This is a genomic window from Bacteroides sp. 11BF (assembly GCF_019633765.1).
Lineage (GTDB): Bacteria > Bacteroidota > Bacteroidia > Bacteroidales > Bacteroidaceae > Bacteroides > Bacteroides hominis.
This window is the reverse complement of sequence record NZ_JAFKPJ010000006.1, coordinates 57,672-115,342: the sequence shown is the minus strand read 5'-3', so window position 1 is coordinate 115,342 and position 57,671 is coordinate 57,672. Positions and strand designations below refer to the sequence as shown.

At 44.3% G+C, this 57,671-nt stretch carries 47 protein-coding genes and 1 tRNA gene (1 of these 48 only partly in view); 26 read left to right on the top strand and 22 right to left on the bottom strand.

Translation table 11 applies throughout. From position 1 onward, the window contains the following. Positions 1-1,116 precede the first annotated feature (1,116 nt). Positions 1,117-1,308, top strand: a complete 192-nt coding sequence (locus JZY04_RS08140) for a hypothetical protein (RefSeq protein ID WP_118292197.1) — start codon at positions 1,117-1,119, stop codon at positions 1,306-1,308. After that, positions 1,280-2,251 (top strand): hypothetical protein, encoded by a 972-nt coding sequence (locus JZY04_RS08135; protein WP_250707045.1) that lies wholly within the window; start codon positions 1,280-1,282, stop codon positions 2,249-2,251. The genes JZY04_RS08140 and JZY04_RS08135 overlap by 29 nt, the downstream gene beginning before the upstream one ends. A gap of 114 nt (positions 2,252-2,365) precedes the next feature. On the opposite strand, the gene JZY04_RS08130 is transcribed toward JZY04_RS08135, so the two are convergent. After that, positions 2,366-2,848, bottom strand: a complete 483-nt coding sequence (locus JZY04_RS08130; RefSeq protein ID WP_057098937.1) for a hypothetical protein — start codon at positions 2,846-2,848, stop codon at positions 2,366-2,368. Positions 2,849-2,953: 105 nt separating this feature from the next. Between JZY04_RS08130 and JZY04_RS08125 the strand changes: the two genes are divergently transcribed. Then, positions 2,954-3,172, top strand: a complete 219-nt coding sequence (locus JZY04_RS08125) for a helix-turn-helix domain-containing protein (RefSeq protein WP_005791420.1) — start codon at positions 2,954-2,956, stop codon at positions 3,170-3,172. 5 nt (positions 3,173-3,177) lie between these two features. Here the strand turns inward: JZY04_RS08125 and JZY04_RS08120 are convergent, their stop codons facing one another. Then, a complete protein-coding gene (locus JZY04_RS08120; protein ID WP_016268865.1) occupies positions 3,178-3,396 on the bottom strand; it encodes a hypothetical protein in 219 nt (72 codons plus the stop codon). 131 nt (positions 3,397-3,527) lie between these two features. Between JZY04_RS08120 and JZY04_RS08115 the strand changes: the two genes are divergently transcribed. Beyond that, positions 3,528-4,154 carry a recombinase family protein gene (locus tag JZY04_RS08115; protein ID WP_172500222.1) on the top strand — a complete coding sequence of 209 codons (627 nt, stop codon included), beginning with the start codon at positions 3,528-3,530 and terminating at the stop codon, positions 4,152-4,154. Positions 4,155-4,517: 363 nt separating this feature from the next. Next, positions 4,518-6,077: a recombinase family protein gene (locus JZY04_RS08110; RefSeq protein WP_220575441.1), complete on the top strand. Its 1,560-nt coding sequence runs from the start codon at positions 4,518-4,520 to the stop codon at positions 6,075-6,077. Here JZY04_RS08110 and JZY04_RS08105 read toward each other — a convergent pair. Continuing rightward, positions 6,043-6,126: transfer RNA gene (locus JZY04_RS08105), tRNA-Leu, on the bottom strand. The two genes, JZY04_RS08110 and JZY04_RS08105, sit on opposite strands and share 35 nt — an antisense overlap. Positions 6,127-6,282: 156 nt before the next feature. Between JZY04_RS08105 and JZY04_RS08100 the strand changes: the two genes are divergently transcribed. Continuing rightward, positions 6,283-7,365, top strand: a complete 1,083-nt coding sequence (locus tag JZY04_RS08100; protein WP_122142232.1) for a mannose-1-phosphate guanylyltransferase — start codon at positions 6,283-6,285, stop codon at positions 7,363-7,365. Positions 7,366-7,436: 71 nt separating this feature from the next. Here JZY04_RS08100 and JZY04_RS08095 read toward each other — a convergent pair whose 3' ends face one another. The 3 genes from JZY04_RS08095 to JZY04_RS08085 form a co-directional block, all read right to left on the bottom strand. Beyond that, entirely contained in the window at positions 7,437-7,841 is a 405-nt protein-coding gene (locus JZY04_RS08095; protein ID WP_032530810.1) for an HIT family protein, read from the bottom strand. A gap of 51 nt (positions 7,842-7,892) precedes the next feature. Then, the gene (gene greA / locus JZY04_RS08090; RefSeq protein ID WP_005782039.1) at positions 7,893-8,357 is read right to left on the bottom strand and encodes a transcription elongation factor GreA; all 465 of its coding nucleotides are present in this window, start codon (positions 8,355-8,357) and stop codon (positions 7,893-7,895) included. A 181-nt stretch (positions 8,358-8,538) separates the two neighbouring features. Continuing rightward, positions 8,539-9,690 carry a thioredoxin-like domain-containing protein gene (locus tag JZY04_RS08085; protein ID WP_005782037.1) on the bottom strand — a complete coding sequence of 384 codons (1,152 nt, stop codon included), beginning with the start codon at positions 9,688-9,690 and terminating at the stop codon, positions 8,539-8,541. Positions 9,691-9,886: 196 nt separating this feature from the next. On the opposite strand from JZY04_RS08085, the gene pnp reads away from it, so the two are divergent. The 8 genes from pnp (at position 9,887) to JZY04_RS08045 (ending at position 24,188) form a co-directional block, all read left to right on the top strand. Further along, on the top strand, positions 9,887-12,013 hold the full coding sequence (gene pnp / locus JZY04_RS08080; protein ID WP_005811578.1) for a polyribonucleotide nucleotidyltransferase: 2,127 nt from the start codon (positions 9,887-9,889) through the stop codon (positions 12,011-12,013). A 163-nt stretch (positions 12,014-12,176) separates the two neighbouring features. Continuing rightward, positions 12,177-12,737: an RNA polymerase sigma-70 factor gene (locus JZY04_RS08075; protein ID WP_032530804.1), complete on the top strand. Its 561-nt coding sequence runs from the start codon at positions 12,177-12,179 to the stop codon at positions 12,735-12,737. A gap of 100 nt (positions 12,738-12,837) precedes the next feature. Next, on the top strand, positions 12,838-13,770 hold the full coding sequence (locus JZY04_RS08070; protein ID WP_122142233.1) for a FecR family protein: 933 nt from the start codon (positions 12,838-12,840) through the stop codon (positions 13,768-13,770). 259 nt (positions 13,771-14,029) lie between these two features. Beyond that, positions 14,030-17,350, top strand: coding sequence for a TonB-dependent receptor (locus tag JZY04_RS08065; RefSeq protein ID WP_122142234.1), 3,321 nt, complete (start codon positions 14,030-14,032; stop codon positions 17,348-17,350). A gap of 12 nt (positions 17,351-17,362) precedes the next feature. Further along, the gene (locus JZY04_RS08060) at positions 17,363-18,979 is read left to right on the top strand and encodes a SusD/RagB family nutrient-binding outer membrane lipoprotein (protein WP_122142235.1); all 1,617 of its coding nucleotides are present in this window, start codon (positions 17,363-17,365) and stop codon (positions 18,977-18,979) included. A gap of 500 nt (positions 18,980-19,479) precedes the next feature. Beyond that, positions 19,480-21,099 carry a hypothetical protein gene (locus tag JZY04_RS08055; RefSeq protein ID WP_122142236.1) on the top strand — a complete coding sequence of 540 codons (1,620 nt, stop codon included), beginning with the start codon at positions 19,480-19,482 and terminating at the stop codon, positions 21,097-21,099. A gap of 720 nt (positions 21,100-21,819) precedes the next feature. Further along, positions 21,820-23,397 (top strand): fimbrillin family protein, encoded by a 1,578-nt coding sequence (locus tag JZY04_RS08050; protein WP_122142238.1) that lies wholly within the window; start codon positions 21,820-21,822, stop codon positions 23,395-23,397. Positions 23,398-23,429: 32 nt separating this feature from the next. Continuing rightward, positions 23,430-24,188, top strand: a complete 759-nt coding sequence (locus JZY04_RS08045; RefSeq protein ID WP_122142346.1) for a DNA-binding domain-containing protein — start codon at positions 23,430-23,432, stop codon at positions 24,186-24,188. A gap of 110 nt (positions 24,189-24,298) precedes the next feature. Here JZY04_RS08045 and buk read toward each other — a convergent pair whose 3' ends face one another. Both buk and JZY04_RS08035 read right to left on the bottom strand, forming a co-directional pair. Beyond that, positions 24,299-25,414, bottom strand: coding sequence for a butyrate kinase (gene buk, locus JZY04_RS08040; RefSeq protein ID WP_122142239.1), 1,116 nt, complete (start codon positions 25,412-25,414; stop codon positions 24,299-24,301). Positions 25,415-25,423: 9 nt separating this feature from the next. Beyond that, on the bottom strand, positions 25,424-26,377 hold the full coding sequence (locus tag JZY04_RS08035; protein ID WP_122142240.1) for a phosphate acyltransferase: 954 nt from the start codon (positions 26,375-26,377) through the stop codon (positions 25,424-25,426). Between the two features lie 182 nt (positions 26,378-26,559). Here JZY04_RS08035 and JZY04_RS08030 point away from each other — a divergent pair, with 182 nt between their 5' ends. From JZY04_RS08030 to JZY04_RS08015, 4 genes are read left to right on the top strand one after another with little or no spacing between them, the layout of a single operon-like run. After that, positions 26,560-27,351 (top strand): glycoside hydrolase family 16 protein, encoded by a 792-nt coding sequence (locus JZY04_RS08030; RefSeq protein WP_122142241.1) that lies wholly within the window; start codon positions 26,560-26,562, stop codon positions 27,349-27,351. A gap of 19 nt (positions 27,352-27,370) precedes the next feature. Further along, positions 27,371-28,285, top strand: a complete 915-nt coding sequence (locus tag JZY04_RS08025; protein WP_122142242.1) for an LD-carboxypeptidase — start codon at positions 27,371-27,373, stop codon at positions 28,283-28,285. A 55-nt stretch (positions 28,286-28,340) separates the two neighbouring features. After that, positions 28,341-29,345 (top strand): M28 family peptidase, encoded by a 1,005-nt coding sequence (locus JZY04_RS08020; RefSeq protein ID WP_122142243.1) that lies wholly within the window; start codon positions 28,341-28,343, stop codon positions 29,343-29,345. A 9-nt stretch (positions 29,346-29,354) separates the two neighbouring features. After that, complete coding sequence (locus JZY04_RS08015) at positions 29,355-29,783, top strand: SufE family protein (protein WP_005811607.1); 429 nt, start codon at positions 29,355-29,357, stop codon at positions 29,781-29,783. Between the two features lie 53 nt (positions 29,784-29,836). Here the strand turns inward: JZY04_RS08015 and JZY04_RS08010 are convergent, their stop codons facing one another. The 8 genes from JZY04_RS08010 to JZY04_RS07980 all read right to left on the bottom strand — a co-directional run bounded on the left by JZY04_RS08010 (position 29,837) and on the right by JZY04_RS07980 (position 38,536). Next, positions 29,837-30,055 carry a helix-turn-helix transcriptional regulator gene (locus JZY04_RS08010; RefSeq protein WP_005782001.1) on the bottom strand — a complete coding sequence of 73 codons (219 nt, stop codon included), beginning with the start codon at positions 30,053-30,055 and terminating at the stop codon, positions 29,837-29,839. 28 nt (positions 30,056-30,083) lie between these two features. Continuing rightward, a complete protein-coding gene (locus tag JZY04_RS08005; protein ID WP_005781999.1) occupies positions 30,084-30,722 on the bottom strand; it encodes a DUF2975 domain-containing protein in 639 nt (212 codons plus the stop codon). A gap of 35 nt (positions 30,723-30,757) precedes the next feature. Beyond that, on the bottom strand, positions 30,758-31,546 hold the full coding sequence (locus tag JZY04_RS08000) for a CPBP family intramembrane glutamic endopeptidase (RefSeq protein WP_005822277.1): 789 nt from the start codon (positions 31,544-31,546) through the stop codon (positions 30,758-30,760). 38 nt (positions 31,547-31,584) lie between these two features. Next, positions 31,585-31,713, bottom strand: a complete 129-nt coding sequence (locus tag JZY04_RS21250; protein WP_255504414.1) for a hypothetical protein — start codon at positions 31,711-31,713, stop codon at positions 31,585-31,587. Between the two features lie 745 nt (positions 31,714-32,458). Further along, a complete protein-coding gene (locus tag JZY04_RS07995) occupies positions 32,459-33,400 on the bottom strand; it encodes a bifunctional riboflavin kinase/FAD synthetase (protein WP_005781995.1) in 942 nt (313 codons plus the stop codon). A 15-nt stretch (positions 33,401-33,415) separates the two neighbouring features. Beyond that, a complete protein-coding gene (locus tag JZY04_RS07990) occupies positions 33,416-34,042 on the bottom strand; it encodes an HAD family phosphatase (protein ID WP_005781993.1) in 627 nt (208 codons plus the stop codon). Between the two features lie 72 nt (positions 34,043-34,114). Further along, positions 34,115-36,799: a calcium-translocating P-type ATPase, PMCA-type gene (locus tag JZY04_RS07985; RefSeq protein WP_122142244.1), complete on the bottom strand. Its 2,685-nt coding sequence runs from the start codon at positions 36,797-36,799 to the stop codon at positions 34,115-34,117. A 63-nt stretch (positions 36,800-36,862) separates the two neighbouring features. Further along, a complete protein-coding gene (locus tag JZY04_RS07980) occupies positions 36,863-38,536 on the bottom strand; it encodes an ATP-binding protein (protein ID WP_122142245.1) in 1,674 nt (557 codons plus the stop codon). A gap of 133 nt (positions 38,537-38,669) precedes the next feature. On the opposite strand from JZY04_RS07980, the gene rd reads away from it, so the two are divergent. Beyond that, positions 38,670-38,831 (top strand): rubredoxin, encoded by a 162-nt coding sequence (gene rd / locus JZY04_RS07975; protein ID WP_005781988.1) that lies wholly within the window; start codon positions 38,670-38,672, stop codon positions 38,829-38,831. 110 nt (positions 38,832-38,941) lie between these two features. Here the strand turns inward: rd and JZY04_RS07970 are convergent, their stop codons facing one another. After that, positions 38,942-40,639, bottom strand: coding sequence for a Na/Pi cotransporter family protein (locus JZY04_RS07970; protein ID WP_220575443.1), 1,698 nt, complete (start codon positions 40,637-40,639; stop codon positions 38,942-38,944). An 83-nt stretch (positions 40,640-40,722) separates the two neighbouring features. On the opposite strand from JZY04_RS07970, the gene JZY04_RS07965 reads away from it, so the two are divergent. Next, a complete protein-coding gene (locus JZY04_RS07965; RefSeq protein WP_122142246.1) occupies positions 40,723-42,396 on the top strand; it encodes a nucleoside kinase in 1,674 nt (557 codons plus the stop codon). A 233-nt stretch (positions 42,397-42,629) separates the two neighbouring features. Further along, complete coding sequence (locus tag JZY04_RS07960) at positions 42,630-44,183, top strand: HAMP domain-containing sensor histidine kinase (RefSeq protein WP_005781981.1); 1,554 nt, start codon at positions 42,630-42,632, stop codon at positions 44,181-44,183. A gap of 70 nt (positions 44,184-44,253) precedes the next feature. On the opposite strand, the gene JZY04_RS07955 is transcribed toward JZY04_RS07960, so the two are convergent. From JZY04_RS07955 to JZY04_RS07935, 5 genes are all read right to left on the bottom strand, one after another. Then, a complete protein-coding gene (locus JZY04_RS07955) occupies positions 44,254-46,080 on the bottom strand; it encodes an endonuclease/exonuclease/phosphatase family protein (RefSeq protein ID WP_022012870.1) in 1,827 nt (608 codons plus the stop codon). 26 nt (positions 46,081-46,106) lie between these two features. Beyond that, positions 46,107-47,687, bottom strand: coding sequence for a DUF3857 domain-containing protein (locus JZY04_RS07950; RefSeq protein ID WP_220577425.1), 1,581 nt, complete (start codon positions 47,685-47,687; stop codon positions 46,107-46,109). A 15-nt stretch (positions 47,688-47,702) separates the two neighbouring features. Then, positions 47,703-49,640, bottom strand: a complete 1,938-nt coding sequence (locus tag JZY04_RS07945; protein ID WP_005781976.1) for a DUF3857 domain-containing protein — start codon at positions 49,638-49,640, stop codon at positions 47,703-47,705. 402 nt (positions 49,641-50,042) lie between these two features. Further along, complete coding sequence (locus JZY04_RS07940) at positions 50,043-50,504, bottom strand: DNA-binding protein (RefSeq protein WP_122142249.1); 462 nt, start codon at positions 50,502-50,504, stop codon at positions 50,043-50,045. Between the two features lie 808 nt (positions 50,505-51,312). Continuing rightward, complete coding sequence (locus JZY04_RS07935) at positions 51,313-52,686, bottom strand: aminopeptidase P family protein (RefSeq protein WP_122142250.1); 1,374 nt, start codon at positions 52,684-52,686, stop codon at positions 51,313-51,315. Positions 52,687-52,883: 197 nt separating this feature from the next. On the opposite strand from JZY04_RS07935, the gene rpoN reads away from it, so the two are divergent. The 5 genes from rpoN to JZY04_RS07910 form a co-directional block, all read left to right on the top strand. After that, the gene (rpoN, locus tag JZY04_RS07930) at positions 52,884-54,362 is read left to right on the top strand and encodes an RNA polymerase factor sigma-54 (RefSeq protein WP_122142251.1); all 1,479 of its coding nucleotides are present in this window, start codon (positions 52,884-52,886) and stop codon (positions 54,360-54,362) included. A 29-nt stretch (positions 54,363-54,391) separates the two neighbouring features. Next, positions 54,392-55,072, top strand: coding sequence for a hypothetical protein (locus JZY04_RS07925; protein ID WP_005781968.1), 681 nt, complete (start codon positions 54,392-54,394; stop codon positions 55,070-55,072). 30 nt (positions 55,073-55,102) lie between these two features. Then, the gene (gcvH, locus tag JZY04_RS07920) at positions 55,103-55,483 is read left to right on the top strand and encodes a glycine cleavage system protein GcvH (protein WP_005781967.1); all 381 of its coding nucleotides are present in this window, start codon (positions 55,103-55,105) and stop codon (positions 55,481-55,483) included. Positions 55,484-55,646: 163 nt separating this feature from the next. Further along, a complete protein-coding gene (purE, locus tag JZY04_RS07915) occupies positions 55,647-56,153 on the top strand; it encodes a 5-(carboxyamino)imidazole ribonucleotide mutase (protein WP_005781966.1) in 507 nt (168 codons plus the stop codon). Between the two features lie 122 nt (positions 56,154-56,275). After that, positions 56,276-57,671, top strand: the 5' portion of a protein-coding gene (locus tag JZY04_RS07910; RefSeq protein WP_122142252.1) for a 4-hydroxy-3-methylbut-2-en-1-yl diphosphate synthase. The gene runs 455 nt beyond the window's last position; the window shows 1,396 of its 1,851 coding nt (coding positions 1-1,396); the start codon lies at positions 56,276-56,278; its stop codon lies beyond the right edge, outside the window.

Sequence of the window (57,671 nt, the reverse complement as noted above, 5' to 3'; positions counted from 1 at the left end):
AATCTACGACAAGGAGCAAGCAAGGAGCAATATCAAACAAAAATCAATACCTTTGCAGTACATATGAGATAGACCAAAACAAAAGTGGAATATCGGAAACGAATAGCAAGGAAAAGAGAAGAAACGACCCAAGTTGATGTCCTTTTTGAGTTAATAATCAATAAAAGCGTTAAATCTTCACCTTTTAGAATGTGCAATTAAAAATAACAACCATATTTCTGACTTATTATCTATAAAATATTGAGTAATAATCGGTTGTAAATACGACAACTGGAAGTAGGATGTGGCGAAGGACATCAACAGATTGCAAAAGGAAAAATTATCTCACATCTGCCTTTTATACATCTCCTTCCTCGTTTCTTGTACAGATGGCTACTAAAACTATGCGGTGAAAAAGATGATACGATAAAAGAACTACTAAATATCAAACAGGTAAAATATAGCGTTGAAATATTCAGAAATGTCGCAAAACAAGCCGGATACCAGATTATGAATGAACAACTATATCTTTTCAATCCTCACTATGAAGTCAAATTTGGCTTTCCGCCAAGAAAACTAAGCAAAGGAATCTCTATGATTCCATATGTAAGAGATTTCTTCAGCACAAGTTGTTTTATATGATCATAGAAAATGATTAAATGTTTCAGTAGAAAAATAGAAAACCCTTGTAAACTTTGTATTTACAAGGGTTTATCTTCGCTTTTCGTACCCCTGACCGTTCTGTTCTCGAACCAATTCTTACATGATTTAGATTTGATTTGGGAACTACGAGAGTTCATACCGTTATAAAAGCCAAGCTTCAATATTGGATTTACATTACTTCAATTTTCCTTTTTACACCGACAAAGGTAGGATATTTAATGAAAACAAGCAAGTACAGTAAATAATATATTAAATTCAAAGTGAGTTCGTTTTTACTTCTTATCTAGTTAATAAATAGAAGATAACACCGTAACTCGGCTCTCAAAATACTCCTTTTTAGTAGGTATGATTGATTAGAACAAACGGTTCTGTGAATGAAATTTTCTGGTCCAGATATTTTTTCGATGAAATCAGCCTACTATTCTTTATTTTCTAACTAAATTAACTAATTATATATAAACAATAATTTGAAATATGGATAACAACTACAAAAGACAGTATCGCCAATTGGATGATACAACCAAACAAAAGATTAGTCAAAGTCTAAGAGGCAGAACAAAATCAGCTACCCACACCCAAGCTATTTCTAACGGACTGAAAAAGTACTGGGCAACAGTGCCCAACCAACCTAATAATAATGAAAATAAGAATGAAAAACATGAATAAAATATACGGTTTAAATATAGATGCGTTGAGACTCTGTTACGAAATTACAGACCCACATAATATTGATATTGTTAGAACATCAGATATAGGAGAAGAAGTCGACTTCATGTACTTTTACTTAAGACGGATAGAAGGTAAACATTTCAAGTTTGTTTATGAAATCCGCTACAGTGATGCAGGCATTGATAAATTGTTCGGAGAATTGAGATTGGGTATTAATGATGATAAAGAAGAAAATAATCGACACCCCAATGGATTTAGTAAAGCATGGATTAGTATTGATAATCATGTACTATATAGTGACGAAATATATTATCTAGAGTTTATTGAGAATAATTTGGGATTGGAACTACACAACATTACTACTCTTGACTTGTGTCTAGACCTTTCTAACGACATTGCTCGAATGATACGAAAATTAATCCGTAACAAGAAAATAACGACCATCCTTAATGGAAAAAAAATCATAGACCGCAGCCAAGACCGCCCAGAAATTACATATATCAGTAGCGGAAACATGGATAAAGACAAGTATCTGACAGTCTGTGTTAAACAAAAAAAGGCTATGAAAGACAAGAGTAGAGGTAGTACTTTAACTGCATATAACAAGAAAGCAGAAATAGCCAATAGTTCTTCAAAAAAGTATATAGAGGAGTTTTATGGCAATCCAGATAAATTGTATCGTTTGGAAGTACATTTGAACAATGATGAAGTGAAAGAATACTTGAACCGCACAAGACAAAAACTATCATTCTACTCCCTAGTAGACGTTAAATTCTTGCTGAGGCTATTTGACCAAACTATTAACAGTCTCATCAGATTTGAACATGAAGGCAAAAAGTTAGAGTGGGATGACTTGCTTTTGGGGGTTATAACAACCACCCCTGGAAATAACTTTGTTCCAAAGTTAATTCATTCAAAAAGAGTGAGAAAAGTGAGTTAAAAGCGTAGCCGAAAATGTTAGTGTATTAAAATTAAAAGTGTATCAATTTAACCTTATAAAAGACTGATTGATACACTTCTTTTTGTGTCAGTTTAATCTAAAAGATTATTGTGATTAATTTTTGTGATAAAGAACTCTACCTTTTATCGTATATTCACTACCATTTTTTGTGAACTTAAAATCATCATAACGAAGCGTTATAGTTTCAGAGGTCACATTATCCACAACGACTTTTCCACCTACTGTAGTATAAGTATAGCTAGAGCCTAAATCTGTATTTTTCACAAATTCTTTAACTTTAGCATTAAGTTCCATTCCGTTAGTTAGCTTATCTACACTAGCAGCATCATTACTTGCAATCGTAAAATAACTTATATCCATAAGACTTTCTGGATTACTAAAGCCAGCCTCAAAACTAATAGACTGACTATAAGAGTTGTACGACACAGATGCAGACTCATCATTAAGGTACTCTTTACCATTGATAATAATGGTATTTTCAACTTTTCCATTGTCATTGTCATCATCACTGGAACAAGACATAAACACACTAGTAGTTAAAAGAACTACAAACAAAATAAATACATTCTTTTTCATCTTATAAGAGTTTATTAATTAAGAATTTGTTAGTTATCATATATGATAACCAGTCTGCAAAGATAAGCCCTTTTCTTTGTTATCACAAATGATAACTACAGAAAAATGAATGAGCAGCAACTTTTTATTAAAATAGGAGACAAAATAAAGGAAATAAGGCTTGAAAAAGGAATAAGTCAACAAGACTTGGCAGCTAAATGCAACTTTGAAAAAGCTAATATGTCGCGAATTGAAGCTGGACGCACCAATCTGACGATAAAAAACGCATATAAAATTAGTCTTGCTTTAGGAGTTAGGCTAAAAGACCTATTAGATGTAGAATAATTACTTTACTTTTTAGGCATCGTTATCAAAAAACCTTTTCTTATAGTGCATAGAGAGTTCTGATACGGCTTTTCTTCTTTCAATCCATAATTTCTTAATGTCCCCAATGCGATACCCAAGTCTTTAGGACTGAATTTCGTATAAATTGCAGAGAGTGAGCCAAAATAGTAATGTTGTCCGTTGTATTCAACGTGAACAACTGTTCTTTCTTGTTTATTATCCATATTGTGTATATTTTACTCCACAAAGGAATGATAAATATTTAATATTTACCATATTTCTAGCCTTATTTAACGCTATAAATGATTTATATTAAATATACATCACTATCTTTGCATCATAAACAAGTAACACCATGAAAAAAGTAGTAATCTTTGCACGAGTATCAAGTACCAACGGAACACAAGACTATGAACGTCAAATAAATGATTTGCAGACATTAGCCTCAGCAAACAATTGGACGGTTGAGGCTGTATTTGCAGAAAAAGTATCTGGAGCAAAAAAGAACACAGAACGCACAGAGTTAATGAATATGATAAACTATATCAACTCACATAATATAAATAAAGTATTAGTAACCGAACTATCCAGACTTGGACGTGATACCCTACAAGTACTACAAGCCATAGAAATATTAAATCAAAATAAGGTTTCAGTATTTATCCAAAATTATAACATTGAAACTCTGACATCAGAGGGTGAAATTAACCCTATGAGTCAGTTCCTTATTACAATACTCGCAGAGGTAGCACGTATGGAACGCAAAACAATTCGTGAACGTGTGGCAAGTGGTTACCAGAACTTTCGCAGTAATGGTGGCAAAGTAGGACGAAAAGCAGGATATAGTAAAAGCGATGAAACTATGAAAGAAGAATACGCAGAAGAATTAAGACTACTGAAAAGAGGATATTCACTCCGAAATACCTCAAAACTGACGGGAACAAGTATTAACACCTTGCGAAAATTAACCAAATTAACATAATTTATGCATCAAAAGTGGTAATTGTATCTATAGGTCGTATATTTGCAATGTTGGTACATCAATTCACTTAAAAAAAATATCTTTTACTTCAAATAATGATATATGGGGCAAGAAGCACATTCATGCCTAGGCACTTCCTTGTCTTGTGGATTGATTGAATGTGTAAGAATAAGTTGCCGATGTGCAACACAATAATGTGATATAATTCAATGATTACATTAGAAAAATGCAAAGAAATACTCAATAAGGGAAAAAGAAAGTACGATAATGAAGAAATAAAATTGATAAGAAAGTACTTATGTCTTATGGCAGAGTTACAAATAGAAAATGAAAAGAATGTTGAACTAATAAATTGATAAAATAATGAATGTCATACTATATTGCAGAGTCAGTTCGGACGAACAGTCAGAAAACACAAGTCTAGATTTCCAAGAGAAAGTACTAAGAGCATATTGTAGCAGTAAACAATATGAAGTAATTATGTGCAAGCATGAAGACTTCTCCGCAAAACACCATGATTTACGTCGTCCAGAAATGAAAAGTATTTTCAATTACTGCCGAAAACATAAAAATGAAATAGATTTAATACTCTTCCTCCGTTGGGATAGATTCTCGAGAAGTGCAGAATTTGCATTTGCATATAAAAGAAAATTCATGGACGAAATGGGAATAAGATTGATTTCTGTTGAAAACCCGATTGACTTTGAAAGTCCAGACTGGGCAACTTTATTGGGTGTTTACTGTGGTAGCGCACAATCCGAAAATAATAAAATAAGCAAGCGCACTAAAGACGGAATACGAGAAACATTAATTAAAGGTAGATGCGCTAACAAAGCCCCTAGAGGCTATAAAAATGTGAGAACAGACAAACATTCTACCCATATAGAAATAGATGATAAAAAGGCAGCTATTATACAGAATATCTTTAATGAAGTTGCAAAAGGTATAGAAGCCCCATGTTATATACGTAGAAAATTCCAAAGGCAAGGATTTAATATACCAGAAACCTCTTTTTTCGAAATGCTACGCAACAAATTTTATATCGGTAAAATTCGTGTGCCAGCATACAAAGGAGAACCCGAATATTATGTAAACGGTGAACATGAAGCAATTATAGATGAAGAAACATTCTATAAAGTTCAAGAAATATTAGACGGCAAAAGAAAGAAAACACCTAAACTATCCAAAGCCATAAATCCTGACTTATTTTTGCGGAAATTTTTAATCTGCCCCGTATGTGGTTGTGCCTTAACTGGTGCTACAAGTTCGGGCAATGGCGGCAAATACACCTATTACTTTTGTTGTAACAATCAAAAACATATAAGAATGAGAGCAGAGAACGTAAACGAAGAGTTCGCTCGATACACAGCCCAATTGAAGCCCAATAAAACGGTATTGGACTTGTATAACGAAATTCTAAAGGATTTGCAAAGTGAACACAAAGGAGAAAGTAAAAAAGAAGTAGCAGCACTACAAAATGAACTTTCTACTATCCAAAAACGCATTAACAACATTGAAGATAAATATCTGGACGGGGATTTAACCAAAGAACAATATAACAGAATGTTGGAGAGATACACAAAAGAAGCCTCATCCATGCAACAACAGATTGAAATGCGTGAGAACCCTAACCGTGGTAATATCGAACCAAAACTAAACTACTCTATCAATCTGATAAACAATATAGATAGCTATATAAGAAATGCGTCTGTAGGGGTGAAAATTAAGCTGATAAGTTCGATGTTTCCCGAAAAAATCGAATTTGACGGAAAAACATATCGAACCAATTCTTACAATAAAGTTCTTGATTTAATCTATCAGCAAACCAACGAGTTACGAGGAGTAGAAAAGAAAAACGGAGAGAGTATTTCTACTTTCTCCGCTTCAGTACCCAGACCCGGGGTCGAACCGGGATGGAAGTGAATCCACTGGTGTTTGAGACCAGCGCGTCTACCGATTCCGCCATCTGGGCATTGGTTTCAAATGCGGTGCAAAGATACGGCTTTTTTTTGAACCTGCAAGAGTTTTATAAAAAAAAGGAGAAAAAAAGAATAAAACATCTCATAAACGCTTCGGTTTTCAGAGAATAAACTGTATTTTAGCAGAAACATTTAAAACAGTCAATATCATGACAAGTAAAGATAATTATTGCGTAATTATGGGCGGAGGTATCGGCAGTCGTTTCTGGCCGTTTAGCCGCAAGACAATGCCTAAACAGTTTCTGGATTTCTTTGGTACAGGTCGTTCGTTGCTGCAGCAAACCTTCGATCGATTCAATAAAATTATTCCTACGGAGAACATACTTATTGTAACAAATGCGATATATGCAGATTTGGTAAAAGAACAACTTCCGGAATTAGACTCCAAACAGATTCTGTTAGAGCCGGCAAGGAGAAATACAGCTCCTTGCATTGCATGGGCCTCTTACCATATACGCTCTTTAAATCCGGACGCTAATATCGTAGTTGCTCCTTCTGATCATCTGATTCTGAAAGAAGGAGAATTCTTAGCCGCCATAGAGAAAGGTCTGGACTTTGTTTCAAAATCCGACAAGCTCCTCACCTTAGGGATAAAACCTAATCGCCCGGAAACAGGATACGGATATATTCAGATAGCAGAACAGGAAGGAGATAATTTCTACAAAGTAAAAACATTCACGGAAAAGCCCGAGTTGGAGCTTGCTAAAGTTTTTGTCGAGAGTGGAGAATTTTATTGGAATTCCGGACTTTTCATGTGGAACGTCAATACAATCATCAAAGCAGGAGAAGCTCTTCTTCCAGAACTGGCATCAAAACTGGCTCCGGGAAAAGATGTATATGGCACACCGGAAGAGAAAGCCTTCATCGAAGAAAACTTCCCGGCATGCCCAAATGTTTCAATAGACTTTGGCATCATGGAAAAAGCCGACAATGTATATGTTTCTTTAGGAGATTTCGGATGGTCGGACCTTGGAACATGGGGATCATTGTACGACTTATCGCCTAAAGATGAACAAGGAAATGTAACTCTGAAATGCGATTCTATGATCTATAACAGTAACAACAATATCGTTGTATTGCCAAAAGGCAAGCTTGCTGTAATAGAAGGATTAGAGGGATTCCTGGTTGCCGAATCAGACAATGTATTGCTGATATGCAAAAAAGACGAAGAACATGCCATACGCAAGTATGTAAACGATGCACAAATGAAATTAGGAGAAGACTATATTTGATTTCTGCGTAAAACTAAAAAAGGGACTGAACTTAGCGTTCAGTCCCTTTACTATATTATGAAGGAAGAATTTTATTGGGCTGCTTCGTAAGCAGAATTAATAGTCTTAGCAATAGCGACGAACTCTTCATCTGCCAGCTTCAGTTTCGGATTAGAAAAAAGCATATCCGATTCATTCTGAATAGGAATCAAATGAATATGAGCATGTGGAACCTCAAGTCCGATCACTGCTTCACCCACTTTTTTACAAGGAAAGGCTTTCTCAATAGCACGGGCTATTTTTTTGGCAAAGACGTGCATTGCAGCCAGATCCTCATCACTCAAATCAAAGATATAATCAACTTCCTGTTTAGGCACAACCAAAGTATGTCCCTTCACCAACGGATTGATATCAAGGAAAGCAAAAAACTTTTCGTTTTCGGCTACCTTATAGCATGGAATTTCACCTGCTATGATTCTACTGAATATTGTTGCCATAATCCCATATATATAAAATAGGGCAAGCCCCAGCATGGACCTGCCCTCTTGTTAAAACGAAATGTTTACTACTTCAAGACTGATTTTACCTTGTGGAACCTGGATCTCAGCAACATCACCTACCTTCTTGCCGAGTAATCCCTGAGCAATCGGCGTGCTAACAGAAATCTTTCCTTCTTTCAGATTAGCCTCGCTTTCTGAAACGATGGTATAAGTCATCTTCATACCATTCTTGGTATTCTTCAGTTCTACTTTATTCAGAATCTGCACTGAATCTGTTTTCAGTTTCGATTCATCGATAATCTTAGCATCCGCTATTACAGCTTTGAGTTTGTTGATTCTCATCTCAAGCATACCCTGAGCTTCTTTTGCAGCATCGTATTCGGCATTCTCCGATAAGTCTCCTTTATCGCGTGCCTCAGCTATTGCCGCAGAGATTTTGGGGCGTTCCACTGTTTCCAGTTCTTTAAGTTCCGCCATCAATTTCTTGTAACCTTCTTCTGACATATAAGCCATGATGTTTTCCTCCTTTTATTTTTTAACGGTCATATAAAACAAAAAAGAATTCCAACATGAGTCATGCTGGAACCCTCTTTTCAATTATTTCTTCGCAAAGATAACCTTTTAAACGATATGTGTCAAGCAAAAAGTAATGCTATGTAACATATTTAAACGAAATCTTCTAATTTATAACAACTTAAAGCATAGACTTGATAGTTCCTTCCAAGTCTTTTATCGTCTCTCCACGGGCTCTCAGTTCATTGTTACGATTGATCAGGAATAGAGCCGGTAGATTCTTTACGCCATATAAAGCTGCATTCGTTGAGTAAATTCCATTTTCATCGCGAACGCATACCCAAGGCAAATTATCGGCTGAAGTTTTCCAGAAATGTTCATCAGCATCCAATGAAACCTGATAAATTTCCAGCCCCTGACCCGCATACTTATTATACAAGTCACGCAGCATCAGGTTATGTGGAGCCGAAACTGCACTTTGGTAGACCGTAAAGTCAAGAAGAACGACTTTACCCTTCAAATCAGTGAGTTTACGGATATTACCTTTCATATCTCTCAAAGCAATATCAATCACACCTGTTTCAGCAATCTTTTCTTCCGGTATCTCGATTGTCTTTTGCTGGGGGGTACGAGTATTCTTCATACCTTTTATAACTATATTATAGAGATTCTTCGAACGTACCGCATGCGGATAAGTATTATTCAGACTTGTGGCTACAGCACCAAAACATTTAATATCGTCTTTATTGTTCAAAGGATCAAAAATCATATAATTGTTTAGCTTCTGGAACAAAGCAAAATAAGCAGAAGCTGTATTGGGAGCAGCAAAAATATAATTGATTTTCACATCATCCTTATAATTCTTCAACAATACAGCCAGGCTGTCTTCAAACACATCGTTACCTAATTGATTGGCTTGCGCAGCTTTTACCAACGCATCCACATTCTTCTGTAAACGGATCTGTTTTAGAGTCAGTTCTTTAATTTTCGCAGAATTGTCCGAGCCTTCTACTGTATAAGCAGTCGAAAAGTCTGTATAAGGCGCTTTGATGCTGACAGTTTCTGTAGAGTCAACCGAGAAATTAATCACTTTATCTTCCACCCGTAAACGATAAAACTCAGGAGATTCAGGGCGTAATTGTTTAAAACTGAATGAACCGTCTCCTTTCAATTTTACAGAATCCAAAGGCACAATTCCTTCAAGTCCGGAAGCTTCCAGATAAAGCATTTTTCCATCTGCTCCCGAAACATCTCCTTTCACATTAAATTTAGGGTCAGAATTACAAGAACTTAAAGCAAGAGCCACAAGAGCTACTAACGTTACTTTTTTCATAATATGCGTGTTATTTTTCAAGCTGCAAATATACTTCTTTTCAAGATTAGTCAAAGCATTTTGCCATGTTCTTCACTCCAAAATTGAAAAAAATCAAATTCCCACTAACTTTTTATCTCATTTTCACGAGATTAGTGCAATAAATGTATATCTTTGCGGGAATTTTGAAAGAAAGATATTAGATAAAACAATTTTTATGATTAACCCAATTGTTAAGACGATCGAGTTGGGAGATGGCAGAACCATCACACTCGAAACGGGAAAGCTGGCAAAACAGGCAGATGGCTCTGTGATGCTTCGCATGGGTAACACCATGTTGTTAGCTACTGTTTGTGCCGCTAAAGATGCAGTTCCCGGAACAGATTTCATGCCGCTTCAGGTAGAGTACAAAGAAAAATTTGCAGCATTCGGCCGCTTCCCCGGTGGCTTTACAAAAAGAGAAGGAAGAGCATCTGATTATGAGATTCTTACCTGCCGCTTAGTAGACCGTGCTCTCCGTCCTTTATTCCCCGATAATTTCCATGCAGAAGTTTACGTAAACATTATCCTTTTCTCAGCAGACGGTGTTGATATGCCCGACGCATTGGCCGGACTTGCTGCTTCAGCAGCACTTGCTGTTTCAGATATTCCTTTCAACGGACCTATTTCGGAAGTACGTGTTGCACGTATTGATGGTAAGTTCGTTATCAACCCGACTTTCGACCAGCTTGAAAAAGCTGATATGGACATCATGGTTGCCGCTACTTATGAAAACATCATGATGGTAGAAGGTGAAATGAGCGAAGTATCGGAAGCCGAATTGCTGGAAGCAATGAAAGTGGCTCACGAAGCTATCAAAGTACATTGCAAAGCACAGATGGAACTGACTGAAATGGTTGGTAAAACCGTAAAACGTGAATATTGTCACGAAGAAAACGACGAAGAACTCCGCAAAGCCGTTCACGATGCCTGCTACGATAAATCGTATGCCATCGCAGCTTCCGGAAACAGAAACAAACATGAACGTCAGGATGCTTTCGACGCTATCCGTGACGAATTCAAAGCTCAGTTCTCCGAAGAAGAGTTGGAAGAAAAAGGTGCACTGATTGATCGTTATTATCATGACGTAGAAAAAGAGGCCATGCGTCGTTGTATCCTTGATGAAGGAAAACGTTTGGATGGACGTAAGACTACTGAAATTCGCCCTATCTGGTGTGAAGTCGGCTACCTACCCGGGCCTCACGGATCAGCCATCTTTACCCGTGGTGAGACTCAGTCATTGACTTCAGTTACTTTGGGTACCAAACTGGATGAAAAAATCATTGACGACGTTTTGGCTCACGGAAAAGAACGCTTCTTATTGCACTATAACTTCCCTCCTTTCTCAACAGGTGAAGCAAAAGCTCAACGTGGCGTAGGCCGTCGTGAAATCGGGCACGGTAATCTGGCACACAGAGCACTGAAGAGAATGATTCCGGAAGATTACCCATATGTAGTACGTGTTGTTTCAGATATCCTTGAATCAAACGGTTCTTCATCCATGGCTACTGTATGCGCCGGAACTCTGGCCCTGATGGATGCCGGTGTGAAGATTAAGAAACCGGTATCGGGCATCGCTATGGGATTGATTAAGAACGCTGGCGAAGAAAAATATGCAGTATTGTCTGACATCCTCGGTGATGAAGACCACTTGGGTGATATGGACTTCAAAGTAACAGGTACCAAAGACGGTATTACAGCTACCCAGATGGACATTAAAGTAGACGGTCTGTCTTATGAAATTCTGGAACGTGCTTTGAACCAGGCAAAAGAAGGACGTATGCATATTCTTGGTAAAATCCAGGAGACAATTGCCGAACCACGTACCGAACTGAAAGATCATGCTCCCCGTATCGAAACAATGACTATTCCTAAAGAATTTATCGGTGCTGTAATCGGCCCGGGTGGAAAAATCATTCAAGGTATGCAGGAAGAAACAGGTGCTACAATCACTATCGAGGAGATCGACAACGTGGGCCGCATCGAGATTTCCGGAACCAACAAGAAATCAATCGATGATGCAATCCGCCTGATCAAAGGTATTGTTGCCGTTCCCGAAATAGGTGAAGTATACAAAGGTAAGGTACGCTCAATCATGCCTTATGGTGCATTCGTTGAATTCCTTCCGGGAAAAGACGGTCTACTCCATATCTCAGAAATTGACTGGAAACGCCTTGAAACTGTAGAAGAAGCCGGCATCAAAGAAGGTGACGAGATCGAAGTGAAATTGATCGACATTGACCCGAAGACAGGTAAGTTCAAACTTTCAAGAAAAGTTTTGTTACCCCGTCCGGAAAAAAAATAAATAATTCCTGTCCTTACTGACAGATTGATAACCTGGCTATTATTTATAGCCAGGTTATTTTTTTACCGGCAATCAGCATAAAAGTCATTCTTTTATTTTGATATTCCAAAAAGTTTATGTTGCTTTGTCATAACAAAATCCAACGAACCTTTAAAATCTATTCATGTCAAGCAACAACAGTCTTCATACCATGGACCTATTCAGTCGGTTCTTCCAAGAAAACCAGGAGAGGTTTCTGTCGTTTGCTTACTCATATACCCGAAATAAAGCCGCAGCTGAAGACATCTTGATGGAAGCAATGATCAGCCTGTGGGAAAACCGTGAAAAATGGGAAAAAGATTCTAATCTCCACGCATTATTGCTCACTATCATCAAGAATAAATCTCTTAACTACCTTGAGCACGAACAGGTACGTATGCGGGCCGAAGAAGCCATCAACACACACAAACAGCGGGAACTCGACCTCCGCATTGCTACTTTGGAAGCTTGTGAACCCGAATCGATCTTCAACACCGAAATACAACGCATTGTATATAAAACACTTGAACAGCTACCGGAACAAAGCCGTCACATCTTTATATTAAGCCGCTATCACAATGCTCCCAATAAAAAGATAGCCGAACAACTCGGCATTTCCATCAAGAGTGTAGAGTTCCATATCACTAAAGCGCTGAAATTATTGCGGCTTGAACTCAAAGATTATCTTATTTCCCTACTTTTCTAAAAAAAACTTCATTTTCCTTTAGGGTTGTCCGGGAGTATCCTGTTATATATACAGAAAGAGGAAATAAGGCCTCCGACAATATATAAACTAAAAACATTTTATGGAACAGGAACTACTATACAAGTATTTTAAAGGAACTGCCTCCGAAAAAGAAGAAAAACTAATTCTGGACTGGGTGGATGCCTCTCCCGAAAACCGGAAAGCATTTCAAAAAGAACGGATGCTATATGACATCGCTCTGTTCACGGATGAAAAACAAATAAACCGGAGAGACAAAAAAAACCGGATTCTCCCGATGTTGAAGTGGAGTGCACGTGTTGCTGCCGTACTCATCGTAGCTGTCAGTTGTGGGTTGTTGTTTAAGAATTACCAATATGAAAAATCAGCCTACCGGCAAACCATAACTGTTCCTGCAGGACAACGTGCACAGATCACACTGGCAGATGGAACAAAAGTATGGTTGAACTCAAAGTCTACTTTGACTTATGCATCCAACTTCGGACGCCAAGAAAGAAACGTAGAGCTGGACGGAGAAGCTTATTTTGAAGTAGCCAAAAACAAAAAGATACCATTTTTTGTCAACACGGAAATAAACCGGGTGAAAGTGGTCGGAACCCATTTCAACGTTTGTGCCTACAAAGGCAGTAACGAATTTGAAACGACCTTGATTGAAGGTATTGTCGACATCTATCCGGTAGGAAGTGATCAAGTGATCACCCGACTGACCAAAGACGAGTTCTTCGGATCATACAACGGAAAGTACAAGAAGACTACTTTACCTTCGTACGATTATCTGAGATGGAAAGAAGGATTATACTGTTTTGATGATGCGCCGCTTAACAGCCTGCTCAACAAACTGGAAAAATATTATAATGTGAACATAAGCGTAAGAAATCTGAAAATACTGAACTACCGTTGTACAGGTAAGTTTAAAGAGCAGGATGGCATAGAGCATATTCTGAAAGTCATTCAGAAGGATCATAAGTTCACATACCACATCAATGAAGAAAAAGACAGTATCATCATTGAATAGAAATAAGGAAAGAGCTCAATATAGACCTTAAATTAGTACGAACCATTAAAAACCAGATACGCATGAAAAAGTAGAAAAGAAAGTCCATTATTCTCAAAAAAGAAAATCGGAAAGTACCCCCATACTTTCCGATTCGAAACAGTCAAAAATCGACCTTAATCAATTTATTAACTTAACACGTTACAAAGATATGAGAAAAATTTCTTTGCCAAGGCATTTATGCCCAAAAAATTTTGTTTCAAAACAAATATTGTTAACCATGAAGATCACATTATTCCTTCTCTTTTTCGTAGCATTCCAAGCTTACAGTGAGAATGGATACTCTCAAAATGCTAAAATAAGCATACCACGTTCAAGTCTGAAAGTAAGCGAATTACTATCAAAGATTGAATCTCAGACGGAATATCTGTTTGTCTATAACAAAAAGAATGTAGATACCAGACGTACAGTAAACGTACAGGCTGACAACAAAGCCGTATCCGAAGTTCTCGACGAGGCATTTAAAGGTACCAACATTAAATATGTAATGGAAGGGCACAACATTGTTCTGACCAAAAACAACGATAACGCCTCAACAGCCCAACAGGACAGAGTAACCGTAAAAGGAGTAGTTACTGACCAGAATGGCGATCCCATCATCGGTGCCAATGTATTGGAGAAAGGTACTACAAACGGTTGCATCACCAATATGGAAGGCAACTTCAGCCTTAATGTACCCAGCAACTCTATTCTTACGATTACCTATATCGGTTATCATCCACAAAACATACAGGTAAACGGACAACAAAATCTCAACATAAAGATGCAGGAAGAAGCCATGGCACTGGAACAGGTAGTCGTAACCGCCATGGGTATCAAGAAAAAAGAAGCCTCCTTGACCTACTCAACCCAACAAGTAGGTGGCGACGAACTGACCCGCGCCAAAGATCCGAATATGATTAATGCTCTTGCCGGTAAAACAGCAGGTGTACAAATCACCAAGAGTTCATCCGGACTGGGCGGCTCAGCCAAAGTGTCTATTCGTGGCAGCCGTTCTATCAGCGGAAACAACCAACCCCTTTATGTGATTGACGGTGTACCGATGCTGAATAGCAGCAACGAACAGGCTTCCACAGCCATCGGTGGTACTGCCGATGCAGGTAACCGTGATGGCGGTGACGGTATCTCCAACCTGAACCCGGATGATATCGAAAGCATGAGTATCCTGAAAGGAGCTTCCGCAGCAGCCCTCTACGGCTCACAAGCTGCCAATGGTGTCATCCTGATTACTACCAAGAAGGGTAAAGCCGGTATCCAGAAAATTACATTCTCTTCTAACTTGACTGTAGACCATGCCATCTGCCTGCCCGAATTCCAAAACAGTTATGCCATGGATCCCGAAGCCAAAAACGGTTGGGGGAAAAAGGCAACTCTAAAAGATTATGACAATGCAGATAATTTCTTCCAGAATGGTGTAACAGCCATCAATTCCGTATCCTTTATGAACGGCAGTGAAAAGATGCAAACTTACTTCTCTTATGCTAATACCACTGCCAAAGGTATAGTCGAGAAAAACAAAATGCAGAAGCACAATCTAAATTTCCGCGAAACAGCCAATTTCTTTAACGACTACCTAAAGCTGGACGCCAATGTCAACCTGATGACACAAACAATCAAAAATCGTCCGACTTCCGGTGGCTATTATATGAATCCGCTGGTGGGGCTCTACGGTTTCCCGAGAGGTGAAAACTTATCCGAATATAAAAACAACTTCGAAGTGTTTGACCCGGCACGTAATATGAATGTACAGAACTGGTATACTTCTTATCAGGATATGGAACAGAATCCTTACTGGATCACCAACCGCATCAACAGCAACGATAAACGTACACGCGCCATCGCTTCACTGACCGCCAACGTGAAAATCACTGACTGGCTGAATATCCAGGCTCGTGGTACTGCCGATTACACACACGATCAGTATCAACAACGTATGTACGCTTCTACTGCTCCTGCCCTATCAGGACAAAACGGACGTTATATTGACTTGAACCATACTGAAACATTGTATTACGGTGATGTCATGGCTATGATAAACAAAAAATGGAATGACTTCTCATTGAATGGCGCGATCGGCGGCAGCATTAACAGTACGAATGTCAATTCTTTGAGACTGGACTCCAAAACAGCTTCACTGTACTACCCCAACGTCTTCACCGTAGCCAATATCAAAATGACACAGGCTGCTTATATCGACGAACAAATCAATCAAAAAAGAGTATTACAGTCTCTGTTCGGCACTGCCCAGTTAGGTTGGAAAGAAAGCCTGTATCTGGATGTCACCGCACGCAACGACTGGTCGTCTACATTGGCCTATACCAAACATAGCAGTTTCTTCTACCCCTCGGTAGGTCTGTCATGGGTGCTGAACAATACAGTGCAACTCCCCGAATGGATTTCTTTCGGAAAGATCAGAGGTTCATGGTCCAAAGTTGGTAACGATCTCCCGTTGTTCATCAGCAACACGATTCCGGGCAGTAATGATATCATCGGTGCAGGTGGTGCCATCGTTACTTACTCTAAAGCTCCTTTCAATGATCTGAAACCCGAGATGAGTACTTCCTATGAAATCGGTACCGAATGGAAATTCTTCAACTATCGACTGGATTTAGACTTCACCTATTATCGTACCAACACCAAGAATCAGTTATTTACATTGCCTTCATCGGCAGGTGCCGAGTATAAATACTACATGGTAAATGCCGGTAACATTCAGAACGAAGGTATAGAAATCACTTTAGGAGCTACTCCGGTAATGAATGACGCTTTCCGTTGGAAGACTCAATTTAACTTCTCTACCAACAAAAACAAGATTATCAAGCTTCATCCGGATCTGAAAACATTTGTTTATGGTGACGAAAGTTTCTCTTCCTCCTACTCCATGCGCCTGGTAGAAGGTGGTTCATTCGGTGATATTTATGGCAAGGCATTCGAGCGTGACAAGAATGGCAAAGTGGTGTTCACTACAGACGCAGACGGTGACAAGATTCCAAACGTTATCGGTGGCGGCAATACAGAAAAAGTAGGAAACTGTAATCCGGACTTTATGTTGGGATGGAGCAATACTTTCACTTACAAAGGTTTCTCACTCTACTTCCTGATTGACGGACGTTTCGGTGGCGATGTACTTTCACAGACTCAGGCCGAACTTGACCAAAGAGGTGTCAGCCTGAACAGTGGAAAAGCCCGTGATGCAGGTTATGTCAATGTCGGTGGAACTCAAGTGAAACCGCAAAAGTTTTATACCGCAGTCAGCGGACGTGACGGATGTACGGAATACTATATGTACGATGCTACCAACATCCGCCTCCGCGAACTTTCATTAGGCTACTCACTTCCTCAAAGCTGGTTGGCCAAAGCCGGCGGTGCTTTCAAAGATGTCCAGTTGTCATTCGTAGCACGCAACCTGTTCTTCATCTCCAAGAAAGCTCCGTTCGACCCGGATGCTGTTCTTTCAACAGGTAACGATAATCAGGGTATTGACGTCTTCGGCATGCCGACTACCCGCAGCTTAGGTTTCAATATTAAGTTCACATTCTAAAAGAGATTCATCATGAAAAACAATATCAAATATATAGCAAGTATACTCTTAGGAGGACTAATCGGATTTTCAGCCTGTACCGATTCTTTCGAATCATTCAATACCAACGAAGCGGGATTCGATAATGATAGCAAGAAACAGGATTTCAACTATTATGGTATTCCACTGGGCATTATCCAGCAAGGAATCTACTTCAATTACGATTGGGGAAGCGGTAAGAACTGGCCTTTCCAGACCATGCAAAATCTGGGAGCGGATTTATTCTCGGGATACGTGCATGACTTCAAACCCTTCAACGAGGGGAAGAACAACAGCACTTATTATATGATGGACGGATGGAACGGTTCCACATGGGATAACACCTACGGATACATCATGCCGGAAGTCCAGAAATCTGAGACAATCAACGAAAAAGACAATATAGGATTCTATGGCATCACCAAGATATTGAAGGTGGAGCTAATGCACCGTTTGTCCGACTTGTATGGTCCGATCGTTTACACCCAGTTCGGATCGAAAACAGGTTCTACTCCCGATACACAACCGGAAGCCTACAAAGCTTTCTTCAACGATCTGGACGAAGGTATCGCAAAGATACGTGAATATCAAAAAGCCAATCCAGAGATAGAGAGCTTTGCTAAGTTCGATATCCTGATGCCCCAGGGGAAACGCACTTTCAGCGAGTGGATCCGGTTCGCGAACTCTCTCCGTTTGCGCCTGGCTGTCCGCATCGCCATGGCGGACTCTAAACTCGCTGTTGCAGAGGCGCAGAAATCCCTTACAGACAAAGAAGGATTGCTGGAAGGAAATGATGAGGTGATAGCCGTATCGACAGCGTCGGGCTATACCAACCCTTTCGGAGAAATCAATATTGGATGGGGCGAGGTGTTTATGAACGCCAATATGGAGTCCTTGTTAGTAGGCTATGAAGATCCCCGTCTGGAAAAATACTTTAATAAAGCAACCGGCTCCGACGCAACAAGTATTATTAACTACAAGGGTACTTACAAAGGTATCCGCCAGGGAACGGGTTTCAATCACCAGAACTACAACGGACATTCCAAAAGCACTATCACCCAGCAAACTGACGCCATACTAATGACTCCTGCCGAAATATGGTTCCTGCGTGCCGAAGCAGCTTTGAGGGGATGGAGTAGTGAGTCCGTCAAGGATTGTTATGAAAAAGGTGTAAAAGCATCATTTGCCCAATGGGGTGTTGCAGGAGCAGAAGCTTACCTGGAAAGCGAGAAGAAACCTGCAGACTACATAGATGCTTTCAAAGCGGAGAATAATGTGAAGGCTGTCAATACGCTGACCCCAAAATGGGACGATGCTGCCAGCAATGAAGATAAACTGGGACGTATCATTACACAAAAATGGCTGGCCATATATCCGGAAGGAGGAGAAGCTTGGGCAGAACAACGGCGTACAGGTTATCCGAAATTATTCCCTGTTTTGGTCAATCAGAGTGAAGGTACAGTAGACACCGGCATCGGACCACGCCGACTGAACTTCTTCGTGGGTATCAAAACAACCAATCCAGAACAATATACTCAACTGGTAAATGCGTTGGGTGGAACCGATAATTGCGGCACTCGCCTGTGGTGGGACACCGGAAGAAATTTCTGACACACAAAGGTATATATTTTAATTAGTGGTGTTTTCTTCGTATTAGTTACGGGGAAAAAGATTGGAAGGGGCAAAGTCGGGGGGCTTTGTCCCCTTTTCTATTAAAAATAAAATCAATAGAAAAAATCCCCAAAAACCTAAACAATAAGTCTATAATAGATTAATAACAAACATATTACCCATCATAGAGTGTTTCAAAATACGTTCGTTTTATGGAACACGATTTTTACCTCCTACACAAAATGCAAGGGAGAGAGATAAAAGATTGATAATTAAAACAATGTGGAAATATTTGCACAGATGAAAAACACACCTTATCTTTGTTCCATAAAACGAACGTTTTTTGAAACACCATTGTGTATTCAAGACCGTTATATCTGATTGTAATACACAAACTTACGCATAATAAAAGTGGTATCAAACAGCCTTTACCGACTTATACAACACGTATAAGCCGGGTGAGAGATTTTTGATCTGATTATTCACTAAACAAATTTAGAATGAACAAACTTTTTATTATGCGAACACACCTCTTATGGATAGCAGTAATGACAGCATCCAGCCTCTGGGTCAGTGGATGCACCCAAGAAGAAAAGTATCCATTTCTTCAGGAAAAAGATAAGGATTCCGATATTGTAATACCTATTAACATCAGTATGGCTGAAAATGGTGAGTACAATTCTTACGCTCCGGAAGATACCATGCCCCCTCGTTATAATGCACCTCTGATTGCCGAATGGACAGGGGTAAAAACTTTAAGCCGTACCCGTACAAAAGAATCTCCAGAATATAGTGGTCCCAGAATCGCATCCATGGAACTGACGAAAGATACCCTTTCCACCCTAACTACCCGTGCAAACACTCTAACTACAGGTGTTTACTTTCGTCTGATCGTTTTCCGAAAATCAGGGAGCAACTACGTATTCCAATCAGCCGCAGACTATACCTCAAATGGTACTTCCTCGCCTGTACTGAAACAGGGGAAACTACTCACACGGTCAGGAACGATTCGGGTAATCGGCTACTCCTTCAATACAACTGCGGCATTGGGAAATATCCCTGCATCATATACCTATAATAGCACCAAAATAGATATTTCAAACATGAATAATGACTTTATGACTTATGATTCAGGAGACATAGCCAATGTGAACAGTCTTAATTACAATCTTCCGGTAACATTCAAACAGAAACTGTGCAAACTAACAATAAGCATTAGTGTAACAGGCTTCACAAGTAATACCATCAGCGGATGTACAGGAGTATACGTAAAGCAGGGAGGCAATTCAACCTCGTGGGTGATTGGAAGTTCGGCAGTGGCTGCTAATACCAACAACACAGCTTCATTCAACCCAAACACCAACCTGACTACCACTATACGAATGGTTCCCTTCGCAAGTGCCAGGACAATAACAGTACACTTCGACAAACTGACAGTAGGAAATATAATTGCTAATAATGCGGATAATATAGACATTACCTCAAACCAAAGTGTCCAATTGAAAGAGGGTATGAGCTATACAATGAAAATACAGTTTAAGAGAAGCCCCGGAATAAACGTTCCGGCAGGTAGCATCAATCTGAGCAATCCGAAAAAAGCATGTACCAATGATGATAAGCAAAAGTTATCAAAATTGGTATTTGCTGACGGCAATTTAAAAAGTACCGGTGCAAGCAACAGTTATGTATGGGCAACCAACAAAGAATTTGGCTACTATTATCAATGGAAAAAAGACTATAATGGAAACAACATCGATCCTTGTGCCAGACTAAATCCCACAACTTATGGTAGTGGTTGGCGGCTACCTACACGCAATGAATTAGAAAGATTGGGAAGATGCAATAATGTAAAAAAGGTCTCTAATGGAGTGAATGGTGTGTGGTTCCTAAATGCCACAACTGGTATTTTTTTACCGTTAGGTGGCTGGCGTAATAATAACTCGGGAACAACGGCAGAAGAATGGCCTGGAACGTATGGTCAATATTTTACAGATGAATCAATTAATACTAATGATTGTTATAGATTGGATATATCTCCCGGAGAAGGTAAAACCGATGTCAATAGCACACAAAAGAAAATGGCATACCAAACTCGTTGTGTCAAAGGACCTAAACTATAATATTTCCCCTTAAATATAAAGAAGAGTAAAAAAAACAAAGACAGAAACAGTGCTGATAATCCACTATCTAATTTTTTCGGAGATATTCCGTAAATCACAAAACACAAGGCAACTAATTCATTTCGAATCAGTTGCCTTATTTATATTTTAATCATTCCTCCCAAAAATTCAGAACGCCTCAATCGAAGGAAAAGTCTAAAACAAATCCCCTACTATTAGATAGTCAGCACAATTCGTCAGGAATATATTATGAACTAACTTTGAAAATATTGCCATACCTTGATCACACCAAGTATTTCGATATTAGCAACCATACATACTCTGATAGCAACCGTCCAAAAAGCAAGTATAAAACTCAAACAAAAGAAAAGATCACTTCTCTAATAATAAATATCCTATGTTATAAGAATCATGTTTCAAAGGACGTACGTCTGATGCAACAAAGATAAGACGCTTTTTTCATCTGTGCAAATCTTTTTGCATTGATTTAATTATCAGAAGTTTATATATTCCCCTAACATCCAGTGTGGAGGGTAAAAATAGTGTTTCAAAAAACGTACGTCTTTTGAAACACAAGAGCCGTTCTATCTGTCTAATTTACACAAACTTACCGCAAAATAAAAGCTGTATTCACAGCCTGCTATAGCCAGTCTGTCCATTTTTTAATGGGAAGGCCTTGCTGAGCATGATCTATTTTATTCATTTTTAAACATTTGAGTTATGAATACGAAGACAAAACTTCTGTATGTAGGCTTTCGTACGTTAAGCACATGCTGTCTGTACGCAGCTTTTTTAATGATAACATCGTGTGACGACAATGTTATGAATCCCAACGGCCCCGAACCGGACGGAGGGGACATGATCTCTGTTACGGTCAGCCGGGTTGAGGATGGCAGCTATATGGAAAGCCATATTGATACTCCCGATACGACGGGGGGAAGAACGCTTGTGGACGAATGGGTACCGGTTAAGGAATCACCCGCCAGCAGGACCATACCCACTGCCGTACCTTACGATGGCCCTTCAGTGGTACGGATGACACTCCGCGAAGAGCCACAAGTCACAACCCGTGCCGCTACATTGGGCAATGGCATTTATTTCCGGTTGATCGCTTTCCGTAAGGTGGGCAGCAATTACGTGTTCCAGTCGGCAGCGGATTTTACGACGAACGGGACTTCCGCTCCCACTCTCAGGCAAGGTAACCTGCTCACCAGAGCGGGAACTGTCCGTGTGATCGGATACTCGTTCAATAGTACGGCAGCGATGGGAACGATCCCTTCATCCTATGCTTATAACAGTACTTCCGTCACTATCCCGAATATGAGCAATGACTTTATGGTGTATGACTCGGGAGACATAGCGAATGTGGGCACAATCAGCCGCAATCTGTCAGTTAGTTTCACGCAAAAACTCTGCAAACTGACGGTTAAGCTCTCCTTGTCGCAGTTTGGAAGTAATACGTTTACCAACTGTACGGGCGTATATGTTTCTCAGGGCGGCAATGCGTCCGCCTGGACGATAGGTCCCTCTACAAATAATGTAAGTGCCAATACCGGAAATACGCCTACATTCAGTATAGCCAATAGTTCGACTGCTACTGTACGGTTAGTACCCTTTTCGGGTGCCCGGGCGATCACGGTACATATCGGTACGTTGAAACTTTGCAATTACTTCAATGTAAATAATCGGAATATGACCTCCAGCCAGAATGTCCAGTTACAAGCGGGACGAAGTTATACCATTACACTGAAGTTTGAATTGGGGATACAACTGGCAGCAAGCGACATTACCCTGACACAAAACGGATGTACAGCGAGTGATAAGACTAACTTGGCGAAATTGAGATGGGCCACAGGAAATTTAAAAAGTATGGGAAATGCCAACTACGTATGGGCACCTTCACAAACAGAAACCGGGTATTATTACGCCTTCAATAAACTTTATGATGGAAGTAATGGAGATCCGTGTTCTAAATTAAATACTGCATACTATGGCACAGGATGGCGTACTCCATCAAGAGATGAATGCTTGTCGCTATCAAGATGTACAAATAAGACAAAAGTTAATAATGGAATATGGTTTATGAATAATTCCAAAGGTTTGTTTTTACTCTTGGCAGGTGCGCGTACTTGGAGTGGGGGAAGCGGCACTGCCGCTACAGAAAGTGGATACGCACGTTATTGGACCAGTACTAACAATAGTGGTAGTATTGCATATTCATTTAATTTTGAGAATAATAAAGCGGAAGTTAATTCAAGTACTAAAGGAGATGGATTTAGTGTCCGCTGTGTAAAATAATAGATTTATAAATTATTAAAATCGTAATGATCATGAAAACCGAACTCAAAGGCTGGCTTGCGGACAATACCGTGACCACCGACAACAAAGAAGACAAAATCCTGGTATTGGAAAGCGCCGGAAACCTGACGCTATCCGATGTACTGGATGAAATGAAAAAAGAAGATACCGGCTTGCGGGCAGAGACTTTAAAGCATGCCGTCGATCTCTTTCAGCGCACAGTATCAGAATTGGTACTGAACGGATACTCTGTCAATACGGGGCTTTTTCGTGCAGTCCCACAGTTTCGCGGCGTGATAGACGGTGGAATATGGAATCCCGAGAAAAATTCTATCTATGTTTCCTTCAACCAGGATAAGGATTTACGTGAAGCTATCGCACGGACCAGCGTGAAAATTCTGGGAGCCAAAGGTGACTCGGCCTACTTCATCGGCGGTGAAGACGCTGCCACCCGTGCTACGGACGGTAGTGCAACTGCCGGACGTAACTATCGCCTACAGGGCAAGAACATCAAAGTAGCAGGTACAGATCCTGCTGTAGGTATCGTCTTGATTGATGAAAAAGGCACAGAGACGAAGCTACCGATGGATATGATAGCAGTAAACAACCCTTCGGAAGTACTGGTACTCCTACCGGCAGACCTGACAGACGGAATATACGAACTGCGACTGACCACGCAATATACCAGTGGCAACCGGCAACTGAAGATACCACATGTCATCAGCCGAACCATCGTAATAGACAATACAACCGAGGGCGACGGAGATATTGTGGACGACCCGACAGCATAAATCATACCGCATCGCTTCCCTTATGCAGGACTGCATTGATATCTTGTGCAGCTCTGCACAAGGTGCCGGTGCACCCCTGCACAATGCGGCAATGCAACCAAGCTCTAAAATCACTGATAAACCTGTACCGGAAGTTCTCCCCTTAAAGCACCCAAAGCATTCAATGCCAAAGCCTCCATCTCATCTTCTCCCGGATACACGAAGACGGGAGCAAGGAAAGAAATACGTTCCCTTAAACGGGAAATTACGTAATCAGAATAGGCAATGCCTCCGGTCAGCAGGATGGCGTCTACCTTTCCATACAAAACAGTAGAGGCAGCACCGATACTTTTAGCCACATTGTAGATCATGGCATCGAGCACCAACCGGGCATGATCATCACCTGCCTCAATGGACTGAATAACGGCAGGAATATCAGTAGTTCCCAAATGGGCGGTAAGCCCGGCACGGCCCGAAATTCGTTTCTTCAATTCATCTTTGGTGAATTTCCCGCTGAAACAGAGGTCTATCAGTTGTCCGGCGGGAAGAGTTCCGGCTCTTTCGGGTGAGAAAGGACCTTCTCCATCCAATGCATTATTGGCATCGACTGCACGCCCATGACGATGGACCGCAACGGAAATGCCTCCTCCCAAATGGCAGACAATCAAATCAAGATCTTCATAACGAGTGCCATGTTCGGCAGCATAACGACGGGCAATAGCTTTCTGATTCAGTGCATGCCAGATAGTGATACGCGGCATCAAGGGCGAACCGGTAATGCGGGCAACCTCTTCCAGTTCGTCCACCACACCCGGATCTGCAATAAACGCCCGGCACCCGGGTAAAGCTGCGGCCAATTCATCGGCTATCAAACCTCCCAGATTGCAGGCATGCGTACGCATGGCATGGAGGGTATCCCGCTTCATAGCTTCGTTAACCTCATAAACTCCACCGGGAATAGGCTTCACCAAACCTCCGCGTCCAATGACAGCATCGAACCGGAAAGGAATATCATTTGCCTCCAACTCCCGGAGGACAAGTGATTTACGAAACTCAAACTGGTCGATCACCTGGGGGAAGGCAGACAACTCTTCTACTGTATGGCGGATGTTGCGTACCAACAAAGGAGTTTCGTCTTCATAAACGGCAATCTTTGTTGAAGTGGAACCGGGATTGATAACAAGGACCCTTTCACTCCGTCCATTCCTTGCAGAAGGGGAAGTGGGGATTGCATTCAGTTTATCCATATTCTTAGTTTAATTATGATCATCATCGGAGCATCTTCCTCCCTCTGCCGACCGGGTAGAAGCCGTCAGGCATGCCATCGCAATGCTATAATACTTGGAAAGTCCGGAATCACTACGTGACGGTAGCACCACCGGACAAATGGGGCCTTGCAGCAATCCTGCCATATCGGCCTTGGCAAATAATGAAACAGACTTATAAAAAGCATTGGCCGACTCGATATTAGGGAATATCAATACATCTGCCTGCCCGTTGATAGGCGATACAATTCCTTTAATATCCCCGCTGGCCTGCTCGCAGGAAGTACGAACATCCAACGGGCCATCAATAATAACATTGCCAAACTCTCCGGCTTCGGCCAACTCCACGATATTAACATAATCAAGAGAATGGGGGAACTTGGCACTTACCTTCTCCGTACAATGAATCAAAGAGATGCGCGGCTGCTCTATCCCAAACCTCCGGCAGGTACAGATGGCGTACCAAACCATCTCAATACGTTGTTGTAAAGTGGGCCGGGGAATAACAGCCGCATCCGAAAAGAACAATAATTTATCATACGTCGGAATCTGCATTACAGCCAGGTGAGTCAGGATCTTTCCTTTGGGTAGTAGCCCTTTCTCCTTGTCAAGAATAGCATGAAGCAGGTTGTCAGTATTAATAATCCCTTTCATCAAAATGTCAGCCCCCCCTTCCCGGACAATGCGGACCGCTTCACGCGCTGCCTCATCGGGATCTTCAATATGGATGGTCTTCACATAATCCGGATACTTTTGCAAGGTAGGATACTTTTGAAGGATGGCTGAGTCACCAATCATCAGAAATTCTGCAATACCCTCGTCAAGTGCACGGGCAATGGCATATTCTGTATTCGGATCATTGGCACAGACAACGGCAATCCGTTTCCGTCGGTTTAAGGTTTTTAGGTGTTCTGTCAGTTGGTCGAAGTTTCTAATAGGTTCCATAACGTTAGATTTTTAGCAAATATCAGAAAAAGGATTGAGAAGTACATCATGGTATACTGAAAAAATGGGTAAACCGGATAACATTTTGATATTATACAACGCTTTCATTTCTACGGATGCAGGTAATTTCGTTTTTTAATGTAAATTTGTATCCTGTTAAACACCTATAATCAAACAGAACCATGAAAACAAAAACTTTTCTCGCTCTTTTCTGCCTGCTGTGTATCAGTTCAGGCTTTTCATCGTGCCAACGTCATTCGCCTGACCAGTGGACATTGGTTTGGGAAGATAATTTCGACCAAAAAACAGGCTTTGACCCACAGGTATGGAGCAAAATACCACGTGGCAAATCGGACTGGAATAACTATATGACAGACTTCGACTCTTGTTTCGATATGCGTGACGGCAATATGGTGCTGCGGGGTATCATCAATTACAGCCAGCCCAATGACACAGCACCCTATCTGACCGGAGGGATTTATACCAAAGGGAAAAAGGCATTCAGCAACGGGCGTCTGGAGATACGTGCCAAGTTGAACGGTGCACGCGGCGAATGGCCGGCTATCTGGATGCTTCCGGTAGATGCTCCCTGGCCGATGGGTGGAGAAATCGATATTATGGAACGTCTGAATCACGACACAATCGCTTACCAGACTATACATACCAACTATACATACAATCTGGGCATCAAAGACAATCCGTTGTCACACTCCATAGGTACGATCAATCCCGATGACTACAATGTATATTCGGTAGAAATGTATCCGGACAGCATTGCATTCTATATCAATGATACGCATACTTTCACCTATCCCCGCATCGAAACAGACAAAAAAGGGCAATTTCCCTTCGATCAGCCTTTCTATCTGCTGATCGACATGCAACTGGGTGGCTCGTGGGTAGGAGCTGTAGACCCGAAAGAGCTTCCTGTAGAAATGCATGTAGACTGGGTAAAATTCTACCAGAAGAAATAAACTAAAACAAATTCACTGAATGAAGATACAATTCCCTCCATTCCTGCACGAAGGCGATAAAGTCGCCATCGTATCGCCTTCGGGCAAGATAGACAATATGTTTCTGAGAGGTGCCAAGACGCAACTGGCGTCTTGGGGACTGGTCCCTGAAATGGGAAAACACGTCCGTAGCTCCTGGGGATGTTATGCCGGCACCATCCGGCAGCGCGCTTCGGACTTTCAGACAGCAATGGATGACAAAGAAATTAAGGCGATTTTATGTAGCCGTGGCGGCTACGGAGCGGTTCATCTTATTGAACGGCTCGACTTCACCCGTTTCCGCGAACACCCGAAGTGGATGATCGGATTCAGTGATATCACAGTGCTCCATAATCTGTTTCAGTACAACGGGTTTGCTTCGTTACATGCTCCTATGGCACGCCATCTCGCAGTAGAAGCGGCCGACGATCCGTGTTCACTGTACCTGAGGGATATACTTTTCGGTAAACTGCCTGCATATAAATGTAAACGTCACAAGTTGAACCGACTCGGCACAGCCAAGGGTGTTCTGCGTGGTGGCAATATGGCAGTATTCCACGGCCTTCGGGGAACTCCATACGACATACCTCCCGAAGGGACAATCCTGTTTATCGAGGACGTGGGCGAACGTCCTTATGCCATCGAGCGCATGATGTATAACCTGAAATTAGGGGGCGTACTTGAGAAGTTGTCAGGCCTCATCATCGGACAGTTTACCGAATACGAAGAAGATCGTGCCATAAAGAAAGACCTTTATGGTGCACTCTTCGATCTGGTAGAAGAGTATAATTATCCGATCTGCTTTGATTTCCCCGTAGGGCATGTAACGGAAAATCTGCCACTGATCAATGGGGCGGAAGTAGAACTTATATCCGGAAAGAAAGGAGTAGAATTGTTAATAAACCCTCCTATCTGACCTACCCTACTGCGAAAATGACTAATTTTGAGGCCTTAACCCCAAAAGCATAATTATGAAAAGAAATTCTATGCTATTACTGACAGCTTTTATTTTGTTATCCGCCTTTTCTTGCGGAACGAACAACAACAAAACCAATTCAGTTCAGGAGTCTGAAAAGAATATAACCGTGAAAGCACCACAATTCGATGCAGACAGCGCCTATAAATACATACAGGCACAAGTGGACTTCGGCCCTCGCAATCCGAACAGTAAAGGACATGCAGCATGTGGAGAATATCTGGCTACTAAGCTGGCAGAACATGGGGCCAAAGTGACTAACCAGAATGTGGAACTGCCCGCCTATGACGGCACGCTGCTGAAAGCACGCAATATCATCGGTTCATTCAAGCCCGAAAGCAAAAAACGCATTGCCCTTTTTGCACACTGGGATACACGTCCGTGGGCAGACAATGATCCCAACGAGAAGAATCACCACACACCGATATTAGGTGCCAACGACGGAGCGAGCGGTGTGGGCGTGTTGCTTGAAATAGCTCGACTGATCAATCAGCAGCAACCGGAACTGGGAATCGATATTATCTTTTTGGACGCAGAAGATTATGGCGCTCCCCAATTCTATAAAGGAGAACATTTAGAGGAGCAATGGTGTCTCGGTGCACAATATTGGGCACGCAATCCGCATGTGGAAGGCTATAATGCCCGTTTCGGTATCTTGCTCGATATGGTAGGCGGCAAAGATGCCACTTTCTTTAAGGAGGTGTACTCGGAGAAGTTTGCCCGTGGAATCAACAAAAAGGTATGGAAGAAGGCTAACGACGCTGGTTACGGACGTTACTTTATTAACGAAACAGGTGGCCAGATCACTGACGACCATCTGTTTATCAATCGGCTGGCCGGTATCCCGACTATCGACATCATTCCGAACGACGAAAATTGTGAACTGTCCAGTTTCGGACCGACTTGGCATACCGTAAACGACAACATGGATGTTATCGACAAATCGACACTCAAAGCCGTGGGGCAGACCGTACTGGAAGTTATCTATAACGAGAAATAATTATTCAATATGACAATCAACGAATTACAAGACGAAGTCATTGCCGAGTTCAGTGACTTTGACGACTGGATGGACCGCTACCAGTTGCTTATCGATTTAGGAAACGAACAGGAACCGCTTGACGAGAAATATAAAACGGAACAGAATTTGATTGAAGGTTGCCAGAGCCGTGTGTGGCTTCAGGCAGACGAGGTAGATGGAAAGGTGATCTTCAAAGCAGAAAGTGATGCACTGATCGTAAAAGGTATTATCGCCCTGCTGATAAAAGTTGTTTCGGGACATACACCGGACGAGATTCTGAATTCGGAACTTTACTTCATCGACCGCATCGGGCTGAAAGATCATTTATCGCCCACCCGCAGCAACGGTCTGCTATCAATGGTAAAACAAATGCGAATGTACGCATTGGCATTCAAAGCCAAAGGGACAAAAGGTTAATCTCCTCATTCTATATCGCCACAGTGGACACACAGAAGGTCCGCTGTGGCAAATCAAGGATCTTTTTCATCCACTTGATATTCCAGAATATCCCCCGGTTGGCAATCGAGTACTTTGCAGATTGCCTCAAGGGTAGAAAAACGAATTGCTTTGGCCTTTCCCGTTTTCAGGATAGAAAGGTTGGCAGGTGTAATATCTATCTTCTCCGCCAACTCCCCCAAAGATATCTTTCTTCGGGCCATCATAATGTCAAGGTTTACTATTATAGCCATAATTCCATTAATTTTTCAGTGTCCGGATTCAGATAGTAAGGTCTTGCTCCTCTTTCATCTTTAACCCGATGGCGAATACTTCGCCTACAATCAGCGAAACCAGTCCTAAAATGACCAGCATCACAGAGTCAATACTTGTCTCCATAGAGTAGCCGGATAATGAAAAGACTGAGGACAGTTCATAATCATTCATCAAAGCCGGCACCGCTTCACTAATAAAACTCAGCAACAGGGTGACTCCCAACCAACGTAACCTACGAACATTCTTCCAATTAAAAATATCCGATTTATTGATAGATACAATCAACTGCACAAACAGCACCGTAGATGCTATTACGGCCAAAATGGCAAGAAGCCCGGAGAGCACTTGCGCAACCATCAGCCAGGTGCTCCTGTCCACTTTTACATTCGTGATCAACTGTGTGTAAGCAACAGGCACATAAGATTGGGTCCGTTCATTGTAAACAGAATCTTTAAACGACGAAAAATCTTCGGGCATCAACGTAGCAATGCGAAGGTTAATAGCCTGTTCCACACTTTCATTGCCGGAATGACTTATCTTCATGCCCTCGGAAAAGCCATGACCGAAATCACGCCCCATGTTGAATACCGAATAACAGAATACCAGAAATACCAGTAAACATAGTATGTTCAATCTTCTTTTCATATTATGACTTGTTTTTCAATCTTCATAGTTTAGTTTCACTCACTCTTTCTCCACACTCCCGGAATCGTAACCTGCTTTATCCGTAAGAAGCAGCCAACGAACAGCATAGCGGCCACAGCTATCAGTATGTAATAAGATGTAGTATCGGTCACATCGCTAATCGTATCCGCATCGGGATAGGTCAGGCTCAATATCACAGAAAGGCTGTTATTCACAATGTGTATCAGGATACAGGGGATCAGGCTCCGCGTCCGGTAATAAACCCACGCCAACAGAAGTCCTCCGAAGAAGGCGGCAACTACCTGAGCCGGATTCAAATGAAATATTCCGAAAAGAAGTGCGGAAAGAAAAATCGCTTTCCGGGGAGAATATCGTTCAAGCAACGCCTTAGTAACACCACCACGGAACAAAAGTTCCTCAAGAACCGGTCCCAACAACGTGATGGCCACAATTCCCAACCAACCGGACTGTAAAGCATTAAACTGTTGTTCCAGAACATCAGGCACCCAAGATAAAACAGCAGTTAACAAGTCCATCAGAACAGTCATCGACAAGCCTATCAGAAAAGTGACCGTAAGAAACGGTAACGAAACGAATGACCAGCTCATTTTATCCTTAGGTATGTACCGGGCTTTCCATAAATAAAAAAACATCACTGCCATGGAAAGTAACATCGAAGGAGCCAGTGTCAACTCCGAAATCCGGGTGGCATCCATATTCCCACCATTCATACGGGCAACAACAGTAAAAGGAATACCTATCAGCCCACCACAGACAAGCTGGATCCCCAGATAAATAAGAATTAATTTGATCGCTGTTTTCATTCGGTTCTCTGTTTTAAATATGTACAAAGATAACGGTTTTAATTGACTACCGTTTCAGTAGCAGGGTGATTTGTACCATGTCCGTGCAGAACAGAACTACACACAAACAAAGCTAACATAGAGATGGATACTACCAACATCGTAATGCTCATCAATGACTTTCTCATAAAATTGACTTTGGAGATTCGTTATGTTATTCAATAATAATTTATCGTTTTTCGATATGCAAAGATTGATATTAATTTCCACTTAAACAAGAAATCCGACAATTATTTATCGATAAACAATAAATATAGCATGTTTTTCGATATTAATAAGAGGTAAATGTCGAAACAACAGAGCGCGGAAGGGAAAGCGATGGGTAAGTTATATCTTTTTCATAGCATATTTCACTTTTCATCATCATTCTATCACCATTTACTGCCATCAGCTGACATAGCCCCAAACACAATTCATCAAACCGGAAGAACACAATGCATATAAAGCGCATACAACATGCAATAAAATGCAACACAGACCGAATATATTCTATAAATATACTCAATATCTTTCAAATGAAAGCTCTGTTTCACTTAAAGGAAGGCAGCATTGGAGTAAAACAAAGGCTTCATTGGTCTAAAACCACGGTTGCATTGGGTTAGAGAAGAGACGTCCAAAGTCTATTTTACACCTATCGCCACTTATTAGCACAAATTGGACAACCACACAGGAAATGACAAATTGCAGTATAAACCAGACAATGGTATAAACAACAGCACTCTTCAACGATCATGAAGGAACAAAAAACATAGAATAGTAGCCAAAGAGCTGACTATCCGGAAAAGCAAATCTGCAAAATAAGCTGTTATTTAAAACCTGAAAGACAGAGGGGCGCATATAGCTCACTCAGGGGCAAACAGAAAATACAAAATGTCAATTGACATTTTGCTTATTCCCCAAAAGAGCTTCTACGTCGGCCGCATCCCGATGAAGTTGAGCTATCAGCCCGTCAATCCCATCGAACTTCAGTTCCGGACGGAGATACTTCACAAAAGAAATACGGATAAACTTATCGTAAATATTTGAATGGAAATGAAGGATGTTCACTTCTATCGAACGCTCGGGACCATTTCCTATTGTGGGGCGGGTACCGATATTCAACATACCGTTATAGGTACGCCCATCGAATGTGACATGAACCGCATAAACACCATCGGCAGGAATCAACTTATCAGGATCGTCCACACTGAGGTTGGCTGTAGGAAATCCGATCTTACGTCCCACTTGATAGCCACTCACCACCGTACCATCCAGAAAATAGTCGTAACCCAGACAACGGGACGCCATATCGACTTCACCCTGATGCAGCATCTTGCGAATGACGGAAGAGCTTACATGAAGATCATCACACACACAGGCACGGGCGCGGATTACCTCTATGCCCATCTCGGAACCATAACGGCAATAGTCTTCGAAACCTTCACTACGGTTGTGCCCAAAGCGATGGTCATAGCCGATGACGAGTGTCTGCACCCGATAACGGTCTCTTAAAAGATCAGACATAAACTCGCGGGCAGTCAGGCGCGATACTTCCTGCGTAAAGTCAAGCATGAAACAATAGTCCACCCCTGTTTCCTCGAGCAGTGTCCGCTTTTCTTCCGGAGTAGTCAGCAGTTCCGGACGATAATCCGCTTTCATCACCTTACGGGGATGAACAGGGAAGGTAATTAATGCAGAGCGCAATCCACGAGCGGCAGCCAGCTCTCTGACTTGCTTGATCAGGAAACGATGCCCTGTATGTACTCCGTCGAAAAAGCCGATGGTAGCTACACAAGGTTCGGGTGTAAATGCCGGTATATTATGGATTATCTGCATACTATGTCTTCTAAATTATTTATCTCCGGCAAAAAGTGGTCTCCAGTCTTCACCGGGTTTTACCGTATAAGTAGAGATACCCAATGCCTGGGCTCCCTGACAGTTGGCCTCGGAGTCATCGATGAAAAAAGTTTCGTGCGGATCAAGGTTTGCGTCTTCAAGTACTCCCCGGAAAATCTCTTCGGCAGGCTTCACCATTTTCATTTCATACGAAAGGTACATCTTCTCAAAATAGTCTTCCACACGGAAGCCCCGATACGGAAATGCGTGCTCGCATGCCCACTTCCAATGTATCTCGTTAGTATTGCTCAGCAGATAGACCACATATTTTTCGCGGAGCTTCAGCAACATGTCGAGTTTAAAGCGAGGGATATCTACCAGAAAACTATTCCAGGCAGCATCGATTTGCTCGTCAGTCACTTTTTTTGTGAGCAGCCCACGGATATTCTCACGAAATTCAGCCGACGAGATCAATCCTTTTTCATGCTGCATAAAGATCCCTTGCTGAGAATACATACCTAACAATTCGTCTACTTTCTCTAATCCCAACTTCCGGAAGTTCTCCACACAACGCTGACGGTCGAGATTGATCAATACACCACCAAAATCAAAAATAAGGTTTTTAATTCCTTTTCTTTTCATCTCTATATTGTTTTAAGGTCTCACCCCATCCCCTCTTCCTTTGAGAAAGGATGGGGTGAGACCCCTCTTATTTCATTTCTGAGTTAAACGTTTGACAAAGCGAATCAGTTCACCAATCCATAAGACAAGAGAGGAAGAACCGATGATGATAAGCCATGTTTGCCAGTCAAGCGGCTCTGTACGGAATACAGCCCCACCGAACTGTACAATGAGGAACTGTCCGCCCAGAATAGCCAGTACTATCAGCTCCATACCGTATGATTTCGCAAGACCTTTGAATGCTGAGTCGGTAGTGCCAAACACACGGGCGTTGAACAGGTTCCAGAACTGGAGCATCACAAAGAAGGTGAAGAAAACGGTCAACCGCTGTACCGTCATTCCTCCATCGGCATTTGTGAAGTAATATATCATTGCCATCAGCGCCACCAGAAAGACTGTACCGACACCGAATATATTTTGCCGCATCGCTTTGCTGATAATAAAATCAGTACTACGGCGTGGTTTATCATTCATAACGCTTTCGCTTGGCGGAATAGAGGCCAGAGCTAATGCGGCAAACGTATCCATAATGAGGTTTACCCATAACATTTGAGTAACAGTCAGCGGCAACTCCGTTCCTACAATAGAACCGAGCAATACGATGAGAAGTGCCACAAAGTTAATGGTCAACTGGAATACAATGAAACGCTGGATGTTCTTGTACAGCGAACGCCCCCACATCACGGCGGTTCCGATACTGTTGAAAGAATCATCGAGTAAGGTGATATCACTGGCCTCTTTGGCTACGGAAGTTCCGGTACCCATTGAAAGTCCCACCTGTGCATGATTAAGTGCCGGGGCATCATTGGTTCCGTCACCGGTCACAGCTACTACGGCTCCTTTCTGCTGGAGCAGCTGCACCAGGCGCTGCTTGTCGGTAGGACGGGCGCGGGACATGATTTTCAGATCCATCACTCTATTCAGGGCTTCTTCATCGCTCAGTTCGGCGAAAGCAACTCCCGTTATGCGGTTACGCTCCGTATCTTCCGGTTTCCACAATCCGATCTGGCGTGCAATCTCAGTTGCTGTGCCCGGAGTATCTCCGGTAACAATCTTAATACCGATACCTGCCGACTGGCACTTAGCCACCGCTGCGGGTACATCGGGACGTATAGGATCGGAAATAGCAACCACACCAAGGAAGTTCAGGTTGTTTTCCGACACAAGGGCCACACAATCGTCCGGTTCGTTGTCCTCTACTATGCGGAATGCAAAACCAAGTGTACGCATAGCCATATTCTGATAACTCAGCAACTGCGCTTCGACAGTGGAACGGTATTCCACACTATCCACACGACGACCGTCAAGAATCACTTCTTTGCATTTGCCAAGCACAATCTCAGGCGCACCTTTTATATATAGCACTTTCTTGCCTATCAGCGGAGACTTCACCAAAGTAGCCATAAACTTACGCTCGGTAGAGAACGTCAATTGGTCGAGTACCTGCGCCCTTTCTCTGAGTTCAAGATAGTTACGGTTCTGACCGTTCAGCCACAGCAACAAAGCAACCTCAGTGGGATTACCCACCCCTTTGGGCTTTTCTCCCTCTCCCGTCTCTTCAAGAAAAGCAGTCGAGTTAGCACTGATTCCCTCTGCTATCAATTTGCTGATATCGTCATCTGCCAGCTTCCCGCCATCCTTCAAACCATAGAAGTTAGGCTCGTGCACCTGCATCAGGTTCTGCGTCAACGTACCGGTCTTATCTGTACAAATCACCGTAATGGCTCCCATCGTTTCGCAAGCATGCATCTTACGAACCAGGTTATTGGTGGCAAGCATACGGCGCATATTCAGGGCCAGACTGAGCGTTACGCTCATAGGTAACCCTTCGGGGACGGCGACCACAATCAAGGTGACTGCCATCATGAAGTATTTCAAGGTACGCTCCAACACCGGCAACCAGTCATGCCAGCCATTCAAAGCTCCAAAATCAAAATAGAGTACTACATCTTTTATAAAGAAAATAAGGAAAGCAAGCCCCGCTACGGTAAAACCGATTTTACCTATCAGGTTAGCCAGCTTAGTCAACTGAATATTAAGGGGCGTAGGTTCCGTGCTCTGCTCCGTACTCTGACGTGCCACTTTCCCAATCTCCGTGGCATCTCCCACACGAAGTACTTTCATCGATCCATGACCGTCGACCACAGTCGTGCCACGCATCACCAGATTGGAGGCATACGTAGCTTCTTCATCAAAATCCGCCTCTACCGTTGTTTTATTAATTACCGGCTCTCCGGTCAGGTTCGATTCATTCACCTGTAAGGAGATGGCTTCTATCAGTTCTCCATCGGCAGGGATCTCCTCACCGGTTTCCAGTACCACAATATCACCGACTACCACATCCTTACGGGGAATCTCCTGAATGCGCCCATTACGAATCACCTTTACCAAAGTTTCTTCATTGACAGCGTTCAGCAAATCGAACTTCTTGTTCGCATCATATTCAAAATAGAAACCAATGCCGGTTGCCAGCAGGATAGCAGCTATGATACCGATGGTTTCAGCATATTCATTCTCAATAATCGAGATGATAAGGGAGAACACAGCCGCAACGAGTAATACCCGTACAACAGGATCTTCAAATTTTTCCAGATAGAGTTTGAGGAGAGAAGGACGCTTGGGTGGCGTCAGCAGGTTAACACCATGTTTCTCCCGGCTTTGGAGGACTTCTTGATCAGTAAGGCCCAAATGAAAATAATCGTCGTTCTTTGCAGTCATGCAGATACATACATTAAATTAGAGGTTGCAAAAATACAACATAAATCCGGTATAGAATGTTTCTTAAATCTTTTTTAAGGATTCCAGTTTTCCCAACAAGATTCTCGATGAAATAGGCTTCGTCAGGAAATCGGTAAAGCCACTCTGCATAATCTTTTGACGGTCTTCTTCGTAAGCAAAGGCTGTGAGAGCAATGATAGGCACAGTAGCCGACATTTGCCGGATAGCCTCCGTAGCTTCATAACCGTTCACCTCGGGCATACGAATATCCATCAAGATGATATCGGGCTGGTTTTTCAGGAAAAGGGAAATGGCTTCTTCACCGTTATGTGCCCAATAGAGTTCGTAACGGGAAGCAAGGATGGCTTCACAAAGGCGATAATTATCTTCCATATCTTCTGCCACCAATACTGTCAGTTTCTTATCACCGTTTACCCCCGCAGCAGGAACCGACACAACAGAAGACGGTCTCTCCTGTTCTTTTTCAATAATTACCTTAGGTTTGATATCCGAATGTTCGGGCAAGGTAAACCAGAAAGTACTCCCCTGACCTACCACCGATTCAGCTCCGATTTCCCCACCCAGTTTATTCACAATCGTCTTACAGATAGAAAGTCCTAGCCCGGTGCCGTTTTTATCACTCTGCAGACGTACGAAACGGTCGAATACACCTCCCAGCTTATCTGCTGAAATACCCGAACCGGTATCGGTGACATAAAACCGAAGTCCATTCTCGCAAGGCTTATATCCGATACGGATGCTGCCTTCTGTGGTAAACTTGATTGCATTAGACACAAAATTGGATACAACCTGGGCAATACGGTTCCGGTCGGAATGAACCATGCATGAGGGTAATCCGACCTCGGTAATTATCTGTACAGGCGAATCATAACCGATCTTCATGTGGAACAACTGTTCCAGATCGGCCAGCAACAGGTTGATGTCTACGTCGGAATACACAAACTCTAATGTACCAGCCTCAATCTTCGATAAATCGAGAATGTCATTCACCAATTGCAATAGGAGTTCACTATTCGTATGGAGTATTTCCAGATATTTCTGCTTTTCCTTTTCCTCGGTGGCAGCAGCCAGCAGTTCGGAGAAACCAACGATGGCATTCAATGGAGTACGGATCTCATGACTCATGTTGGCAAGGAAGGCTGACTTGGAACGATCGGCGTTTTCGGCTTTCTCCTTAGCCTCGGCCAGCGCCTCTTCCGTATGTTTGATGGAAGTGATGTCATGCACCGTCAGTACCATACGGTCTTCACCATCCAGAGTCATAAAAACTCCCGAAATCATTACGTTGCATTTTATAAATTCATCTTCGCCTATGGCAATATTCAGTGAAGACTGCAGATCGGTAAACTCGCTCTTCTGACGAAAAGCAGCTCCGATAGCCCCTCTTACAGGACATTCCTGACAAAAAGCATGGGTTCCACATCCTCCCTTGGCAGACAATGCATTCTGACATTGCAATAAATCACCGACGCGCTTTTCTTTACCATCAGGATTGAGGTGAGTCAAATCATAATAATTTGTTTTCAGGACTTTAAAATCAGAATCGATAACAAGGACATAAGCATGAATGTGCGTTAGGATAGCATCAAACAAGCGATTTACATTCTCCAGTTTCCGGTCTGATGCAGATTGCATAAACTTACGTTTTCTTCTTTCCCACAGAAATGCTCCCAGAAAAGAGACACATACCCCTATTAATACAATCTGCCACATCATAATTTATAACTGCTTGATTAATGCTTTGTTGTTATGGCAAAGGTAGTGTTTTATTAACCAAAAAGAAAAAATAAGTGAACAATATATCCAATCCTTTTGTTATATTTGCATAAACTTAAAAAAAAGAGACGACATGAAGTACATTTGCACCGTTTGTGATTATATTTACGATCCGGAGACAGGTGATCCGGAAAGCGGAATCGAACCAGGAACACAGTTTGAAGATATCCCTGATGATTGGGTATGTCCCCTTTGTGGAGTTGGGAAAGAAGATTTCGAACCGTATAATGGATAACTTATAAACAACGGACGTTTTTGAACGATGAACGATAAACGATGAACCGCAGTGTACCAATCACACTTTACTCATCATTTATAGTTCATCGTTCACGGTTCATCGGCCAGTTAAGATGCTTTCTTTTCTTTTACGTCACTGCTTGCTTCCACTACATTTACCACATAGTCACCAAGCTTCTCGCATTCGGCAATAATATCCATATAATAAACACCCATCTGATAATCATATTCTTTATTGTTCACATCCAGAATGTTCTGATTCTTCAGTTGATTACGATAGTTATTTATTTCATTTTCAATATTGAACGACTTATTGACATCGATACTCTGATGCTCGGGTTTCTCAACTACGACAATCATTTGTGACAGGGCATCGTTCGTCAGCTTCATCATGAAGTGAATGTGTTCATACTGCTTCTCTGTAAAATCCTGATTTGTCTGTCGCTTCCGGGTGATGGTACGTGCCAGGTTATAACAACTGTCGCCGATGCTTTCAATCTCGGTTACCTCACGGAGCATGGCACGTATCTGGAGCTTACTTTCCGAACTTAATCGTCCCTCGGACACTTGATTCAGGTAATTGGCTATCTCCAGCTCCATGTTATCGCTGATATTCTCATACTTTTCAATCCGGCTGAATAATTTATTGAAGTCGTCATCTTTCTCCGTATGCAGCAGATCCTGCACCATGCCGAACATACGGTGAATACGTTCGGAGAACAAATGGATTTCCTTGCGGGCCTGAAGTATCGAAAGTTCGGCCGTGGAAAGCATGCCACCGGTAATGAAACGCAAACGCGGCTCTTCGTCTTCTTCTTTCGGACGAATAATGGCACACACGGTACGTTCAATCAGTTTCACTCCCCAGATCAGCAGGCAGACGTTACATATATTAAAGATAGAGTGGAAAGCAGACAACTTATAAGAAATCGCTACCTCGGCACTTCCCGGATGGAAGAAGGTATCCACCACCCAATTGACAAATACCATAAAGGGATGAAAAATAATCAATACCCAAATCACACCGAAAACGTTGAAAACGAAATGGGCCAAAGCAGCTCGTTTCGCTTGCGAATTGGCTGTCAAGGCAGCCAGATTTGCTGTAATCGTAGTTCCGATATTCTCACCCAGCACCAATGCAGCACCAAGCTCCAGGCTGATCCATCCGTTGGCGCACATAATTAAAGTGATAGCCATCGTTGCGGCAGACGCCTGCACGATCATTGTGAGAATAGTACCGATAAATAGAAAGAGCAGAACGGAAAAGAATCCCATATCGGTATAGTTCTGCACGAAAGCAAGCATTTCCGGATTGGCATTCAGGTCGGGCGCGTTTGCTTTAAGATACGAAAGCCCCATAAAGAGGAAAGAAAAACCAAAAATGAATTCACCGACAGACTTACGGTTACTTTTACCGGAAAAGATAAGGGGAAGGGCAATGGCTAACAGAGGGAGGGCCAAAGCAGCCATATCAACTTTAAACCCAAAAATGGAAATGATCCAGGCGGTGACTGTCGTACCGATATTAGCACCCATTATCACACTAATGGACTCGGCCAAAGTCAGCAAACCGGCATTTACAAAACTGACCACCATCACCGTCGTTGCCGAAGAAGACTGGATAAGGGCGGTGATCAACACTCCTGTTAAAACTCCCGTTACCCGGTTCGTGGTCATTGCTGTCAGGATTCCTCGCAATCTGTCACCTGCGACTTTCTGTAAGCCCTCGCTCATGATTTTCATTCCATAAAGAAAAAGTCCTAATGAGCCAATGAGCTTTAAAAAATCATAAAAAGAATATTCCATCTATAATTATTTTAGTGGTTGTTTGTCTTCTTAGCAATTATGTGATATATTTATCCGTACTATTCACCCCTAAACGACGTGAAATGAAACAGATGTTACAAATATATTGCAAAAATAATAATATTTCTAAAGAATTCCCTATTGGAAGCTCACTTTTGGATATTTATTACGGTTTCAATCTTAATTTTCCTTATCAGGTAGTCAGTGCTAAAGTAAATAATCGTTCTGAAGGGCTCAACTTTCGTGTATATAACAATAAGGATGTAGAGTTTCTGGATGTAAGAGATTCTTCGGGGATGCGTACATATGTACGTTCTCTTTGTTTTGTACTCTACAAGGCAGTCAGCGAACTCTTTCCGAATGGCAAACTTTTTGTAGAGCACCCCGTATCCAAGGGATACTTCTGCAATCTGCGCATCGGCCGGGCCATCACTCTGGAGGATGTGTCGCAAATAAAAAAACGCATGCAGGAAATCATTACGGAGAATATCACTTACCACCGTATCGAATGCCACACCACCGAAGCCGTACGCGTGTTCAGCGAGCGGGGCATGAATGATAAAGTGAAACTGCTTGAGTCCTCCGGCTCCATCTATACCTATTATTATACTTTGGGTGGCACTGCGGACTATTATTATGGTAATTTGCTCCCAAGTACGGGATTTATTCATCTGTTCGACCTCGTTAAGTATTATGACGGACTGTTGCTGCGTATTCCCAACAAAGAAAACCCAGCCGTACTGGAAGAGGTAGTAAAACAGGAGAAGATGCTCGATGTCTTCAAAGAGCATTTGCGCTGGAACTACATTATGGGGCTGAACAATGTGGGAGATTTCAACATAGCCTGCGAAGAAGGACATGCCACCGACCTGATAAATGTGGCAGAAGCACTGCAGGAAAAGAAAATAGCACAAATAGCCGACAGCATCTTCCACCGGGGAGAAAACGGGAACCGTGTAAAACTGGTATTGATCTCCGGACCGTCATCATCCGGCAAAACCACCTTCAGCAAGCGGCTCTCCATCCAGCTGATGACAAACGGGCTAAAGCCCTATCCCATCTCACTGGACAACTACTTTGTAGACCGGGAAGAAACCCCATTGGATGAAAACGGCAATTATGATTATGAATCGCTCTATGCCCTCGACCTGGAATTATTCAACGCGCAACTGCAAGCTCTGCTGCGTGGTGAGGAAGTAGAACTGCCCCGCTACAACTTCATGCTGGGAAAGAAAGAATATAAAGGTGACAAACTGCGGATTGACGAACATACGGTATTGATTCTTGAAGGGATTCATGCCCTGAACCCGGAACTCACCCCGCAAATCCCGGCAGAGAGTAAATATAAAATCTATGTATCTGCTCTGACAACCATCTCCCTGGACGACCATAACTGGATTCCGACCACGGACAACCGGCTTTTGCGCCGCATTATCCGTGATTTCAACTATCGTGGCTATTCTGCGCAGGAAACCATTTCGCGCTGGCCCAGCGTGCGTGCCGGAGAAGACAAGTGGATTTTCCCCTACCAGGAGAATGCCGACGTGATGTTCAACTCTGCCCTGTTATTTGAATTTGCCGTGCTCCGCTGCCATGCCGAACCTATCTTAACCAGCGTGCCACGTAACTGCCCGGAATATGCCGAAGCATACCGGTTGCTGAAGTTTATCAAATATTTCACTCCGGTACAGGATAAGGAGATTCCTCCGACCTCACTTCTTAGAGAGTTCCTGGGAGGAAGCAGCTTCAAATATTAAAAAGACACATCCCAATCTTTTCAGACATAGACTTTACAAATAAAACTCCGGAAGAAAGCAATATTTGTAAAATCTATGCTTGAATTATCAAATACTATCCACCACCCCATCAGCTGGCAATGCCTGTCATAACTCTCAGAGGAAGAATTGAGGAAGAAATGAAAAATAAAAGGGGTAAGTGAGAGGTTCTTACAAAGATTTTTTAACTTTGTCACTGTTTAAAACCATATCGTATGAAAATATCGACTTTAATCCTGACCATCCTCGTTTGTTTTAGCACAATCGTCGATGCACAAGGCACACAAAACAGAGCAAATGAACTGATGAAACAAGCGCAAAGCAGTCTGGAACAAAAAGAATATACCAAAGCGCGTTATCTTTTCATCCAAGCCTATGGCGCCTTCGCGGCACAAGAAAACTATCCGAAAGCCGTGGAATGTGGAATTCAGGGAGCTGCTCTTTACCATCGTGAGAATTATTATAAAGAAGCATTCGACCTCTGCAGGGGAATGGAACAGTTAGTCTGGGCGGGCGAACAAAAGGAGCAGAAGCAATTCTATCCGTTGCGCTTTCAAATCACCAAAGAGAGATTACAAATGTATATCGGGCTGAAGAATGCCGCACAAGCCAAAGCACAGTTGGACAAACTGGCGGAAACCGCCGGCCAGGCAAAGAACGATTCGCTAAGTGAGAACCTCTTGTACACGCAGGCAAACTATTACTACACTTTCGGCCAAAACGCACAAGGGGACGCCTGCTTCCGGAAATTGATCAATCAATATAAAGCCCAGAAGAACTACGAAAAGGTAAACGAATGCTATAAGAACCTGATTGCCATCGGCCGTAAGTCAAACAATGCCTCCTTGGTGGCCCGCACGTACGAGAACTTCATTGTCTGGACCGACTCGGTGAAAGCGCTGACAGCACAAGATGAACTGAACGTGTTGAAACGCAAATATGACGAAAGCCAGCAGATCATTCAGGAAAAAGACGATACGCTGTCCGGAAAACAGTATATGATTGTCGGGCTATGTACGCTTGTCGTCATCCTGATAGCCGGACTGATCTTCGTTGCCATCGTGCTGCTCCGCTTCATTGCCGGAAACCGCAAACTGAAGAAGAGCGTACAGATAGCCAATGAACACAACGAACTGAAAACAAAGTTCATCCAGAACATCTCCGCACAAATGGAACCAACGCTGGATACACTGGCCGCTTCTGCTGCCGAACTATCAGGCAAGGCGCCCCAACAGGCACAACAGATGCAGGGACAGGTAGCCGCCCTAAAGAAGTTCAGTAACGACATACAGGAACTTTCTACACTGGAGAACTCCCTGACCGAGCCTTACGAGATGAAGGAGATCAACGTAAATACTTTCTGTGAAGCTACCATGGATAAGGTGAAAGAACTGGTACAGCCTGAAGTGTCGACCGTAGTGAATGCCGCCAAACTACAGATCAAAACCAACCCGGAACAACTGGAACGGATACTGATTCACCTGCTGAAGAACGCGGCGGAATATACCGAAAGCGGAAAGATCTTCCTCGACTTCAAGAAGAGAGGTGCGCATACGCATCAGTTCATCATCTCGGATACCGGCACGGGTATTCCTGCCGAAAAACAAGAGAACCTGTTCAAACCTTTCACGGAGATTAAAGACCTGACGGAAGGAGACGGACTGGGACTGCCTATCTGTGCCCTGATAGCTACCAAGATGAACGGAAGCCTGACATTGGACACAAGCTACACCAAAGGAAGCCGGTTCGTACTCGAGCTGCACACATAATAAAAAAACAACAGAGGGCTGCATCAAAAGCCCTCTGTTGTTTTTACGCCTATCGAACCGGAGCCTGTCATTAAACTGTAAGTTCCAGCAACACTTCTCCTTGGGTGTTGAGTACCTTCACTTTAAGCACATCTTTCTTTTTCTCAATCACCATCACCGTTGCACTTTTCATGCTATAACCACCGCCGATAATGACCGGGAAGTTATTGCCAAGACTACCTTTGGGGTGATAAGCGTATTCATGTGTATGCGCATTCAGACAGACATTGAAGGGAGCTTTCTCCAGGAGTTTCCCCCAAAGTCCCGAACACAGGTTCTCGTAATCATTGCCATAAAGCGGGATGTGATGAATCAGAATCCGCTTGCCGGCCTTCCTGAACTCTTTGGAAGCGAGTTCTTTCTTGAGGAATCCCACCTGGTCATTACGCAACTTCGTAAAGTCGTTCAATCCGTAATAGACCCAATGGTCATCGGGTTTATCTTCACCGCAGTCGAGCATTACGATGCGCGTGTCTCCCCAGTTGAAGGCTCCGTAAGTCTTATCGCCCACATAGTCGAACAGGCTGTGCAGCCCGACCGAATACGCATTCCGGATTTCATGGTTGCCCCGCATGAAGAAAACAGGAACGCGGTCACCCTCCACTCCTTCGGTCAGTTCGCTGATGAAAGCCGTTGCCTGATCGTGGTTGGCGGGATCGTCCACGCAATCGCCGTTGAAGACTACGAAATCATAGTCCACCCCCTTGATCTGGCTGCACAACGCCTGAAAGGTTTTTGACTGCTTGTGCAGGTCATTGAAGACGACGGCCGTGAAGCTATCTCCACCATCGGCCGGCAAGGTAAATTCTTTAAGCTCTGTACGGGCAGTATTACCAAATACTTTTTTGTAAGCCTGGTAAAGCAGAATCTCCTGCGAACAAGCCCGATAGTAATACTTCTGTCCGGGTTGTAAACTGTCGAGGCGAATCTTATGGAGAGTATTGCCGCAAACGACTTGCCCGTCGAGAAGAGTACGTGCCCGCTTCAGGTTTGAGGGGTCTGTGCCATATTCCACCCAGCAATAAGCCGGCACGTTGGTTTGCCACATTACAGTGATTCCGCCCCCGACCGGGTTTTGCAGATAGGGTTTGGTACGGCAGATGCGGTCTTCGGGCACTGCCATCCGCACTTCCACCAACAACGGGCGGTGATCGGACGCCAACGGTTCGTCGATAACCCGGGCGGAATTAACAACGAAAGTAGGTTTTTCCTGTTTAAGCGCAATCAGGTAATCCAACGTCTCCTTCGGTTCGGAAGCGGGATAAGTAGGTTGCTTGGGGTTGGAAAGTACCTGGAAGGTATTCTTCAGTTCTTTGATGAAACCGGAACCGGCATCGGAATTGAAGTCGCCGGCAAGGAAGAAGGGCTTTTCGGCAGAAACGGCAACCGATTTCAGGATCTCGAGCGACTTCATCCGGTCTTCTTCCGTCAGAGAGAGATGTGTGCAGCCAAAGATGTATTCGGGAAACTCGGCAACAATCAGCGTCCGCGCCTCTTCACGTCCCGGCAAGGCAAAGGTTTGCAGGCGCAACGGGGCTTCTTTCGCGAGCAGGCCGATTCCGTATTTCCCCCCGTCATAATCGATGGCAGGAGCGAAGTAGGGATGCAGCTGAGTGCGTTCCGCCAGTTCCCGGAGGACATCCGTCCCATTGCTCCGGGCGGTCATGCTGTCCAGTTCCTGAACAGCAACGACATCCGGACGGGCATTATTGATCACATTGGCCACGCGCTGGTAGTTGCAGCTATTGTCCATGCCTCTGGCATTGCGGACGTTGTAGGTCATCAGCCGCAGGACATCCCCGGCCTGGGCCGACAGCACAAAGAGTGCAGAGAATAAGAGTAATACAAGTTTTTTCATGGGTCTGTTTGTTTATCGGGTTTTATTTATTTGCTTTTATACACGAGTGTCTGTCCGTCCACCGCCCCATACTCTATCATCAGCTGACGGAAAGCGGCATAATCGGCCGGACGGATCATTTGTTTTTTCAGTTTCAGGCTCCGGACCACCCGCGTCTGTCCGCCTTCGGGGAGGATGGAAATGATTAGCGTGCCTACGGCGTTGTCTATCTTCTTCTCCATCGCCGGAGTAGCCAGCCGCATGCCCTCGGGAGTCTCTGCCAGATAGGTGAAAGTCTCGTCCGCCGCTCCGGGCAACAAAAGGTTGGAGGTGCGCTTGCTGTTATAGCGGACATACTGAGAATTGGCGAGGCTTCTCCGCTCTGCCGGGAGTGTGAAGACCAGATATCCGTCTTTGGCTTTCGCCTTATCAGGCTGCAAGGTATATTCCTTATTGAGAGCCGCGGACGGAAGATTCAGTTCAAATGGCTGTGTCAGCATGGCCACGTAGGCATGATCTTTCTGCCAGGAGACGGCAGAGGGGGTTTTGCCTTTCAGGGACAGGGCTTGCTGCCTGCCTCCGGCTTCGGTCCACACAAACAGTTCGCGGATGCTGCCCATCCCCAAAGATGCGGTGTTCGCGGACGGAACGCAGACCGCCCCGATCTCGGCTTTCAGGCCGGCAGCCCTCAGGAGCGCAGCCAGCAGATTCGCTTTCTCGGCCTCGGTGGCGTAGGCCGAACGGAGCACCTCGGCAGTGGGACGGATGCGATAAGCAGTTTCGCTCAACTGGAGAGGTGAGTAATAAAGATTGTCGATCACATAGCTGTGTAAGGCTTTCACTTTCTCTTCATCGCTCTTCGCGCCGGCAGTCAGTTTTCCGGCAAGGGTGCGAAGCCGGGCATCCGCCTCCCGCTCCCACTGTGCGGAGAGGAACGCCATCGGTTTCTGTTCCGTCGTAGCGGTCAGCAAAGGCAACTCACCGCCGATCACCGACACTTGCGGTTCGCGGCTGAGGGCAGGGAGGTTTTTCAGTACCCAGCTGACCTGCTTCATGCCTTCTTTCTCGGTGACGAGAGGTTTCGACTTCAGGTTGTCGAGTGCATATTCCAGCCGTTGTCCTTGGGGAACGGTAATGCTGATTTCGTACTCTTTCACCGGAGAAGACTGTTCCAACTGACGGCAGACGTTGATTTCCGGCAGATATCCGGGCTTGCTCGTGATGGAGTAATCCAGATAAACGGTAGCACCTAATTCCAGCCCGGTGTGCACCACTACCATCTCCCGCAGAGCGTTGAATGCCGGGGCATTGGCTGCCGCCGCAGGAAGAACTTCGACAAAAGCATTATCGGGTGTCTTCACGATGTTCCCGTCTTTCTGCCGGGTATACGATTCGTGGATCTCCAAGGTCTGATAACGTGGATCGTACGTAATGAACGACTCACCATAGGTGCGGTTCATGGCTGTATGGGTATACAATGTCAGGACTTTCATGTGGCGATAGACCTGCGAACCGTCGGCCCGCAGCGTCCAGCTTTCTTTTATTTTCTTGAATTCCGCTTCCTGACCGGCGACCGGAAGAACCAGCGCAAACAGGCAAAGGAGCAGAAGGGTATGTATTTTTGTCATGTGACGGCAATCTTTTTAAGGTTTAACAATCAAATAATCCGCGAAGCTCTTGTAGGCATTCACCGCCGAACGGAATCCTTCCCAGTCGGCAGCCCGGTATATGCGCTTCTTCAGGGCAAGTTTCTGCTTCAGCACCAGCTTGTTGCCATCCTGCCGCAACGACCCCTCAAAGTCGGCTGCCGGGCTGGTCCTCTGTTCGCTCCGCGACTGTCCCGCCAAGCGGTATCCCCGGGGTAAAGTAATCACCTCGTCCAGCTCCACCAGACGTGAACAAGCGTCACGGAAGCCATACCGGCGGGTTTCCAAATCGGTGTCGATGCGCAGGAACGAGAGAACACTGGTATAGAGATTGTTCATCACCATCGGTTTCAGCAACAGTTCGCCGTCGCCCGCAAGCGCATAATCGGGGATCTCGTAACGGAACGTGATGCGGATAGGTCCCGCCTGATAATCTTTCGGCGCACTTCCGTAATCTACTTTCAACATGCGGGCCCGGGGAGAAACACTGAGCAACTGGCTTTCCATCGTGCTTTGCCATTCGGTCTGCCATCCTTGGGTGAAGATGCGGCGGATGCTGCTGTCCGACTGCCCCTCGGCAGTGATCGAGAACGTGCCCCGCAGCGTTCCCTTCGCGTCCAGTTTATTTTCGGCTACGATGCGCACGTAATGGTTTTCGGGAGCCGATACGGGAGTCAGGCACAAATCGGAACCTCCCGGAATGCCCGGTAGATAGTTCTGTTGCTGTTCGGCGCTGCTCCACAGTTCGCGGCAGAACGGCACCCAGGTAGGATCGAGAGGGATATACATCCCATTCGCCAACTTTACCACTGCCACGCAATGGTTGAAATGATCGGCCGGAATGCTCTCGATGCGGCTTCCCGCCATCGTCATCGCCGGATAAGCCTCGAAACCTGCCATACGCAGGAAGGAGATCAGCGTGCCGGCAATATCCTTGCATACGCCACAACGGTCGGTGTAGTTCATCTTCGTGTTGTGAAGCGTAAAGCCCTCCCCCTCGCCCATGCTGATACCGGCGTAGCGGATATTGTCGGCCACCCAATGGGTCAGCACGGCGATCTTTTCCATCTCCGTCTTTTTACCTTTTATGAGTTCGTTCACCTTCTGCTGCGCTTCGGGCAGGGCGTCGAAACTGCCGTATGCCTCGTTCAGGTCATGAAACCAGAGCGATTTATCTTCCCATCTCGGCGTGGAAGACATCATCAGCTTCGGAGCTTCATCAAAAAGATCGACCATGTTCGGTTCACGCCCGAAAGGGAGCACCTCGTTCTTGGCAAAGGTATACACCTTGCGTCCGTCTTCGTAACGCATCGACGAGGCGCAGGCCCCGTTATAGAACTGGAACTGGAGTTCCTTCTCCATCGGCATACTGACGGTGTACACTTTGCGCCGCGTAGGCTGGTCCACCCAGAAGGGGACGATGTCATAGAACTGTCCCCGCATGGGCGGGATGAATCGCGTGTCATCGTCCTCTCCCCCGGCCAGCAGGGCATAAGTGAATCCTTTTTTACTGATTTCGTAAGAGACGGTATCGCCCGGTTCCAGGCTTCCGAGTTCGATCATAATCTGGCGGGCTCCCCAGTAGATGGCCCGTGCGGGAGCGGCATAATCGCAGGTTTTCGTTACGTCCACCTGCACTGTTTCGCCATTGGCACGTTGCAAGGTGACCTGCTTGAAACGGGCAAACGCCGTCAGCGGATCGTAATCATACTTGATCACATGATTGTTTACTGCCCCTTTGGGGGTCTGCACTCTAAAGGACCGGTACACGGCGAAACTACCTGAGCCATTGGGCTGTACAGTCACCGCGGTACTGTCCAGCAGGGTCACGCAGTCTGCCTGGCTCCATGCATCCTGCCCGGCAGCCGGGAGGCACATCAGCAGCGAGAAGGTACAACATGAAGCTGCCCGGAGGACATTGCTTATTTTACGCATAGTTTATGAATTGAATAATTTGTGAATGGTTTTCATTATTTTCTGTCTGCAACAGACAAAAGTAGTACATCGATGGATAAAAACAAAAGGTATCAGGAGAAGTATTTGAAAATAAAGTATCGGACGGTAGAAGGAGCACTTTACATCTGTTCGTTTTTAATACCGAAACTGAGAAAAGAAGGTTATAAAATTATATTACTAAAAACAAAAAAGAGGCGTTTTGACCCCGAAAAATTGAGATCACGATCTCAATTTTTCGTCGTCGAGACGACATCTCTTTGAGATCGTGACGACGATATATCGAGATTTCTCAACCTCATACGAGAAAAACCTTATTTGTAATAAAAAAGCCGCTGTTCCCAGCGGCTTATCTAAAGTTATATGTGAAATATTTTATACTGATTACGCAGTAGGATCATCCACGATTTCACCGCTTGGATCCTTTTCTTTAATTACATCATTTGTATTGGTCATCAAAACACTCCGGGTCAGCGTGCATCGGCTTAATGCCAAGTCAGCTTCTTCCTTAGAAGAAAAGCGCAGATTGATAGACTTTATCTGCGAAGCTTTTGCCTCATCAAGTGTTTTTACTCCCGTGCTGTTTGCCGTCAGATTGAAGATTCCCAAATGTGGAATATCCACACTCTGCCCGTCTTGCAAAAAATTGGTAATCGCCGTCCCCAACTTAGAAATGACCGCCAGGCATAAGGCATCTTGAACCCCGGAAATCTGGCTCAGATAATTGACGAATGTTTCCTGATCCACCATACCCCTGTTCTTCAAGACACAATAATATAGTTTTTCAGAATCTTTATTTCCTACATCACTATTTCGTAACGCTAAGTTATAGTATAATCCACCCATGATTTTAAGGTATTAGAAAGATTATTAATAGAAATTTATTTAATGTCCTCCAAAGGTATTTAGTTAAATTTAAAAAAGCAATTCTTTTCTTTGTTTTTTTTAAGAACCGGGCAAAAAAGAGGATTGCCCGGATTCACATCCAGGCAATCGGCAAACAATAGAATCATTAATTTGAAGAAGGTTCAAATTAAATCTTAAAACTTAAATCCGTCACCTGGATTCACATCTTAGTAGCGGTAATATTATGAAAAAAAAAAAAATTAAACTATATCTGCTTTTGATATGTATAAAGTGTTATCTGTTTCTTTTTCTTAGACGGAGGACCTCTGTTTCAACAATCGTTTTTATTTGCAGAAAACAGATTCCTTAAATCTTTAACAAAGGTATTTTATTCAAACTGGAAAAGCAACTCTTTTCCTTCTTTTTTTAAGAACAGACAAAAAAAAGATTGCCCGGATTCGCATCCGGGCAATCTGCAATATTAACTTAAATCTATTGTCATGCTCAGATCGCTATCTGAACCAGTCTATAAAAAGTAAATTACTTGGATTCACATCTTAGCAATATTACTGGCTATGAAAAATGTGTTATTTAAGCACGTACAAAGGTATCCTGTTCGAGCCGGAAAAGCAACTCTTTTCTTTCTTTTTTTTTAAAACCGGCAAAAAAAAAGATTGCCCGGATTCACATCCGGACAATCCCAACATTAACACAAATTAAAATCACAATCGGATTTTCATCCGAGTAAATAAAATAAAACGTGCATCACCTGGATTCACATCTTAGCAATGCTACAATGAAAAAAAAATTATCTTAGCGCTTCCACCTCGTCCGGTGTCAGCGGAATCTTCTTTCCTAAACGGCGGGCCCCCGTTTCCGTAATCAGATAATCCTCTTCGTTACGAATGCCCCCGAAGTCCTTGTACGTCTCCACTTTATCGTAATTGATAAAGTCGGTAAACTTCTTCTGTCCCTTCCACAAGTCTATCAGCTCGGGGATGAAATAAATGCCCGGCTCAACGGTATGTACAAAGCCCGGTTCCAACGGTATGGCGAGACGCTGCGACTTACGGCCGAACTGCGTGCTCTTGGGCTGTCCGTTGTAGCCCACCCAGAGTTCGCCCAGGTTCTCCATATCGTGCACGTCGAGCCCCATCATGTGCCCTAATCCGTGAGGATAGAACAGGGCATGCGCGCCTTCACGTACGGCGTCTTCGGCATTTCCCTTCATCAGTCCGAGTCCTTTCAGGCCTTCGACCATCACGCGTGCCGACAAATCGTACACGTCCATATAAGGAATGCCCGGACGGAGTGCTTTCACCGACTCCAGATGCATGGCGTTCTGTATCTCGTAAACCTCGCGCTGCCGCTGTGTGAACTTCTTATCGGCAGGGATGGTGGACGACATGTCGCCGGCATATCCCATCTCCGTCTCGGCACCGGCATCGATCAGAAACAGATCGCCCGGCTTCACCGTGTTGCCGTGATAGTGGTTGTGAAGTGTCTGTCCGTTCACCGTAGCGATGGTAGCGAACGAAAGATCGCTTCCGGCGGCGTGTGCCACCGCTTCCATAGCTGCCGACACCTCCCATTCGCGCATGCCGGGACGCAATATCTTCATGGCCGTGATGTGCATATCTGCCGTGATGTCACAAGCCTTCTCGATTTCGACAACCTCCTCGGCCGACTTGTAACTTCGCTGCGCGATCACCGCACGGATAAAGGGCACCGACCCTTCCTGGCGTGCGGGAGGCACTCCCAGCCAGTCCATCAGTTTCAGCTTATGCTCGGCACGGTAAGGAGGCAAGTAATGGATAGCCTGGCCCTTTTGCACCGCCTTGTGCAGATAGCCGATGATGTCGGCCGAAGGCATGGTGATGCTGACTCCCACCCGCTGGCTCTTCTCCTTCAGCGTCGGCTGTGTACCCATCCACACGATGTGATCGATGGTAAGCTCGTCGCCAAATATAATTTCCTTATCTTCATCAATGTCGATTATAGCAGAAAGTCCGGCAAACGAAAGGCCGAAGTAATAAAGAAAGGTGGAATCCTGACGATAGCGGAACGTATTGTCCTCGTAGTTCAACCCGCACTCGTCATTACCCAAAAACAACAATACTCCGGAGCCTAATGTTTTTTTCAGCAGGGCTCTGCGCTGCATATATGTCTCTTTGCTGAACATAATGGTATGTATTTAAGTTATGAAGGCAAAGATATAAACAAAGGATGAATTGGCAAAGAAGATGGAAAGCTTTAATTCCGCCGCCTTCTCCGCCCGTTTCCTCCTTTAACTCCTTTTATCGGATAAATCATTTCGCTATATCGAACAATTCATTACTTTTGTAGCGAGAAACAAAAAAAACGTAAAGCATTCAACGTATGGCACAAGGTTCCCGTCAGATACAATCGCAGGCGCAGCAGCAGATACAAACGCTCTCACCGCAGCAAATTCTGGTAGTGAAGCTACTGGAGCTACCGGCTGTGGAACTGGAAGACCGTGTACATGCCGAACTGCTGGAGAATCCCGCCCTTGAAGAAGGCAAAGAAGAAAACGCCTCCGACGAAACCACCCCTGCCGAAACCGCCGAAGGGGAAGCAGAAGGCGATACGGACTACGATTCTCTGAGCGACTATCTGACTGAAGATGACATCCCCGACTATAAACTCCAGGAAAACAACCGCTCCAAAGGCGAGCAGGCGGAAGAGATCCCATTCTCGGACGCCACGTCATTCTACGAAATCCTGAGAGAGCAACTGGGCGAACGCGACCTGACCGAACATCAGCGCGAACTGGCAGAATACCTGATCGGTTCGCTGGACGATGACGGCCTGCTCCGCAAGTCGCTCGAAAGCATCGGCGACGAACTGGCCATCTATGCCGGCATCAACGCGACGGAAGAAGAACTGGAACAAGCCCTGAAAATCGTACAGGACTTCGACCCTCCCGGCCTCGGCGCACGCAGCCTGCAAGAATGCCTGCTGATCCAGATCCGCCGGAAAAAACAACCGCATACCGCGGACCCCCTGTTAGCAACGGAAGAGGAGATCATCAGCGAGTGCTACGAAGAATTCACCCGGAAGCATTGGGAGAAGATCATCAGGAAGCTCGGACTGAACGAAGAGTACTTCTACAAGGCACTCGAAGAGATCACCAAGCTCAATCCGCGCCCGGGTGCGTCATTGGGTGAAGCCATCGGACGGAACCTGCAACAGATCGTCCCCGACTTCATCGTCGATACCTACGACGACGGAACCATCAACATCAGCCTCAACAACCGGAACCTGCCGGAACTGCGCATGAGCCGCGACTTCACCGAGATGGTGGAGGAACATACGAAGAACAAGGCCAACCAGTCCAAAGAATCGAAAGAGGCCATGATGTTCCTCAAACAGAAGATGGATGCCGCGCAAGGCTTCATCGACGCGGTGAAGCAACGCCAGAATACGCTGATGACCACCATGCAGGCCATCATCGACCTGCAACGCCCCTTCTTCCTCGAAGGCGACGAGTCGCTGCTCCGCCCGATGATCCTCAAAGACGTGGCCGAACGTACGGGACTCGACATATCAACCATCTCGCGCGTGAGCAACAGCAAATATGTACAGACCAACTACGGCATCTATCCCCTGAAGTTCTTCTTCAGCGACGGATATACCACCGGAGACGGCGAAGAGATGTCGGTACGTGAAATACGGAAAATCCTCAAAGAATGCATCGACGGCGAGGACAAAAAGAAACCGCTGACCGACGATGAACTGGCCGAAATACTGAAAGAAAAAGGATACCCCATCGCACGCCGGACGGTGGCCAAGTACCGCCAGCAACTCAACATCCCGGTGGCGAGACTGAGAAAATAAAAAAGCATAATCAAAAAGAACAAAACCCAATGGCTGAAGAAGAGAAGATAGAGCAACATATCATAGCTGACAGGACACTGATCCGTACGGCCAGAATCATTTCGGGAATACTGACTCCATTCTCTATCCCCTTTCTGGCCTTCCTCGTATTGTTCCTGTTCTCTTACCTGCGCATCATGCCGTTGCAGTACAAGCTCATCGTATTGGGCATTGTCTACTGCTTCACCATCCTGATGCCCACCATGACCATCTTCCTGTTCCGCAAAGTGAACGGCTTTGCCCGCCAGGACCTGAGCGACCGCAAGAAACGCTATGTGCCGATCCTGCTCACCATCATCTCCTACGTCTTCTGCCTGATGATGATGCACAAACTGAACATCCCCTGGTATATGACAGGCATCATACTGGCCTCGCTGGTCGTGCTGGTCATCTGCATCTTTGTCAACCTGAAGTGGAAGCTGAGTGAACACATGGCAGGCATGGGCGGTATCGTAGGCGGACTGGTATCGTTCAGTGCGCTCTTCAGCTACAACCCGGTGTGGTGGCTCTGCCTCTTCATCCTCATAGCAGGGATATTAGGCTCGGCACGCATCATCCTGCAACATCACACGCTGGGCGAAGTCCTTGCCGGCTTTACCGTCGGTTTCGTCTGCTCGCTGCTGGTGCTCCACCCGCTCAGCAACGTATTGTTCCGTATATTTTTATTTTAAACATAGTATCAATCCTAAAAACTAATCATTATGAACTTCCCACAGAATGTAAAGTACACCAACGAACATGAATGGATCCGCCTTGAGGGCGACACAGCTTATGTAGGTATCACCGACTATGCACAGGAACAACTGGGCGACATCGTATTTGTCGACATTCCTACCGAAGGTGAAACCCTGGAAGCCAACGAAGTGTTCGGTACCATCGAAGTAGTAAAGACCATCTCCGACCTCTTCCTGCCCGTTGCAGGCGAAGTGCTGGAACAAAACCCCGCACTGGAAGAAAACCCCGAGCTGGTGAATAAAGACCCATACGGCGAAGGCTGGCTCATCAAAATGAAACCTGCCAATGCTGCCGACCTTGACAACCTGCTGAATGCAGAAAGTTACAAGGCATTGGTGAACGAATAAAGAGACTTCACCACAGAGGACATAGAGAACACAGAGTTTTAATCTCTTCCTTCATAAGATATTAAAGAGAAAAATATTCTCTGTGCCCTCTGTGTCCTCTGTGGTGAATCCGAAGCCATGCAAGTCTAAAGAAAGAAAACATTTAGCGTATAATTAAAACAATATGACCCCAATTGTAAGCATCATCATGGGTAGCACTTCCGACCTTCCAGTTATGGAGAAGGCCGCTCAGTTGCTCAATGACCTTCACGTGCCGTTCGAAATGAACGCGCTTTCGGCTCACCGCACTCCCGAAGCTGTGGAAGAGTTTGCCAAGAATGCCCGCTCACGCGGCATTAAAGTAATAATCGCCGCTGCCGGCATGGCCGCCCACCTGCCGGGCGTGATTGCCGCCTCCACCTCGCTGCCGGTAATCGGTGTACCTATCAAGTCGTCTCTCGACGGAATGGATGCGCTTCTGGCCATCGTACAGATGCCTCCGGGAATCCCTGTGGCAACCGTAGGCATCAACGGAGCATTGAACGCTGCCATCCTTGCCGTACAAATGCTTTCATTGGAAAACAAAGAACTCGAAACGAAATTCATTGCCTATAAGGAGGGGCTGAAAAAGAAGATCGTAAAAGCTAATGAAGAGCTGAAAGAGATCAAATACGAGTTTAAAACAAACTGAGAAGATTTATGACGGACGATTTACCGTTTACGGTTGAAGTGACTTAAATACAGTTCACTGCAATCTTAATCGTAAGCAGTAAATCGTCCGGTCGTAAAGCGACTCCAATTACATACAACAAAATGGATTTATTCAACTACTCCCGGCGGGAAACTTCGGAAGTGAACATCGGGGCTGCTCCGTTGGGAGGCTCCAACCCTATCCGAATCCAGTCGATGACCAATACCGCCACGCAGGACACCGAAGCTTGTGTGGCTCAGGCAAAGCGCATCGTAGATGCCGGCGGAGAGTACGTCCGCCTCACCACACAAGGGGTGAAAGAAGCCGAAAACCTGATGAACATCAACATCGGACTGCGCAGTGACGGATACATGGTTCCGCTTGTGGCCGATGTACACTTCAGCCCGAAGGTAGCCGACGTGGCAGCCCGATATGCAGAGAAAGTACGCATCAATCCGGGCAACTACGTAGACCCGGGACGCACGTTCAAGCAACTGGAATACACCGACGAGGAGTATGCCGCCGAACTGCAGAAGATACGCGACCGCTTCGTTCCCTTCCTCAATATCTGCAAAGAAAATCATACGGCCATACGCATCGGCGTGAACCACGGTTCACTGTCCGACCGCATCATGTCCCGCTATGGCGACACGCCCGAAGGTATGGTAGAGTCGTGCATGGAATTCCTGCGCATCTGCGTGGACGAGAAGTTCACGGATGTCGTAATCTCGATCAAGGCCTCCAACACAGTGGTAATGGTGAAAACCGTACGTCTGCTGGTGGCCGTGATGGAACAGGAAGGCATGGCATTCCCGCTTCACCTGGGTGTGACGGAAGCTGGCGACGGAGAAGACGGACGCATCAAATCGGCCTTGGGCATCGGTGCTTTATTGTCCGACGGAATGGGCGACACCATCCGCGTCTCACTGAGTGAGGAGCCGGAAGCCGAAATTCCCGTGGCACGCAAACTGGTCGACTACATTGTCGGGAGACAGGATCACCCATACATCCCCGGCATGGAGGCACCGGACTTCGACTACCTCTCTCCGACGAGGCGCAAAACGCAACCGGTGCGGAACATTGGCGGCGACCATCTGCCGGTAGTGCTTGCCGACCGCATGGACGGACGGACGGAGACCAACCCGCAATTCACGCCGGATTATATCTACGCCGGACGTGAACTGCCCGAACAGCCGGAAAAAGGTATGCAATACATCCTCGACGCCGACGTGTGGAAAGAAGAACCGGACACGTGGCCCGCTTTCAATTATGCCCAACTGGAGCTGATGGAAACGTGCGCCGCCGGACTGAAGTTCTTCTTCATTCCTTATATGGCACTTACGGACGAGGTAGTGGCCTGCCTGAAACGACATCCCGAAGTAGTGGTGATCTCGCAAAGCAACCACCCTAACCGCGTAGGCGAACATCGTGCGCTGGCCCATCAACTGACGGTGGAAGGGTTGCAGAACCCGGTCATCTTCTTCCAGCACTACTCCGAAAATGCAGCTGAAGATCTGC

What these genes read in the sequence shown, in the direction of transcription:
- JZY04_RS08120 (WP_016268865.1), bottom strand. Translation starts at nt 3,396, where the DNA reads ATGGATAATAAACAAGAAAGAACAGTTGTTCACGTTGAATACAACGGA.
- JZY04_RS08055 (WP_122142236.1), top strand. Translation starts at nt 19,480, where the DNA reads ATGAACAAACTTTTTATTATGCGAACACACCTCTTATGGATAGCAGTA.
- purE (WP_005781966.1), top strand. Translation starts at nt 55,647, where the DNA reads ATGACCCCAATTGTAAGCATCATCATGGGTAGCACTTCCGACCTTCCA.
- JZY04_RS07925 (WP_005781968.1), top strand. Translation starts at nt 54,392, where the DNA reads ATGGCTGAAGAAGAGAAGATAGAGCAACATATCATAGCTGACAGGACA.
- JZY04_RS08070 (WP_122142233.1), top strand. Translation starts at nt 12,838, where the DNA reads ATGGAACAGGAACTACTATACAAGTATTTTAAAGGAACTGCCTCCGAA.
- JZY04_RS21250 (WP_255504414.1), bottom strand. Translation starts at nt 31,713, where the DNA reads ATGAGAAAGTCATTGATGAGCATTACGATGTTGGTAGTATCCATCTCT.
- JZY04_RS08050 (WP_122142238.1), top strand. Translation starts at nt 21,820, where the DNA reads ATGAATACGAAGACAAAACTTCTGTATGTAGGCTTTCGTACGTTAAGC.
- JZY04_RS08075 (WP_032530804.1), top strand. Translation starts at nt 12,177, where the DNA reads ATGTCAAGCAACAACAGTCTTCATACCATGGACCTATTCAGTCGGTTC.
- JZY04_RS07955 (WP_022012870.1), bottom strand. Translation starts at nt 46,080, where the DNA reads ATGAAAAAACTTGTATTACTCTTATTCTCTGCACTCTTTGTGCTGTCG.
- JZY04_RS08130 (WP_057098937.1), bottom strand. Translation starts at nt 2,848, where the DNA reads ATGAAAAAGAATGTATTTATTTTGTTTGTAGTTCTTTTAACTACTAGT.
- JZY04_RS07935 (WP_122142250.1), bottom strand. Translation starts at nt 52,686, where the DNA reads ATGTTCAGCAAAGAGACATATATGCAGCGCAGAGCCCTGCTGAAAAAA.
- JZY04_RS07980 (WP_122142245.1), bottom strand. Translation starts at nt 38,536, where the DNA reads ATGATGTGGCAGATTGTATTAATAGGGGTATGTGTCTCTTTTCTGGGA.
- JZY04_RS07965 (WP_122142246.1), top strand. Translation starts at nt 40,723, where the DNA reads ATGAAACAGATGTTACAAATATATTGCAAAAATAATAATATTTCTAAA.
- JZY04_RS07945 (WP_005781976.1), bottom strand. Translation starts at nt 49,640, where the DNA reads ATGCGTAAAATAAGCAATGTCCTCCGGGCAGCTTCATGTTGTACCTTC.
- gcvH (WP_005781967.1), top strand. Translation starts at nt 55,103, where the DNA reads ATGAACTTCCCACAGAATGTAAAGTACACCAACGAACATGAATGGATC.
- JZY04_RS08110 (WP_220575441.1), top strand. Translation starts at nt 4,518, where the DNA reads ATGAATGTCATACTATATTGCAGAGTCAGTTCGGACGAACAGTCAGAA.
- JZY04_RS07960 (WP_005781981.1), top strand. Translation starts at nt 42,630, where the DNA reads ATGAAAATATCGACTTTAATCCTGACCATCCTCGTTTGTTTTAGCACA.
- JZY04_RS07940 (WP_122142249.1), bottom strand. Translation starts at nt 50,504, where the DNA reads ATGGGTGGATTATACTATAACTTAGCGTTACGAAATAGTGATGTAGGA.
- greA (WP_005782039.1), bottom strand. Translation starts at nt 8,357, where the DNA reads ATGGCTTATATGTCAGAAGAAGGTTACAAGAAATTGATGGCGGAACTT.
- JZY04_RS08060 (WP_122142235.1), top strand. Translation starts at nt 17,363, where the DNA reads ATGAAAAACAATATCAAATATATAGCAAGTATACTCTTAGGAGGACTA.
- JZY04_RS08020 (WP_122142243.1), top strand. Translation starts at nt 28,341, where the DNA reads ATGAAAAGAAATTCTATGCTATTACTGACAGCTTTTATTTTGTTATCC.
- JZY04_RS07970 (WP_220575443.1), bottom strand. Translation starts at nt 40,639, where the DNA reads ATGGAATATTCTTTTTATGATTTTTTAAAGCTCATTGGCTCATTAGGA.
- JZY04_RS08035 (WP_122142240.1), bottom strand. Translation starts at nt 26,377, where the DNA reads ATGGAACCTATTAGAAACTTCGACCAACTGACAGAACACCTAAAAACC.
- JZY04_RS07950 (WP_220577425.1), bottom strand. Translation starts at nt 47,687, where the DNA reads ATGACAAAAATACATACCCTTCTGCTCCTTTGCCTGTTTGCGCTGGTT.
- rpoN (WP_122142251.1), top strand. Translation starts at nt 52,884, where the DNA reads ATGGCACAAGGTTCCCGTCAGATACAATCGCAGGCGCAGCAGCAGATA.
- JZY04_RS08115 (WP_172500222.1), top strand. Translation starts at nt 3,528, where the DNA reads ATGAAAAAAGTAGTAATCTTTGCACGAGTATCAAGTACCAACGGAACA.
- JZY04_RS08015 (WP_005811607.1), top strand. Translation starts at nt 29,355, where the DNA reads ATGACAATCAACGAATTACAAGACGAAGTCATTGCCGAGTTCAGTGAC.
- buk (WP_122142239.1), bottom strand. Translation starts at nt 25,414, where the DNA reads ATGGATAAACTGAATGCAATCCCCACTTCCCCTTCTGCAAGGAATGGA.
- JZY04_RS08025 (WP_122142242.1), top strand. Translation starts at nt 27,371, where the DNA reads ATGAAGATACAATTCCCTCCATTCCTGCACGAAGGCGATAAAGTCGCC.
- JZY04_RS08100 (WP_122142232.1), top strand. Translation starts at nt 6,283, where the DNA reads ATGACAAGTAAAGATAATTATTGCGTAATTATGGGCGGAGGTATCGGC.
- JZY04_RS08135 (WP_250707045.1), top strand. Translation starts at nt 1,280, where the DNA reads ATGAAAATAAGAATGAAAAACATGAATAAAATATACGGTTTAAATATA.
- JZY04_RS08005 (WP_005781999.1), bottom strand. Translation starts at nt 30,722, where the DNA reads ATGAAAAGAAGATTGAACATACTATGTTTACTGGTATTTCTGGTATTC.
- JZY04_RS07985 (WP_122142244.1), bottom strand. Translation starts at nt 36,799, where the DNA reads ATGACTGCAAAGAACGACGATTATTTTCATTTGGGCCTTACTGATCAA.
- JZY04_RS08085 (WP_005782037.1), bottom strand. Translation starts at nt 9,690, where the DNA reads ATGAAAAAAGTAACGTTAGTAGCTCTTGTGGCTCTTGCTTTAAGTTCT.
- JZY04_RS08095 (WP_032530810.1), bottom strand. Translation starts at nt 7,841, where the DNA reads ATGGCAACAATATTCAGTAGAATCATAGCAGGTGAAATTCCATGCTAT.
- JZY04_RS08000 (WP_005822277.1), bottom strand. Translation starts at nt 31,546, where the DNA reads ATGAAAACAGCGATCAAATTAATTCTTATTTATCTGGGGATCCAGCTT.
- rd (WP_005781988.1), top strand. Translation starts at nt 38,670, where the DNA reads ATGAAGTACATTTGCACCGTTTGTGATTATATTTACGATCCGGAGACA.
- JZY04_RS07990 (WP_005781993.1), bottom strand. Translation starts at nt 34,042, where the DNA reads ATGAAAAGAAAAGGAATTAAAAACCTTATTTTTGATTTTGGTGGTGTA.
- pnp (WP_005811578.1), top strand. Translation starts at nt 9,887, where the DNA reads ATGATTAACCCAATTGTTAAGACGATCGAGTTGGGAGATGGCAGAACC.
- JZY04_RS08030 (WP_122142241.1), top strand. Translation starts at nt 26,560, where the DNA reads ATGAAAACAAAAACTTTTCTCGCTCTTTTCTGCCTGCTGTGTATCAGT.
- JZY04_RS08125 (WP_005791420.1), top strand. Translation starts at nt 2,954, where the DNA reads ATGAATGAGCAGCAACTTTTTATTAAAATAGGAGACAAAATAAAGGAA.
- JZY04_RS08140 (WP_118292197.1), top strand. Translation starts at nt 1,117, where the DNA reads ATGGATAACAACTACAAAAGACAGTATCGCCAATTGGATGATACAACC.
- JZY04_RS08065 (WP_122142234.1), top strand. Translation starts at nt 14,030, where the DNA reads ATGAAGATCACATTATTCCTTCTCTTTTTCGTAGCATTCCAAGCTTAC.
- JZY04_RS08010 (WP_005782001.1), bottom strand. Translation starts at nt 30,055, where the DNA reads ATGGCTATAATAGTAAACCTTGACATTATGATGGCCCGAAGAAAGATA.
- JZY04_RS07995 (WP_005781995.1), bottom strand. Translation starts at nt 33,400, where the DNA reads ATGCAGATAATCCATAATATACCGGCATTTACACCCGAACCTTGTGTA.
- JZY04_RS08045 (WP_122142346.1), top strand. Translation starts at nt 23,430, where the DNA reads ATGAAAACCGAACTCAAAGGCTGGCTTGCGGACAATACCGTGACCACC.